This window comes from Hassallia byssoidea VB512170 (genome assembly GCF_000817785.2).
GTDB lineage: Bacteria > Cyanobacteriota > Cyanobacteriia > Cyanobacteriales > Nostocaceae > Hassallia > Hassallia carrinoi.
On record NZ_JTCM02000016.1, the window covers coordinates 1 to 57,671 of the forward strand.

The following is a 57,671-nucleotide window of genomic DNA, read 5'->3' on the forward strand; positions in this document are numbered from 1 at the left end:
TTCGGGGAGACGCGAAGCGCGAACATAAAAAATACTCGTGGGTGGTTGCGGATCTACCTAACTTGCCTGTCCACATTTGTCGTGGGTTATTGCAGGGGGAACAAAATAAAGTTGCACACTGGGTTAATTAGTTAAGACAAAGGACAAATAACCAAGGACAATTGAGGAGATATTGTGGCGTACTGGGTGAAAATCCTTTACGAGAGGAAAGAATATGTAATCAATATTGAGCGTGTTAATGCCTTTTGTTATGAACCAAATGGCAGGGTGACATTTTGGCTACCTGATAGTGCGTTGCCGATTGTGATTAACCCGCAAAGCAATATAGAAGACTATCAAAAGATTCTCAATTATATAGAAAGTGTTACAGCTTTGCAATTAGAGAACGCTTACTGGGTGAAAATTCTTTATGAAAAAAATGAATATGTAATTAATCTCACCTGCATCAATTCATTTTGTCATGAATCTAACGGGAGGATAACTTTTTGGTTGCCAGATGGGACGATTCCGATCATTATTAATCCGGTGAGTAATCCAGATTCGTATCAGAAGGTTATGGATTATGTTTATAAGGCAACGGGATATTCTTTATGAGTGAGGAGTTAGGAGTTAGGAGTTAGGAGTTGAAAAGTATTTTGCACTATTCTTAACTGTAACCCACATTCCCGCCCTGAACTAAAGTACCCTTCGGGAACGCTGCGCGAACGGGCTAATAGCTTAAGTCCACGCTTTGTGGACTAGTAAAGGATTTTAGTCCACAAAGCGTGGACTATTGCTATTAGCCAGGGAATTTATTCCTTGGCGGTTGTTGGCACTGATGCAAGATTTGCGTTTCAAGAAAGCCTGGATTATCCGATAAAGTTATAGCGTATGTAGAACAAAAAATTGCATAAGCCAAAAAGTGTTTGATATTTTGCACCCGACGATTAAAATCGCGGTTCATCTTGCACACAAACGCTCGTCTGCCTGCGCGGACTAATTAGCGTTCTTCTTTGCGCCTCTGCGTCTTTGCGTGAGATATAAAATTGCATAAGCCAAAAAGTGTGAGATATATGTTTTAGGTAGATAATCAGACTCACACTATCCCTAGAAATACTTATGCATCGACAAAGCCATCGCCTCACCTTCGTTGTGCTACTCACCGCTGTTTTGATGCCTTTTTCTGCCAAATTAACTGCACCATTCCAAGCGTCGCAGGTGTTGGCGCAAACAACCGATGCACGGAAAGCTGAAGCAGACAGACTCAAACAACAGGGTATTCAGCAGCTTGATATCAGTCAATTCGAGGCGGCATTAAAGTCTTTCCAACAAGCATTAATTATCTATCGAGAAATTAAAGACCGTCAAGGCGAGGGAAAGGCGCTGGGCAATCTGGGCATTGCTTACGCTAACTTGGGGGACTACACTAAAGCAATTGAATATGAACAGCAGTGGTTGGCGATCGCACGAGAAATTAAAGACCGTCAAAGCGAAGGAAAAGCGCTGGGTAATCTGGGTCTTGCTTACTATTACCTAGGGAACTACGCTAAAGCGATTGAATATCAACAGCAACATTTAGCGATCGCACGAGAAATTAAAGACCGTCAAAGCGAAGGGAAGGCGCTGGGTAATCTGGGTCTTGCTTACAATTTCCTAGGGAACTACGCTAAAGCAATTGAATATGAACAGCAGGATTTGGCGATCGCACGAGAAATTAAAGACCGTCAAGGCGAAGGTGCGGCGCTGAATAATCTGGGTGTTGCTTACAATTCCCTAGGGGACTACGCTAAAGCGATTGAATACGCACAGCAGGTTTTGCTGATTGTACGAGAAATTAAAGACCGTCAAAACGAAGTTGCGGCGCTGGGTAATCTGGGTGTTGCTTACATTGACCTAGGGAACTACGCTAAAGCGATTGAATACCAAAAGCAAAGTTTGGCGATCGCACGAGAAATTAAAGACCGTCAAAGCGAAGGAAACGCGCTGAACAATTTGGGTCTTGCTCTGTTTGAATCTGGCAAACTTAGTTTAGCAGAGAGTACTCTAATTGAGGGCATCAAGGTTTTAGAATCTCTGCGCGGTGGATTAGAGGATATCAACAAAGTGTTTATTTCTGACACGCAAAGAAATACCTACCGCACTTTACAACAAGTCCTGATTGCTGAGAATAAAACCGATGCAGCGCTCGAAATTGCTGAACGGGGACGTGCGAGGGCGTTTGTGGAGTTACTGAATAAGCGAGTATCGGCAAATAATTCTGTAGTAGATAAGCAACTTGATCCATCTATTGCCCAAATCAAACAAACGGCAAAAGCACAAAATGCAACTTTGGTTCAATATTCGATTATTTACGATGCATTCAAAGTTGAAGGTAAACAACAAACTCACGAATCAGAACTTTATATTTGGGTAGTCAAACCTACAGGTGAAGTGACTTTTCGCAAAGCTGACTTGAAACCCCTATGGCAAAAAGAGAATACAACTCTTGACAACTTTGTAACTATCAGTCGTAAATCTATCGGTGCAAGAGGTCGCGGCGATGGTGACGTGAGTTACAATCCGGCTGTGCAAGCACAAAACCGATTTCAACAGCTTCACAACTTGTTAATCAAACCGATCGCCGATTTATTACCCACCAATCCCAACCAGCGCGTTATTTTCATTCCCCAAGGTTCCCTATTCCTCGTTCCCTTCCCAGCTTTGCAAGATACCAACGGCAAGTATTTAATTGAAAAACATACCATCCTCACCGCCCCAGCAATTCAGGTATTAGATTTAACGCATCGGCGGAGACTGGGGAGTAGGGAGTGGGGAGTGGGGAGGGGGGGAATATTAATTGTGGGTAATCCTACCATGCCCAGTGTGCCATTTGCCCCAGGAGAAAAGCCGCAGCAATTAGACAGTTTACCTGGCGCCGAAACCGAGGCAAAAGCGATCGCTAGCCTTTTCAATACCAAAGCGATTATCGGTAATCAAGCGACGAAAACAGCGATCGTTCAAAAAATGACTAAAGCCAGAATTGTGCATTTAGCCACACACGGCTTATTGGATGATTATAAACAATTGGGCGTACCGGGTGCGATCGCTCTTGCCCCATCCGGAAATGACAATGGCTTACTTACAGCTTACGAAATCCTTGACCTAAAATTAAACGCGGAATTAGTCGTTTTGAGTGCTTGTGACACTGGTAGAGGTAGAATTACAGGTGATGGCGTAATCGGGCTATCTCGTTCTTTAATTACAGCAGGTGTCCCTAGTGTGATGGTGTCTTTGTGGAAAGTACCAGACGAACCCACAGCATCCCTAATGAGTGAATTTTATAAAAATCTTCAAAATAACCCTGACAAAGCCACAGCCTTACGTCAAGCCATGCTGACAACCATGAAACAGAATCCTCAACCTTTGGACTGGGCTGCTTTTACCCTAATTGGTGAGTCAGAATGATTGTACTGCTTTAGTACATAGACCCGTAGTAAGCGATTCATCGCTTATCTTGGGTACTAAAGTCCCCACTACGAGCAATAATTAATTCTCCAATGCGCTTCAATATACTCACTACCTGGTATAATTCTGAATCGCGTTCAATAGATAGCGCATAAGACCGTGCATACTTAGGTTGTTCTTGTTTAATTAACTTAACAAAAACAAACTCCCTACCGTTGACAAGTAAACCAAAAGTTGGTTGTGCAGAATTTGGGTTATCAAGCATATAAGCGAGTGCTTGGGGTAGGGCTACCATCACATCAAGTTTACTGCTTTTAGATTCGATAACAAGTACCCAAAAACGCTTTTGAATAACAAGGACATCAATATTTCCTTTAACAACAAAGCCCTCATCTTCAGCAGAAATCTCAATAGATGTCTCGGTTTCAATCTCAAAAGGAGGTTGATAAAATCCAGCTAAATCGAGTAGAGGAGACAATATTACCATCTTTACCGCCTCTTCTGACATCGGACGGCGCTTATTCAAGTTAAAATAATTGCTTTGCACTCGTGCGTAGACGCGTTCGCCCTTGGCGTTGCCGCAGGCTAGCGGCTTGTCTGTGACATCGCTTGTTTTTCACCATCAGTCAGAGTCGGTAAATTCTCTGCCCACTCTGAAAAAAAGTCGGTATCTTTGATAACTTGCAAACCAAATTTTTCTTCTAATTCGTAAAGACTGATATCTCTAGCTGGAATTGTTTTAACCATAAATCTAACATCCCAAATGGTGTTGCAATGCCAACTTTGCTGCACCCACCATTCCCGCAGAATTGCCCAACTCAGCTTGCAATATTTGTAACCCCACGCGAGAAGTAGCAAGCACTCGTCGCTCAATTTCTGCCTTAACAGTTGGTAAGAAAAACTCAAAACTAGCGCTGACACCACCACCAAGAACGATCGCCTGCGGTGTCAATACATAAACCAAACTACTCAAACCAGCGCCTAAATCCTTACCATAATTTTGCCAAAAAGTCAACGCCTCCGCATCTCCCGCTTGCGCCAAAGCGCCCAATTTCGCTGGTTCTTTCCCGGTGCGGCGACGAATTGCCACGACGGAAGTATACTGCTCCAAAGAACCTTGATTACCGCTATTACACATTGGACCTGAGGGATTTAAGGTAATCAAACCTAACTCTCCGGCGGCTCCTTGATGCCCAACAAACAATTTACCATCTAAAATAACCGCGCCACCAACCCCAGTTCCCAAAGTCAGTAAAATCAGGTTTTGAAAATGGCGACCGGCACCTAACCAAGCTTCTCCCAACCCCGCACAATTAGCATCATTAGCGAGAATCGTAGGTTTGCCAGTTTTCGCTTCTAACCAATCCGCCAAAGGGACATCATGCCATCCTGTCAGGTTGATGGCAACTTTGGCAATGCGTCCAGCAGCATCCGCAGGACCGGGAGTACCGACACCGATCGCCATGCTAAGATTATCTGGGTCAATTTGAGCGATCGCATCCACCATCGCCGCTACAACTGTCTCAGGTGTTGCTGGTTGGGGAGTCGCCACAGTCAAAGATTGCAAACAAGCACCATCCGCAGCAAATCGCCCTAACTTAATCGCCGTTCCCCCCAAGTCAATACCGATTACTTGAGAATTCACCACATTAAACCCAAAAGCGCAAATTTTCAGATTTCAAAAGCATCTTAGCGCCTTTAGGTCTTAGCGCGAAAATCTTCTAATTCCGTCTGCTGGGGTGCAACGCTGAATGCAGCCACACTCACGGGATGAAAACTAGATTTCGCCTGCAAAGATGTTACCGGCGCACCTCGTAAAATACCTGTCAGGGCGACAGAAAGCATAAATCCACCAGCAGCAGCCACGATTAAAGAAAGGTTATCTTTCACACAAATCTCTCAATTGGTTGTTAGTTGTTAGTTGTTAGTTGTTGGTTGTTGGTTGTTAGGTGTTGGTTGATAGTTGTTGGTTGATAGTTGTTGGTGGATAGTTGGAGCGTTGTTGGTTGGCGCTTAACAGTCAACAGTTATCCACTACCCACTATCCACTATCCACTACCCACTATCCACTATCCACCAACTACTAACCAATTCAAACTACTTCCGGATACTATTTTCTTTCCGCAAACGGGGATTGACAAATTCATTTAACCCCTCACCCAGCAGCGACAACCCAACCACCATTAAAGTCATCGCCAAACCAGGAAAAAGCGTAGTCCACCAAATACCTGTGGGTAGTGCTTCTAAAGCTTGTTTTAAATCGTGTCCCCATTCTGCCACTTCTTCGGGAAGTCCTAGCCCCAAAAAGCCCAAACCCCCCAACACCAAAATTGCATCGGCAGCGTTGAGGGTGAAAAGTACGGGTACACTTTGAATTACGTTGAAAAAGAGATATTTAGAAAGAACTTGCCAAGTGTTCGCACCCATTGCTTGTGCGGCTTCAATGAACACTTCAGTTTTAACGCTTACAGTGTGGTTGCGGACAACGCGGTAATATTGGGGAATGTAAGCAATACTAATTGCGATCGCTGCATTTAATATTCCCCTTCCCACCACAAACGCCAGCGTTACGGAAAGCAACAGCCCCGGTAAGGTATAAATGCTATCCATAAAAAACAGCAAAACCTTATCAACTCTACCGCCCAGATAGCCACTCAGCATCCCTAAAGGCACACCGATAAACATACTGAGTGAGGTAGCCAAGATAACCACTTGCAAAGCAGCTTGAGCGCCGAAAACAGTGCGCGAGAACACATCATAGCCCAAGCGACTAGTGCCAAACCAGTGTTTCCCGGAGGGTGCATCGTGAATCGGATTCGCGAGAAAATCTGTAGGATCTTGCAGCCATCCCCAAGCTTGAAAGACCGGAGCGAAAAAAGCCAGGAATACGAAAAACAAAGTAATAGCTATCCCAGTCAGCATTAATTGCCGAGATAAATTGGGATTGCTGGCAAAACTAAAAAATCTGGGTAGCGGTTTTTTGATAACGGTCATGAGCGATCGCAGGTCCGAAGAGCAAGATACGCTGACTATTTTACATATCAGATGAATTAAGGCAAGATGCAAACACAAAAATTAGGAATTGGGAATAGGTAATTGGTAATTGCCCATTGCCCATTCTCCATTCTCAATTCCCCATTACCCATTACCCATTACCCATTCCCCTACAGATTACTTTCAATCAACTTGCGGTACTCGGTTTTTTGCTTGACGCCTTTAACTTCGTTGATCAGTTCTTTATCTTTGAACAGTTGAATCGTCGGTGTTCCTGTGACGTTAGCATTTTGGGCAATATCGCGGTCTTTGTCGATGTCAATTTCTACAAAGTGGATTTTACCATCAAATTCATCCACCACTTTATTTAAGATTGGTTTGAGGGTATGGCAAGGACCGCAGCCAGGAGAAACATATTTGACAAGGATTAGGCGATCGCTTTCGTGGAACAACTTCCGTAAAGCATAACCCCCCGCATGGCGCGTTGCATTGATATCAAATTCTTCTGGGGTTTTCTTCTCAGCAGGCTGATGTTCTAATTCATTATCTGAAGTTTCCGGTTTTTGATGAAATTCTTCAATCAAACCAGTAGAAGACAACCAGCGTTCAGCCAGCATTGCCGCCATACAGCCAGTACCCGCAGCCGTAATTGCTTGACGAAACTCATGATCTTGCACGTCACCAGCCGCAAACACGCCTTCTACACTCGTTTCTACAGTACCGTGTTTGGTGACAACGTAACCCACCTCATCCAGTTCTATTTGTCCTTCAAACAACGACGTATTCGGCTTGTGACCAACAGCGTAGAATAAACCCTTAACATGCAGTTGACTTTCTTCACCGGTTTTGCTATTGCGGATTTTCACTCCTTCCATGTGACCGTTACCGAAAATATCCGCAGCTTCGGTGTTCCAATGTACCTGGATTTTCGGGTTACTCAAAACGCGGTCTTGCATCGCTTTCGAGGCACGCATTTTCTCAGAACGCACCAATAAATTCACCTTTGAACCGTATTTCGTCAGGTAAATCGCTTCTTCTGCTGCCGAGTCACCAGCACCAATTACAGCCAATTCTGCACCGTGGAAAATCGGTGTAGCACCATCACAGATAGCACAAGCCGAGATACCCCGACTCCAGAATTCATGTTCGCTGGGTAAACCCAAACGCTTTGCGGTCGCACCTGTGGCAATAATAATACTGTGGGTTTTAAATTCCCGTTCCTCAGAGCGGACAGTAAAAGGACGCTGAGTTAAATCAACTGATATCACATCTTCAGTATATAACTCCGCTCCCCAACGCTCCGCCTGAGCCTTCATTTGATCCATCAGTTCGGGTCCGGTAATTCCTCGCGGAAACCCCGGAAAGTTCTCAACTTCAGTCGTTGTCATTAACTGTCCCCCTGGTAAACCCCCAGCTTGGAAGCCTTCAAATACCACAGGTTTCAAGTTAGCCCGTCCCGCATAAATCGCCGCTGTGTATCCAGCAGGACCAGAACCGATAATTACTAAGTTTTCTACTGTAGGATTAGTCATAAACAAATAAGCGAACTCATAACGACTTCGGTTAGTATAGCATAATTAATTTGGATTTTGTAGTCGGCGCTTCAGCGCTGAAATCTGAGAAAACGAAACCCCAAAAAGAAAGATTTTTTTCCCAGGTGATATGAAAGCGATCAAAAGTGGGCAAGTTATATCTAGAAAGCAATCAAAATATTACATCGAAACTTTCCGGAGAAACTTATGCTTAAGCCAGAACTGCAAGCCAAATTCCTGCAACACATCAACCGCAAGAAAAAAGATGATGAAGGTTTTACTCTTATTGAATTGCTAGTGGTAGTAATTATTATCGGTATTCTGGCAGCTATTGCTTTACCATCGCTACTTGGTCAAGTCAACAAAGCCAAACAGTCTGAAGCTAAGAATAACATTGGTGCTGTGAACCGCGCTCAACAGGCATTTTTTTTAGAATACCAGGGTTTTGCTAGCAGTCTTTCATCTTTGCAAGCAGGTGTTAAAACTCAAACTGATAACTTCAGTTATGTTGTCGCTAGTGCAGCTGCTAGCGCTAGTTCTTTTGTACAAGTAGTTGCCGTAGCGCAGAAACCTGCTTTGAAATCCTATTATGGCGCAACTTATACAGCAGTTGGAGATGGTAATACTTCTGAAGCGCTAACATTAGCGGTTGCTTGTGAGTCAATTGTCCCAACTAGAACCGTTGCTAGTATATCTACTGCTGCTGCTGCTACTGGCTGTCAAACTGGTTTTACTTCATTAGCAAGGTAAGTCAAACCAGTCTGAAAAACTTTAATTTTTGTGGAAGTGGGTGGTGTATACACTACTCACTTTTAACTTTGTAATTTTCACTTTTAGTTGTGAACTATTTATATGAATACTCGATCTTTACTGAATATTAATCCAGCTGCATTGCAGCAAGCTTACGATTTTATCATTCAAGGTAATTATCTTCTAGCTGCAAATTTATATGAGCAAGCTATTGACACCGAACCTAATATTAAGTGTCATTATTGGTATTTAGGATTAACCTTGCTTTTACAGGGACAAGAAGTAGAAGCGCAAACGACTTGGTTTATGGTGATGATGGAAGGTGAACCGGAAGAAGTCGATAGCTGGAATCAAGAATTAGTAGAAATTCTGGAAACAGAAGCCAAACGCCGTGAAGCACTCGAAGAATATTCCGTTGCCTGGAAAATTAGGCATCAAATCAAAGAAATTTACCCCCAAGATATTCATAATCTCTTACATTTGGTGCAGCTATCCGTCAAGCTGGAGATTTACACAGGCGATGAACTAACCGAACTGGGTTTAATTGAAATACTTCAGTCCGAACCAGATTTAGTAGTAAACATACAGCATTTAATGCAAGTATTGAGGAGTATTTTAACAATTACTTTTTCACATCCTGCCTTATTAGATTTTGTTCAAGTTTCTTTAAAATATATCAAAAATAACTTAGAGGATTTTTATAATATTTTGTTACCAGCAGCGATGGAAATTGCTTATTCGCAAAAACAAAGCGCCATTGCCGCTAGGCTTGGAGAAATGTATTTGCAATTAGAGCCAGAAAATCCAGATTTTTTACTAAATTTATCAGGATTTTATCAAAACGCTGGTGAGTACGCTCAAGGTATAGAAACTGCAAAAAAATCATACTATTTATTAAAAGAGTTAGCAGATTTGATTTTTGCAAATCGTCAGATTATGCGTGGTTTAATGACTGCTGGCGGATATTGGCAAGAGGCTTATGAGACACATTATCATCAAGAATCACTACTAAAATCACTGATTGCAGAACAACCCACTTATATTAAAGATTTACAAGTATCAAGACTTTACAATGCAAACTATTTTGCACCTTATATAGAAGACAATCCCAGGAAAAATAGACAGTTTCAAAATCAATTAATGCAGTTGTGTCAAAAAAATACCGAAAATTTTGCTAAACAAAAAGTAGAGCGGTATCGTGACAGTCTGTTAAACCGCAAACAATCTAATAAGTCTTCAGATAGAAGATTAAAAATCGGATACGTATCTCATTGTCTCAAAACTCATTCAGTTGGTTGGCTAGCACGCTGGCTATTTGAACATCACGATAGTGAAAATTTTGAAATTAATGCTTATTGCTTATTTAATCAACCTATTTTTGATCCATTATATGAATGGTATTTAGAGAAAGTATCAAAAGCTTATAACTCTAACAATGTTTTTCAAATTGCCGAGCAAATTCATCAAGATGAAATCGATATTTTGATTGATCTAGATAGCATTACCCTAGACCTGACTTGTCATATCATGGCAATTAAGCCAGCACCAGTGCAAGCAACTTGGTTAGGTTTAGATGCTTCAGGTATCCCCACAATTGATTACTACATTGCCGATCCTTACGTTTTACCAGAAACCGCTCAAGAATACTACAGTGAAAAAATATGGCGTTTACCTCAAACTTATATAGCTGTAGATGGATTTGAGATAGGTGTACCAACATTACGTCGTGATGACTTAAATATCGAGAGTGATGCAGTCGTTTATATTTGCACCCAGCGAGGTTTCAAGCGACATCCAGATACAATGCGGTTGCAATTGCAAATTATTAAAGAAGTGCCAAATAGCTACTTCTTAATTAAAGGTATGGCTGACGAAAAATCTACTAAAAATTTCGTTTATCAGCTAGCTGAAGAAGAAGGTGTAGATTGCTCCAAACTGCGTTTCCTCCCAGAAGTTTTATCGGAAGCAACTCATCGTGCCAATTTAGGAATTGCTGATATTGTGTTAGATACTTATCCTTACAATGGTGCCACAACAACTTTAGAAACTTTGTGGATGTGCATTCCAATGGTGACAAGAGTAGGTGAGCAATTTGCTGCTCGCAACAGTTATACCATGATGATGAATGCAGGTATCACAGAAGGCATTGCCTGGACAAATAAAGAATATGTAGAATGGGGTGTGCGTTTGGGTAAAGATGAAGCTTTACGGCAGAAAATAGCCGTGAAACTCAAAGCATCGCGGAAAACTGCACCACTTTGGAATGCCAAGCAATTTACTCGTGAGATGGAGAAAGCTTACCAGCAAATGTGGCAACGGTATATTGAAGGCTGTTGATACTATAGCAATCATATTTGATTTGTGAAAATTGCAAACATCAGAAGCCCGGTTTATTGAATAAACCGGGCTTCTTGCCTCTCACGAAAGATTTAGGATTGCTATGTTTTTAGAGTATTGAAAATAAAGGCATCAAAAAGGAATGTCCTTATTTTATTAGTCTCTAAGTGCCTTATCTTTTACAATAGTGGGGTGTCATACCGATAAGGCTGTCTAAATCGTAGGATAGTAAATTTTCTGCTTTCACTTGTGCGATCGCCTGTTTATTTTCACGTTCCAAAACAATTCTCGCCTGAATGCGAGACAACATAGCTTCCCACTGAATATTCGCCAAATTACCAACTAGAGAAATTTCTAGTCCTTCTGTTATATCCAAATCTTCTTCCATCAGCATATTCATTGTCACACCAGATAACAAAAGTTCGGCATCCTCATGATAAATTTCACTAGTATCAATTAGTAAGGTTGTACGGTTACTATCGGGATGAGTTGCGATCGCGCCAATCACTTTTTGCAATTCTAAAGCGAGTAATTCTTCTGGCTGTGACCAATCTGGAAATATAATTAAATTAGTTTCTTTGAGATTTAATCGTTGAAGAGTAGTATCAATTAACACTGAGCTAACTTCTTGCGCCATTTTTGACCAGGAAAACTGCTTCGCTTGTTTTAATCCAGCAGCAATCAGAGAGTTGCGAACAGATGGCTTTTGTATCTCACACAGCGCATTTGCCATACCCTCAATATCATCATCTTGCACATATAATGCTGCTTTTCCTGCTACTTCTGGAAGTGAAGCGTTGGGACAAGTAATCACAGGACAACCACAAGCGATCGCTTCCAAAACTGGCAAACCAAAACCTTCATATTGGGAAGGATAAATCAGCGCTATTGCACCAGAGTAAGCTATTTTCAATTCTTCATCACTAAGTTGCAACATATGGACAGTACTACCCGATGTATATCCTCTTAATTGTTCATCGAGTAAGCCTCTAGTGCCTGTACAGACAATATCAAATGCTTGTTTGCTATGAAGTTGAGCAAAAGCCGCTAAAAATAGAATAGTATTTTTATAGCCGCCTATACTCACTATTATAAAATAGGGTTTAGAAATGCCGTACTTGGTTTGAAAGCGATTAATATCTTCCTGAGTCGCTGGCGAAAATATTTGATGATTAACGCCATTTTTGGCAATTTTTACCGATTCTAAGGATATTTGAGGAAAACACTTTGTCAAATCCCGTGCGGTATTTTCTGAAACTGCGATATAGGCTGCTGCATGTTGGATTCCATAGTGTTTTTCTCGCCACATGGGATTATTTAGATTCCATCCAAATACTTCGGGAATCATGTCATGTGCCAAAAATACAGAAGCTGTCGTAGTCGGTGTTGTGTAGTAAGTAGAGATAAATAAATCAGCACCTTCTTCATTGCATACTTCTTGTAGCATTTCCCGGTCAGCGTCCGTGTTATCGTAATTATAATGCGGTAAAGTACGATATCTAATACCAGAAACTTTCGGAGCGGTTCCAGCACGATCAATTACAAGAATATACTTCGCAAAACCGTTGTTTACCCATTCTTCTAATAAGGATTTCCAGACACGAGCAATACCAGTTTGGTAAAGCTGAAAGAAGACACCATCAACAATAATTATTGGCTTGGTTTTTTTTATTTTTGGAATTTGTGTTTGCACCTTATCTGGTGGTACAAATAACCAATTAGTGCTATTTGATGATTTTTTGGCAATTGGTACTAGACCATATGATTCACTAATATCAACCATTGTGTCGTCTTGTACCCATGAAAAATATTGCCGCAGCAACACAGGAAATTTAGTTTCTTCCTGCAAAGCTTTCCACTGTTCAACAGCATTTGTATAACCATAGTATTGTTCTTTAAATTGTAATTGTTCTGGTGTTACATATGCAAAATGTTGAAACACCAAACCATATTTTTCAGTTTCATCATGCAGAAAAGGATTTAAATTCGCAACATTTTGCCATTGACCATTTGGCAAAGGTTCTTCTAATCTTGGTGGTTCATGTGCTACCCATACGGCTCCAGGTTTATATCGCCACGTTCTTAACCACTCTTGTTGAGGATTTTGAGTATAACAATTGCGAGTGCTGATAATTAAATTTTCTCCGACAAAATACCAGCACCAATAAAAAGCAGCAGTTTTGTTAGGATTATCAATAAACATCTGTCGAGCAGTACTAAACTGCTCAACTGTCCATAATTCATCTACATCTAATTGCCAGAGTAAACATTCTTCATGGATGTTAAAGAGTGGCTCATTTACCATTTCCCGTTTTCCATTCCAAAAGATACCTTCTGGCTTGCGATAAACTGTAATTTGGTCGGGATATTGGCTTGCCAGTTCATCTAAATATTCTGTTGTCCCATCATTGCTCCAACCATTATGGTGGATTTTATCACTTATATGTCCGCCCTGTTGGATACTCCATCCAGTATCGTGCTTTAATTCTGCTACACCCTCAACAATGTGCCAATGCCATTTAAATGGTAGTTGTTTGAAAGCTTCAATGTGATAGCGGATAAACGGTTCACCGTTTAAAACAATAGTAAAAAAGTGAATTGGTAAATTTGAGTAGTTCTCTATTTTCGGGCTAACTTTTAATTGAGAATTGTTTGCTCTTTGAAAAACTGAATAACCATTACGAAGAGAAATATTTTGAGTAACTATTTGATAATTGGTATCTGCAAGTAGTCTTTGATGATTTTGATAGTTTTTGAAAGCGTTGATATCATCAAGTAAAATATACTTAGCACCATAAACTTCATCTAGCTCACTTAAACCAGTAAATTCTGAGCCATCAATTAATACTACATCAAAGTATTCAATATTATTTTGTTCCTTAATTTTTTTAATTCCATTTTGAGGTACACCTGACTTGTTTAAATATTCAATATCTTGATTAAGCCAGTCTAAGATTTGCCGAAGGGGATAATAGTTTAAATTTGTCCTGGTTGTATTGTAAAAATTAATTAATTCATTTGGAGTGGGAAAATTTTCAATCGCAACAGATGAAAGGTTATAGCATTTAACAAAAGAATCATTCGCATAATTTTTTTTGAGTTGACTAAATCTAGTTTGAGAAACCTCCATGCAGAAGAGTGTAGGCTTATTTGGGTTTTTTCTAATGCCTGTTACAAAGGCTTCTGTACTTCCTTCGCCTGAAGATGAACCAATTTCTAAAATTGTTTTAATGTCTTGTGTTCTAGCAATTATTTGAATTAAATTAGAAAATTCGTCGTTTTTAATTTCCGCTGATATCAAGTTATTTAGTTGAGAATTTAATACGGGCTCATTTAAGTTCTTCTCAATCAAAACTTGTACATCCAGAGAAATTTCATCATAGTTCCATTCTGATGTGTGAATTGTTTTTGGGTTTGCTAAGTAAAAATGACGTCCGCCATTTCGTGGATCTATCTGTGAATAGCGACGAACTTTAGCGCGTCGTTTTTCTTCGTTATTAATAAAAAAATCTAAATGATATATACTTAGTTCAGTTAAACATATTCCTTCATGATTTAAATTATGAAGGGTTTCGTGAATCAACCCAGTATAAAATAAGTTTTTGTTATATTTAAATAAACGACGCTGAAAATCAGGATAGTGTGGTTTAGTAGTAATATAGTGATGCTTGCTGAAAGTGCTAATCCACTTCCTAGGAATCCAAAAATTATCGGTATCTAACTCGCTGTTAGATTCTTTAATAAAACGTAAAAACTCTTTTGTACTTTGATTAATAAATTCGTCAGAGTCAAGAACAAAAACCCAATCTGTTTGAACTGAACTCAAATATACATTCCGCTGTTGTGCATGATTCCCAGACCATGCTGAATGGATGATGTTAGCTTTATAATTAGATGCAATTTCACAAGTTGAATCTGTACTACCACCATCGACGATGATTAGCTCGTCACAAATATTCTCTAAAGATTCTAGAGCAATGGCTAATGTTTTTTCGGCATTTTGCACCATCATGCACACAGAAAGACTAGGCATATAATATTCAAGCTCCTTTATTTGATAATTTGTGTAATAACAATGATGTACAAGTTATTAAAGTTTTGCCGAGCAACAAAAACAGTAGTTTGTTAGCGATCGCTCTTACTTCTTTCCTACTTGTTTCTTCATCTGCTCTAACAAAGCTTTATACTCTTTGCGTTCAGGTTGCAGTTTTACCAGTTTCTCTAACGGTTCAACAGCCCCTTTAACATCTTTTAGCTGTAGCCTCGCATTTACCAACCCCTCTAAAGCCACTCGGTTTTCTGGTTCGCGTTGCAAAACCAACTCAAAACCCCGCTGTTGTTGTTTTAATGAAGACTCAACAGACGCAGTTGCTGACTGGGGTTTCTGAGTAGCCTTTTCTATTGCAGGAATCACCGCAAACGCTGTAGAACCGGCGAAGGAGATTATAGACACAAATCCAGCAATCTTTTGCAGACGCTGCGATCGCTTCATCCGCGCCATCATGTATTCTTTTTCAGATATAGCCATCTTTGAACTGCTGTAGTAACTTGACTGAATTTGGCTGAAGGCAAAATACAACTATATACGGATTGACTAAATAATCAATTTATGCGTTGCAAGAACGAGATATTTTGCCGATCAGAGCAAAATCGCTCTGAATGAAATCGACCCGACTCTCATCGGTAATTGCCCATGCTCAGGATACCCATCGACAACTCAGGAACTAACATTTGTGCGAAAAATTTCGCAGCAATAATGCGCGATTTTCTTGGATTTGGCTGTCGCGCAACCTCAGAGTGCTTGCCCTGAAACAGCTTGGGCGTTTTTTTGCGCTTTGCTGTGGTGCGATCGCCTTTTACAAGTCTCAAATTATTACTTCTGCGTGCAATAAAAAAATACACCCATCGGCAGTTAGTGTAGAATTGTTTTTAGTATCATAGTTATAGAAGCGCAAAACCGCTGTTTGTAATTTGCCTTTGCGATTTGTGACAAGCAAAAATATTAAATTTAGATAAATATGTCCGGTTAGTTAGTCCAACCCTAAATATTTGCGGTATCGTGAATAACGTTTCGCTCAAAGAGACGGTGAATATTTCCAGGCAACTGCAAAGTTTACCCTTAGTCAAAAATTTCCACTGAACCCCTTGTGCTATAAGTTGCTTATCACTCATACGCCTGCTTTGTGTTACTAGAAAAAATAAAGTCTTACTAGCCGTCCTTACAATTGCTATATCTGCAAGTTCCAGGACGACTAATTTTTTTGCTCGGTGTCTACAACTGCTTGGTGGTATTTTAGTTTTGAGGTAGTGATTACCGTACAAAACCGAAATCATCACAACGCAACTAGAGTTAGTTATGGTACAGTTAAGAAGTTAAGACTGGCTTTGCCAAAGTACAACTCTACGCATCGGCAAAAATCCCCCAAGGGAAAGCAGTTTTGATTAAGAATTTACCATACAAAATCTGAATTCATTCGAGGCTATGACTCAGCAGCAAGTAATTCACCCTATGGTGAAATTGCAGCGTAACGTGCAATCACTCGTAGAATCTAAAATTATCAAGCCAACCGACAGCATTTGGAAAATCGCGTTGCTTTACGGCAACGAATGGCAGTACTGGAAACAGGAACTGCTAGATTTTGGCTTTACTATGCAAGACCCAATTGGCGACTTGTTAGCAGTAGAAGCTTGGGACGAAGAGTCAGACTGAGGACAAGGAGGACAAGGAGACAGGGAGACAAGGAGACAAGGAAGAATTTCTCCCTTGTCTCCCCCCTCTCCCTTGTCTTCCTCATCTTCCCCTACTCCTTGCTCCCCACTCCTCCTATTGGCAAGTAGCTAATGCGGCAGCGAGTTCTTTCGCTGTTTGGTAGCGATCGCGTGGCAGTGGTTCTGTAACGCGGTCAATAACCTCTTTTAATTTCGGAGTAAAAGTGGGAACGCTTGCCAAATCAAATCGGAAATTTCGACCCCGCTGGCGGTAAAACTTAAAAGGATTTTCGCCTGTTAGTAAAAAAATTAGTGTAGGTCCAATCGCGTACAAATCGGATTGTGTCAAAGGTTGTCCTCGCTCTTGTTCGGGGGCACAATAACCTTCTGCACCAATGCGAGTTCCCGGCGCGGTGCCAATTTCTTTCACAGCGCCAAAATCCAGCACCACTATCTGATTATTAGAACTTCGCACCATCAGGTTAGCGGGTTTAATATCGCGGTGAATTAGTGGTGGATCTTGCCTGTGGAGATAATCTAATATGTCACAGGTTTGGATCATCCAGGCGATCGCACGAGAAGGGGTGACAGGTCCTGTGGTATAAACTAATTTTTCTAAATCCTGACCGTGGACTAATTCCATTGCCAGGTATTTTTTGCCGCTATCCACAAAAAAGTCATAATACTTAGGAATTCCTGGATGACTCAGGGATTTAAGAGTATACGCCTCGCGTTCAAACAATTCTTGAGCCTTGGCAATTTTCGCCATATCAGCATTCATTTGCTTCAACACCAGCAATTGTGGATATCCAGCAATCCAACCTGCTGCATCCCAAGCTAGATAGGTAGTCCCCATACCTCCCTGTCCAAGCGTCCGCAACACCTGATAGTAGCGAATTACTTTTTGCACTGTCAGCGGTTGACCGCAGTGGATGCAAAATAGATTGTTAGGAGAATTACCTTCGTGGGTGCAAGTTGAGCGTGAAGTTGCAGGAGTTTTTGCTGAGACTATTTCTATAAAACTCTTTGCAGTTGCTTCGATTTCCCCGCCAACTTCTTTACCCGCCAATTTAGGAGCGGGTAATTTTATTGGCTGAATTTCAAATTTAAGTAGCGGTCCGCCCTGTGCCAATTGCAACAGGGAATTGTCTGGCAGCAAACTCTGTGTCACCAAGACACTATTGAGGAAAGTGCCATTTGTGCCTTGGCTAATTACCTGCCAAGAACCACCATTGTTGCCAGAATTAATTTGCTTAAGTTCTAGATGATACCGAGAAACTAAATTATCAGTTAAAACAACCTGATTATCTGCCGCTCGACCAATCCGAATTACGGAGCAGTCTTCAAAGCACCACTGCTTGAGCGGCGTTTTTTCTTGCGCGTCTAACAGGGTCAGAGTAACCACAATATAAGGTAATGTTAGTTGGTAGTTGTTAGTTGATAGTTGTTGGTGAACCACTGCGTTGGGGAGGCAGTGCGGTCTTCTCCCAAAGGGAGAGGCTAGCGCCAAGGGGAGCCAGTCGCTTGCGGGGGTTCCCCCCGTTGTGCGACCTGGCGTGTTTCCCCAAGTGGAGCATCTGCCGTCGGCTCTGCCGACAGTCACGCAAGTGGTGAACCCGAAGGGTTGTTAGTTGGTAGTTGGTAGTTGTTAGTTGATAGTTGTTGGTTCTTAGTTGTTGGTTGACGGTTAACAGTTATCAACTATCCACGCTCCCACTAACTATTTTTTTGACTTTCGACGTTGGGACGGACTTTTGCCCGGATGAGTACAGCAGTAATGTTGTCATGACCATTGTGTTGATTCGCTAAATCAATTAACTCTCGGACTCCGCGTTCTAAGTTAGCACCATAACTTAGCAGCGGTTCTAAGTGAGTAGAAAAATGAATTTCTAGTAAATCATTATCTGATAAACCGTCCGAAGCGAGGATGAAGAGTGTATCTTGATTAATCTCGAAAAATTGCACATCGGGATTAATCAAGTTTTCGTCTCGTGGACCCAGAGCTTGAGTAAGTTGATAAGCATCTGGGCGAGCGTAAGCTAAATTTGGTTCAACTCCACGAGCAATTTCCCGTTGACCGACTTCATGATCTACCGTTATTTGTTTAAGTTTGTCCTTGCGAGTCAGCTTATACAAGCGACTATCCCCCACATGAGCAACTGCTGCTTGAGTGTCTTGGATTAAAAGCATTACCAAGGTAGTGCCCATGCGACCGACGCCAGAACGGGCATCTTGTTGATTAACATCGTAAATTGCCTGATTTGCTAAAAGTACTGCCTCAGCGATGCTGTCTTCACTTGGGAGTTGGTTAGAAAGCCAATGTTTTTGGAAGTATTCTCGCAGGGTGGTAACTGCCAACTCACTGGCGACTTCACCACCAGCGTGTCCACCCATTCCATCGCAGAGAATATATAAACCACGGGCTTGCAAAGCTCGGTTTTTGGGCAATTCTAGTTTGTTAATTTTGGTTTCAACACCAAAAAAGTCTTCATTGTGTTGGCGTTGACGCCCAACATCCGTGCGTCCTGCATCTTCTAGGCTGATTAACTGCATCGGCAGCACCACTGTTGGCATATCATCGCCTCTAGGGGCGGTATCTTCTGTGTCGTCTAATTGCAGGATAGTCGGCGATGGAGTATGTTCTTTTACTGTTGGTTCGGTTGCGGTTGTGGCTGGTTGCAGTTCAGCGGCGATCGCCTCCAAACGCGATCGCAATTGAGCGATCGTTTCAATCTTACCTAACTCAATCTCGCCTAACAACTGTATCACAGAGCCAGATTGAGTGCGTTGCGACTGTCTAAATAACGCCTGCCAAACACGTCCCAAAGCTTCAATTGTTAAAGGTTGCGCTTCGGCATCTGACAATTCAGCAGAATTCTTTGTATGTCTTTCTACGTTTAATTTTTGTAGTGCCAGCGTCTGGTCTTCATCCAAGCGCAAATTCGATAACTCCAACAGACTTTGACGACAATTCAATGGTTCTAATAGCGCCCATAGTTGAGTCATCTGATAAAACCAATGTAATATTTGTAACGAAGTTATATTATCATCTTGCCATAATTCGGCTAAATACTGCCAATGCGATCGGTTCTCAATGAGTACCACCATTCTCTGGTTTTCCTGCCATGCATCGTGAATTGATGGTATTTCTGGGTGAGACCCTGCTTGCAAAGCAATATAAGGTTTAGCGAGGTTAGGAATTCTGGCTGCTTCGGTTGATGGCGCAATCAAATTGTTTTGCTGATTTCTTAGTATTGCCAGTAGCGGCGACACTTGATATGGTTGGCAGTCTAAAACTCTCACGCACAGCTCAGTATGAGCGGCAACTTCTGATAGTGCTGGTAGCGGATCTAACAGTTGATAGCGCTGTTGCGAGTCTAAATAAGAGCCAACCGGGAGTTCAGAAAAGGCGATTAAGCCAGAAGGAAAGCTCGCTTGGGCGAATTGGGGTGAAAGACAGACAAGGGGAGAATCATCTTCTAAGCTTTTTATCTTTTGATCTTCGGGTTCACTTTCCTTGACTTCCTCGACAAAAGTCTCTTCTTTGGCAATAATTGCCCACCAAATTGTGCCGCATTCCGCGCCGCAGTTGTGACATCGTTCTGTATTGACAGCCACAGCGCTACTGCATTTTGGACAAACCTTTTGCGTCAAGGACGTGCCACAGTTTTGACAGAACTTGTTGGTATTAGAGTTTTCAAATTTACACTGGGGGCAAATCAGCATTGTGGAAGTTCCTTAATTCCCGTTCCTGGCGTGCTTCTGACCACTACAATCGATGCATTGCCACAAATGTCGGCTGCTTATAGTAGACCGACAAAATATTGTGGTGTCAACAGTGAATTTTGGTGACAGTATTAATTCTTACGCATATTTTCAAAATATGTGAAATACAGGCAAGCCTATCCCTCAGAATAACCTGCCATTAAAAATTAGCAAGCCCATATTTAAACACATATCTTGATTGTTTGGGGGAGTGTCCGAGTGGGGGAGTGGAGACAGGGGGACAAGGGAGAATTTGTTTTTCTATCTTCCCCTGCTTCCCCTGCTTTCCCTGCTTTCCCTGCTTTCCCTGCTTTCCCTGCTCCCCCATCTCCCCCATCTCCCCATTCCCCCCAACCCCACTTCGTGGGGACCCCAAAGCCCCCCATTCCCCCTGCCCCCTGCCCTCATCCCTCACTGCTTACTGGTAGTAAAATCGTAAAACAGGTACAGTTTGATTGACTTTCAACCTCGATTGTGCCTCCAAGGGAAAGAGTGAGTTTTTGTACTAGTGCCAATCCTAATCCGGTTCCCCCTTGCTTCCAAGGATCGTTGCTGGGAATGCGATAAAATTTGTTAAAAATGAGCGGTATTTCTGTGGTGGGAATTTCCACACCAGTATTAATTACTTGGAATTGAATTTGTTTTGATTTTAATTGAGCGCTGAGGGTGATTTGTGCTTCTGGTGGGCTAAATTTACAAGCGTTGGTGAGCAGTTCGATTAAAATACGTTCGAGACTGAAGGGATCGCAAGTGAGTGGGGGAAGATTGGCAGCTATATTTATCTGCAACTCTTGCTGAGAAATGTTGCGATTGCGTGCTTGAAATACCTGCAACACCCGGCAAAGCCATTGCTGTAGTTGAATTGTTTCTAATACCAACGGTTTAGCGACATTATCGAGCTTTTGCAAATCCAGGAAATTATTAATTAGGTTAATTTCGCGATCGCACTCGTTGTCTAAAATTTGAAAGTAGCGAGCTGCTTTTGAGCGTTCTGTTTCTGGCTTGTCTATTTCCAACAAAAAGTTTTGCTCTTTTTTCAGTGAGATTCCCAGCATCTGAATCGCCATTTTCATATTAGTTAGTGGCGTGCGTAATTCATGGGAAACTGTACTGAGAAATTCATCTTTGAGACGATTGAGGCTTTCAATTTCATCAAATTGTGCTTGTGCTGCTTCTTGAGTTTCTTGAAGAGCAACTTCTGTTAATTTGCGCTCTGTGATGTCAATACAACTACCAATGTAACCAGCAAAGTTACCTGTGGATGTAGACCTGGGAACCCCAGAATCTAAAATCCAACGATAATTGCCGTCATGTCGCTTGAGCCGATATTCCATCTTGAATTTGGCTCGTGCATTAAAGGCAGATTCATAGGTTTTAAAGCAAAAATCTTGATCTTCAGGATGTACGTTTTCCAACCAGCCTAAACCTTGCTCTTGTTCTAAGCTGCGTCCGGTAAAATTTAACCATGATTGGTTGAAAAAATTACATAACGAGTCGCTTCCAGACATCCACAACATAACTGGTGCTGTGTCAGCCATAGTGTGAAAGCGTTGTTCGCTTTCTCGTAACAAGTCTTCTGTCTGTTTCTGAGCGGTAATATCCTCGCAAACCATCAAAATCAGCGGATTTGCCTCTTCAGTTGGTAATATCCGCGCTGCGATTTTTACCCAAACAATTTTTCTGGCATTTAAGCGAAACTCCCAATTAGTAATTTCGCTTTCGGGTGACACTGTTAATAATTCTTTGAATGCATTACTTAACCTTTGCTTGTCTGACTCCTCAAACAAGTTAAAAATTGAAGTTTGGATTAGTTGTTCCCGTCTATATCCCAGACTGTCTGCACCAAATTGGTTTACAGACAAAATTTTCCCTGTTGCATCCAAGGTGAAGTACACAGAAGGTGTATTTTCATACAAACTGCGATACCACTGGAGTTCTTCTTGGGTACGACGCAGGGTTTCTGGGGTGCAAAGTTCTAAATCGGTAGCTCGTTCAGACACAACTTCCAGATGTACAGGTGTTACAGACAAAATATCTTTTTGACGAGTGTAATGCCAGCTAGATTGCTGATTGCGGCTCATAGATTTAAACTTGCACCCAAGCGAGAAGTGTCAACTAGGCGGTAAGAAAAAAATATTATTATACAGGTTTTAAATTAATTTGTGTGAAAGGTGCAAATAAAAACTTATGTAAAGACTAAGCTTTATATTGTATGGTTCTTTAATTGATAGCTCAAAACTTGCGATTGGAAATATTGATTAATCTATCTTGAAAATAGAGAGGCTTAGGCAGTTGGGTTAGGAGCGCTTAGACAAAAGGTCAGAAAAAGAGATTTTTATCGATATTAGTATAAACAGTTCATGTTCTGGTTGAATATTAACCACAATTATTCAAATATAGGTAGGGAGCCTTCCCCCCTTAGAAGCAACGCTTAAGGCTTAAAAATAGATGCTTTTTTTTGTGGTTTCGTTAAATTATGCAACAATTTGACTTCTTCTGGCGTAAGTTCGCGCCACTCTCCTGGTTGTAGACGATCTAATTTTAAGTGGGCGATCGCTATCCTCACCAATCGCAAGGTAGGAAACCCCACAGCAGCAGTCATCCTTCTCACCTGCCGATTTTTCCCCTCTGTCAAAGTCATTTCTAGCCAAGCTGTGGGGACATTTTTTCTAAATCTGATCGGTGGATCGCGATCGCTTAACAACGGTTCTTCTGACAAAAGTCGTACTTTTGTCGGTCGAGTACGGTAATCTTGAATTTGCACACCTGTTTGCAATTTCTGCAAAGCCTCTGCATCCGGAATTCGCTCTACCTGTACTAAATAAGTCCTTTCATGTCCAAATTGAGGATGAGAAAGACGATGTTGCAATTGTCCGTTATTTGTCAATAATAATAATCCTTCACTGTCCCAGTCTAAACGCCCGACAGGGTACACATCAGCCACTTCGATGTAATCTTTTAGGGTACTGCGGTTAGGTCTATCTTTTGTAAATTGGCTGAGAACCCCGTAGGGTTTGTAAAAAATGATATAGCGATAGTCATTCATTGTTTAAAAATACCTTACAGGCTATAAGCCTGAAGCTATACAAACAAAGCCCGCCTACGCGGGCTATAATCCTGCTAGCTTGCGCTTTTAGATTTAGGTGACGAAGATTATTTAAACATAACTTTCCTTGGATGTTTGGACTTAGCCAAAGGTGATTTTGCCTGGTGGAGTAGATTGCGAGTAGAAGAGTGCGATCGCGCTTTTGGTCTTTTGGCTGAGGAGTGCGATCGCTTTATATCATCAGCAATGAGTTGGAAATGATAATGTAAATCTGACAAGTTATTGTGTTTTTAACAGCTTGTCGGCTACTACCTTTAGAATAATCACTGCAAGTCAGCAAAAGTTTCTGTTGCCATTCTTAGTCTTTCCTTTAGGTTATGTTCGTTAGTTAAATCGCGTATTTTTACAGATATAGCCAGAAAATTTTTATTACTAAGTATAGTATTATATTGTTTTTTAAATTCATCGAAATTTTCAATATTACCTGATTCTAGTCTTTTCGCTATACCAACCATGACTGCCTCGAAAAAAGTTGGAACAAATCCTTTCTCTCCTTTAAAAGCTTTGTTACCGATGCATTTGTTAATAATTTCAATTGTCGGTATAAATGCTTTTTCTATTTTCGCTTGAGAATAACAGTTAAGCTGTCTATTTTTGTTCATAAAATTATTAAGAAATTTTTTCAGCGACGGCTTGTAGTTGTTCCCCTCAAAGTAAAGTGCTATGAATCTTAGAATGAGTTCTTGGTCTTTCTTATTTTTCTCCTTATTGCCAAATATATTACGCCAAGCTTCATTATTATTCATTTCACCAATCAAATCGTTGAAATTTCCGTGGAAAATGCAAGCACGGATTTCTTGGGGTTTTAATAAAGTACCTCCTGTATTAAGTCTTTCAAAAATGTAGTAAATGCTCTCTTCGTTATTATCGCGTGGCTCAATCACGGTTGCCGATAAAACGGAGTTGTCTAATTGTCGTCTTTCTGCATCAAGGAGTGATTCATATTTTTTACCCTCAAACTCTCGATGAACACCTTTCAAAGAGAAAGATGTCCGACTATTGGGAAATTTCCCCTCGTAAAAAGATTTAACACTAATTAATCTTTGCTGACCATCAAGTACTAACAGCTTATTTGTTTGTGAATCTTTTGCAAGGAAAATACCAGGAACTGGTAGATTTAATAATAGAGATTCTACTAAACGCGAAGCTTGTTTAGGTTTCCATACATAAGCACGTTGAAAATCGGGAATATATATGTCATCGTTTCTTAAGCGCTTCACTATGCCTTCTACATCAAAATCGGTTCGAGAAACTGATATTGAAAACCTGGAAGGAAGGATATCATCATCTTCATCTTCCTGATTTTCCTCAATTTGTGTTTCCTGTTCTTCATCCGCTAGACCCTCTAAGGGGTATCCATCCCTGTTTTCTTGAAACGTACTCATACTGTGACACCCTTTCTCAAATGACTGAATTTTATAAATGTACACAGTTATAAATAATACCAAAATAATGGTTTATCTGCCTTGACGCACTCCACCACTTCTCAACCGAGTGCGAGACGCAAAGCTTTCGCCCCCATCAAAGTACCGTAAAATAATATCGAAATATAAGCTTTTTAAAGGAGCAGTTATTCTTCCCACAGCACAACAAGCTTTAAAGTGTGTTTACTTGTGTCAAGCATTGACAACTGTTTACAAACCAATTTATATGGTGCGTCTGGATAAACGCACAGGCAAACTGTTCATCCTCGCTGGAGATGATATACAAATTTTGATTAGTCGTGATGGAAACTGGGACTATTTATGAGCAAACCAAATTTTGATGCTATGAGTGAAGCTGAATTAAGAGCCTACGTCATTGCACACCAAGACGATCAAGAAGCTTTTTACGCATTTGTAGATCGTTTGAAGGCAAAACCTCCCTCTGCGGTTTATCCTGCATCGATGACACCAGAGCAAATCCATCAAGCAATATTAATGCATGTTCAGCAGAAACAGAAATTAAAAGACGCATAGAACACTGCAACCACGCATACCACCTTGCTTACCTCATAATTTGTTAACTTACTTGCGCCCACCCACAACGAAAGTGGTACAATCAACACTCATGCTAGGGGTGCCTGCACTTTTCAGGCTGAGAACACACCCTTAACACCTGAGTCTGGGTAATACCAGCGGAGGGAAGCTGTTTATCGAGGGAATTCAATATGCGGACTCAATGGGTTGCTAAACGCCAGGGACAAGATAATGTCACGCAAATCCACTACGCACGCCAGGGTGTTATTACTGAAGAAATGGATTATGTAGCACGACGGGAAAAGCTCCCCGTTGAGCTAATTAGAGACGAAGTAGCGCGGGGACGGATGATTATTCCCGCGAATATTAATCACACTAACTTAGAACCGATGGCGATCGGCATTGCCTCTAAATGCAAGGTAAATGCCAATATCGGTGCTTCTCCCAATTCTTCCAATCTTCAGGAAGAAGTAGATAAGCTAAACTTAGCGGTAAAATATGGCGCTGATACCGTGATGGACTTGTCCACTGGCGGTGGTAACTTAGATGAAATTCGCACCGCCATTATCAAAGCTTCACCAGTACCAATCGGGACAGTGCCAGTATACCAAGCTTTGGAAAGCGTCCACGGCACAATTGAGAAACTCACCGCCGATGACTTTCTTCATGTAATCGAGAAACACGCCCAGCAGGGGGTAGACTATCAAACTATCCACGCGGGAATTTTGATTGAGCATTTGCCTTTGGTGAGAAATCGCATTACAGGCATTGTCTCTCGTGGTGGCGGTATTTTGGCACGCTGGATGCTGCATCACCACAAACAAAACCCGCTTTATACCCACTACCGTGACATCATCGAGATTTTCAAAAGATACGATGTGTCCTTCAGTTTGGGTGATTCTTTGCGTCCTGGCTGTACCCATGATGCCTCAGATGAAGCACAATTAGCCGAATTGAAAACTTTGGGACAATTGACCCGCAAAGCGTGGGAAGATGATGTACAGGTGATGGTAGAAGGTCCCGGACATGTGCCGATGGATCAAATTGAGTTCAATGTTCGCAAGCAGATGGAAGAGTGTTCTGAAGCACCTTTCTACGTGCTGGGACCATTGGTAACGGATATTGCTCCGGGTTATGACCATATTACTTCAGCGATCGGTGCGGCGATGGCTGGTTGGTATGGTACGGCGATGCTTTGTTACGTAACTCCGAAGGAACATTTAGGACTGCCGGATGCCGAAGATGTACGTAACGGTTTGATTGCTTACAAGATTGCCGCTCACGCTGCGGATATTGCTAGACATAGACCAGGTGCGAGAGATAGAGACGATGAACTCTCCCACGCTCGTTATAACTTTGACTGGAACCGTCAGTTTGAATTATCACTCGACCCGGAAAGAGCGAAGGAATATCACGACGAAACTTTACCAGCAGATATTTACAAAACTGCTGAGTTTTGCTCGATGTGCGGTCCTAAATTCTGCCCAATGCAAACTAAAGTTGATGCTGATGCCTTGACAGAGTTGGAGAAGTTCTTGGCAAAAGAACCTGTAGCGCAAGGTTAATAAATAGCCTGCAATAAATAGCCCGCACCCTAGAAGGGTGGACGGCAGTCGCCTCAACGGGGGGGAACCCCCGCACAGCGCTGCCTCGGCTATACGAACAAGAGCTTACCTACGTGGGCTATTTATGTCGATATAATTTGATACTAAAACATTACTTTGGTTATTAAACAGAAACTTTTTTGCTAATATAATCGACAGCCTGTTGAACTGTTGTAATTTTTTCAGCAGCTTCATCAGGAATTTCAATATCAAATTCCTCTTCCAAAGCCATAACTAACTCTACCGCATCTAAAGAATCTGCTCCTAAATCTTGAATAAAGTTGCTGCTGAGGGTTATTGTGTCTGCTTCAACTGATAACTGTTCAGCAATAATATTTTTTATTTTTGTAAATATTTTTGCTTGGAAATTATAGTTTATTGAAGGCTCTATTGCTAAATTTTCGGTTTCTGTTTGGGTGATTTGAGAATTGTTAGCTAATTTTTCTTCTCCTTCATCTTCAGATTCGTCTCTAATTTGGAAATAGTAATATAGATTAGCAACAGCCAAATCTGATGCTTGTTGTAAATTCGATGGAACTAAAGTTTTGTAACCAGCGTTAGCAGCTTGTTGATTAATATAAAGTTCCGACTGTTGGCGTAGTTGAGAATCGAACAAGTATAATAGCTGGTCGCGTAGAGAGTAGAAATGAGATTTACCTGCTAAATCTTCGTATGTTAATTGTTCTGGTGGTGCTAAATTGGTATCTTGGCTAATTATCAAATCTGAGTTATTGAAATCAGCGCTGGTTAAAAGTTTTAATTCTGATGATGGAAGCGATACTCCTTGGGAGTCACTTCGCGATCGCATCCAATCAATATGATTTTGCCATGAGTTTAATACTTCTAAATCGTGATTGTAAATACGGGTAATTTCCGGAAAGAGAAAATCAAGCTCATCGTGGGATTCACAACTATTAATAATACCGACAGCATCTTGACAAACTTTATCCTGCAACTGAGATATTCGCTCACTTACCGCTGACATTTCATTTTGTACTTGATAAGTTGCAATAATTCCCTGTTCAATTATCCAAGCACATTCGAGTCTTCGTAGTTGTCCAGCAGCAGAGGTTTCTTCTAACAAATGGGGGTTTGTATAATCTGCCAAAGCTTCAAATAACATTCCCCTCGCACCGTCAATTTCAGCATTTCTGCGACTTGCATCTTGTAATTGCATCGCTGAACGAAAGCGATTTATTGCTTGGATAAACAACCCATACGCTCGTACTAAAACTATACGGTGTTGTTCAAATTTGATGTCTTGGGATATCTCCTCAATTATTTGCCTAATTTCTGCTCCTTGGTCTTTTAAGGCTTGCTTGAGGTCAATAAACCCATTTTTGACCTCTAACCGCATTTGCTCAACTTCTTTTCTAAGTTTTAGTGTTTGATGCAAGTTTATCGCTGTCAATGCAATACCCGCTACTGTTCCCACACCAATCAAAGCTGTAGTTCCTTGCAGCACTCCCAAACTAGTTTGTATGCTTTGCAAACCTTTCATAACATCTGCAAAGCCTCGCTGCGTTTGGTACATTTGCACCCCACTAGTAATAAATTGAGAAGCAGCTAGCAGCGGAGATAGAGGACTGTTGCCGACAGTAGCAGCGATCGCATGACCAACAAACTCTCCTGTAACAGCATCTCTAGCCATACTTATTGGTACACCGTTGCTAAAAACTGGAATATATTTGCCAGCTTGAATACCCGCTTCGATTAAAGGAGAAAATTGGAATTGCATAGCTGTGGATTGATAGAAGTTTTATTGCTTCGAGGCTAACTTGTTTAGAAAAGTGAAAATAACCGTATTTACTCGGTATATTGATAAATTTTGTCTAAACCTGGGAATAATAAATTTGAAAAGTCTACGCATCGCATAATTTATGGATACTTCCCTCGTTAATCCTCAGATTGTTGATTTGTTATCACGGATTAGTGGACAAAAACTGACTCAACGCGAATTTACCCCACCCGTAATATTTTTGGCAAATTTGGTAACTATACTACTCGGAGTCATATTTGTAGATGGCATAGTCGCAGAGTCAGAAAAGCAAAGACTACTAAAAGCTCTTTATCGATTTAGTACCCCGGAAAGTGGTGTGCGGCGATTAACACATTTAATGATTAAGGGAATCAAAGAAAACCAGCTTTATAAAAAAATTAATGATTTACTTACTGTCAGTATTCCCCTTTCTGATTCCGAAAAGTTATTATTGATTGCTTTTGGCTATCAAATGTCAGCCGCAGATGGCAAAATGAACTTTCGTGAGAAGCAATATTTGGAAATAGTAGCCAAAAAATTAGGTATTAATCAAAAACATTTGGCAGTTTTAGAAGCTGGATTTACTAATCAAAATATTGTCGATTCTATTGCTTTAGAAGAAGTACGATTTTTGTTAGATCCTTCTCAATTTCATAACTTAGATTTGATGTTTGTTAAAGCTGCAAGCGATATGCTAGCGACTTTACCTGCTAAACCCGAAAACAAAGTAATTAAACGGACAAAAAAATCTTACGACGAATTGAAACAATTCCAAAAGCATCAAAAAGAATTAGATTGCTTTTGTTTTCGTCTTTTCCAGATAGTAGAAGATTGTCAAGAGCGCGGTTTCTTAGCTTACACTTTGATTGATGAAGTCCGTAAGGTATCTAAACAATTACAATCGCCGAGTTTTCGTTTAGCAGTTGTAGGAGAATTTAGCCAAGGTAAATCAACATTACTAAATGCTTTACTAGGTGAAGAAATTCAACCAGCAAGAGAGATTCCTTGTAGTGGTGCAGTAACAGTATTGAAATATGGAACCCAAAAGCGGGTAATCTGTCGATATAAGGATGGAAGAGAAGAAGAAATTCCATTTAGTGAGTATCAACTAAAAGCAACAATTTCCGAAGATGCAGCACTCGGATGTCTTAGCGATGAACTAGCAAATAACGAAATTGAGGAAATAGTTTTTGAACATCCAGATTTAGAATTATGTAGCAGCGGAGTAGAAATTATAGATTCCCCAGGATTGAACGAACATGCGGAACGTACCGCAATTACTCAAAGAATACTCAAAGATACAGACGCAGTAATTTTTCTAACTAATGCTTCACGTTCGTTAACTCAAGGTGAACGTGACTTGCTGCGAGATTTGAAGATTCAACTTAATCACGGTAAAGAAAATCAACCAGCTAAGAACCTTTTTGTAGTCGGTAACTTTATGGATTTGGTGCGAACTGAAAAGGGACGCGAACAAGTCCAAGAAAGAATAAAAAGATTTGTACAAGGTGAGAATCCTCTCATTTCTGGTGAAAACCGCGTTCACTTTATTTCTGCTCAATCTGCTCTAAATGCTTTTTTGCAGGGTAATGAAGATGAGTATTCTAAAAGTTTTGATAATTTTACTCAGTCTCTTGAGAATTTTTTGATAAATGAGCGTGGAGTAATAAAAAATAATCGCTCTGTTGCCGATATTAATTATTTAGTTCAACAAAGTTTAAATGGATTGGAACAAGCTGAACAAATATTAGATGGTAAGGTAACTATTTCTGAAGTTGAAAAACAGAAAATATTTGAACAAATTGGTGAAGCAAGCGGTCGTGATGTCAGAATCCGTTTAGTAGCTTCTCAATTAATAGAGCAAGTGATTTCAGAAGCGGCTGAATCTTGGGATAAATGGTGCGAAGGATTAGGCGATCGCATGGCTGAAAAAAGCAAACACTGGTCTTCTGAACACAGTCCTGTCTGGAGTCAAGATAAACTAATCAAAGATTATACAAATCACTTTCTCAAAGATTTATCTAAAGAAATAGACAAATGGGGAAACCAACAACTTAAAGATGTCATATTGCAAAATAATCTCAAAGTTTTAGATGCAAATATTGAGTATGAGCTAGATGCAATTAAATCTAAATTTAAAAACATTGAACAGCAAGTAAAAGCCAATTTTAGCGAACAGCTTCAACTGTCCATAAATGGTATAAATGATGATTTTATGGGTTTAGGAGGATTTGGTGGCGGTTTAGGGATAGGTGGTGCTTTAGCTGTTGGATTACTGGCATTTACAGGAATTGGCTTCGTTGGAATAATTATTGCCAGTTTAGCAGCAACAATTGCTGGTTCGTTTGGTTTGGGAATGTTTGATGTTGATGGATTGCATCACCAGATTAAAATGAAAATTTTTGAAATAGGATTTCAAAAGTTTGATGAATCAATGGATAAAGTTTCTGAAAAGTTACACGAAATTACTACTTCAGTTTTTGATAGCAAGGTTGAATCTGCAAATCGAGTAATTGCTCAAGCGATCGCGCTTTACGAAAATCTCATAGAACAGCACGAACAAGCACACAAAGAAACTGTAGAAGAACAGCAAACGCAGAAGGCTTGGATATCTGAAAAACGTCAAGAAATTGAGAAAGTCAAAAATGATATCGAAGCAATTTTACAACAATGCGTTGTTTAGTAATTTCCTTGGTTGTCTTAACATCTTAATAAATTTTTTCAACGCAAAGGTACGCAAAGGAAAACGCAAAGTCTCGCGGAGAACCTCTGCGCTACTCTGCGCTTACCGAGAGCGTAACTTTGCGTTTTTATTATTGATTTAATAGTGCGATCGCCCTACAATCATTGTCAAGAGTACAATATCTCAGTATATTAAAGATAAAATTACTAAAAAAATATTAATAACAGCTAAAAAGAGAAAATTACAAGATAAAGATCCGATCGCGTCCTTGGATTTTCGCTTGATTTAGAGCTTTCTCTGCTTTGGTAATCAGCATATTTATAGATAATTGCTCAGAAGGAATAATACTCGCAACCCCGATGCTAAGGGTAAGGTGTTCGCTTACTTTTGAATCAGCATGAATTATACCGCTAGCTTTGACAGCAGCGCGAATTGCTTCTGCAACACCAAAAGCTGTTTCCGCAGAAGTATTTGGTAAAGCGATCGCAAATTCATCACCTTTGTAACGCGCTACCAAATCAGCCGATCGCCTTTTGCTGTTATTAATCGTGTAAGCAATTTGACATAAGCATTCATTCCCAGCTTCATATCCGTAAGTATCGTTATAAGCTTCAAAAAAATCAATATTACACAAAATTAAAGAAAGAGGTAACTGTACCCCTTGCAATCTCTTCCATTCGCGCTGTAAATACTCACTAAAATAACGATAGGTGGCAAGCTGAGTCAAACTATCAAACAAAGCATGACGTTGTAATTCTCGATTCGACGTTTCCATCTGTACTGTCAGCAGACACTCTTTTTGAATTTGTTGTTGAAGTCCGGCGATCGCTCCCCTTGATGCTAGCAAGCGACTAACTCGCAAACTCAATTTGACATAATCGATTGGTTTTGTGATATAATCTGTCGCCCCCACTTGAAAAGCTTTATTAACCGATTCTTTATCATCAAGAACAGTAATCATTAAAATTGGCGGACAATTTTCACCCAAAGCCTCTCGCATTTTGGCGCAGCAACTAAAACCATCCATCGCCGGCATCATCGCATCTAATAAAACCATATCTGGCAAATGCTGTTGACAAATATCCAAACAGTGCTGTCCACCACACGCTTCTTGGACTCGATATCCTTCTTTCTCCATAGCTCTTTTCAGCACTAGTCGCAAAGTTTTTTCATCATCGACAACAAGAATTAATGGTGGCTTGTTTTGGTCTGATTTAATCATTTTGCCTCCTGTGAAGATTCTAATTGCAAAGCAGCTTCTACCCGTTGATACTCTTTTTCAAGTTGTAAAACCAGAGTAGAAGCACTGATAGTTTCAGCGCGTCCCATCGCTTCTAATTGAGAGCATAATTGAGCTAGAGGCATTGCCCCGATGGTGACACTCAAAGACCTTAAAGAATGAGCCGTACTGCGTAAAAGTGCCGCATCTTTTTGCTCAACCGCAGAAGCGATCGCACTCAATCTTTGTGGTGCATCTTCTAAATAACTATCAATAATTTCTGCCATCATTTCTGCATTGTTGCCTGTCATTTGTTTTAAACCTTGAAACGTTTCCGCGTCGATCGCTGGTGTAACATCCTGAGAAACTATTTCTTGCCGAAGAGCTAATTTTTCTTGGTTGACATCAGATGTTTCAATAGCTGAAGTGAAATCAGATTGCCGCAAGCGTTTGTAATTTTCCAAAGATTGGATCAGAGCCTCAACGCGAATCGGTTTGCTGATATAATCATTCATGCCGGCGCTGAGGCACTGTTCCTTATCGCCCTGCATCGCATGAGCGGTTGTAGCAATAATCCAAGGGCGATCGCACTGCGACCATTCCTCACAAATATGCCGCGTCGCTTCCAGTCCGTCCATTTCCGGCATTTGCACATCCATGAAAACTAGATCGTAAGACTGACGACGCAAAGCTGTCAGTGCTTCAAGTCCATTATTCGCGACATCCGCACGGTAGCCCAACCGCTGTAACATTTGTAGCGCTACCTTCTGATTTAAAGCAATGTCCTCTACCAGCAGAATGCGTAACGGCAACTCTTGGCTGATACGCGAATTAAATATTGGGGCTGAGAACGGCAAAGGTAGGACACAAATTCGTTGCCTGCATAACAAACGAATTAATACATCATACAAATGCGATTGCCGAATAGGTTTACTTAGAACGGCTATAAATTCAGCTTTTGCGCCAAGTTCTTTCTGTGTTATTTTACCAACAGAACTCAGTATTACCAACGGCATTTCTTCACACCCTGGTAGAGAATGGATGCGTTCTGCCAAACTTAAACCATCCATCTCTGACATGTGCATATCCAAAACGGCAATATCAAATTGCTCTTGTGATGTAATAAATTCCAAAGCTTGCAAACCCGACTTAGCCGCTTGGACAATCATGCCCCAGTTATAAGCTTGTAAAGCAATAATTTGGCGATTAATGGCGCTGTCATCTACCACTAGCAGCCGTTTGCCAACTAAATTTGATTGAAGACCCTGAAGGTCAACCATTTCTGAGAAAGCCGACTCAGCTACGAGGGTGAAATAAAATGTAGATCCGATGTCAACGCAGCTTTCTACCCACATCCAACCGCCCATCATTTTGCTCAAGCGCTTGCTAATTGCTAAACCCAATCCAGTACCGCCATAGCGACGAGTCGTGGAAGCATCAACTTGACTAAAAGGCTTAAATAGTCGCTTTATCTGTTCTTTGGGAATGCCAATACCAGTATCCCTGACCGCAAATTGAATTTCATAATAGGTAGACTTATTGCACTCAGGTGAAAGGCTAAAAGGCAGCCAGTCGCTTGGGCAAGTCTCCGTATGAGTGGAAACTGCCGTTAAAGGGTAAAGGTTTTTCTTATTCCTTTCCCCCTCTTCAATTAGTTTTGCTGTCACAGAAACAACGACTTCGCCAACTTCTGTAAATTTAATTGCATTACTGAGTAAATTCACTAAAATTTGCCGCAATCGCGTATTATCTCCGACAATTGCTGTCGGAGTTTGCGGATCGATCAGGTACGCTAAATCTATGCTTTTCGCAGCTGCTTGAGGAGCTAATAAATCTAAAGCTTCTTCTATGCAATTCCGCAGGTTAAAAGGATGTTTCTCTAAGTTCAACTTGCCAGACTCAATCTTGGAAAAGTCTAAAATATCGTTAATCACGGCAAGCAAAACATCGCTGCTGCTGCGAATAGTTTCTACAAAGTCTTGTTGTTGTTCGGTAAGTTCCATATCCAGCAACAGCCCAGTCATCCCAATCACTGCATTCATTGGGGTACGAATTTCGTGACTCATCATCGCTAAGAATTCACTTTTGGCTCGGTTAGCAGCTTCAGCTTCTCGTGTTGCTTGTTCTAAGGCGAGATTTTTGACGGTGAGTTCTTGACGTTGTTTGGTTTCCTGTTCTAAGAGATTTGCTTGAGCAAGAGCAATTCCCACTTGGGCAGCGACAGATTCCAGTAGCTCAACTTCATCGCTTGTCCAAGAGCGAAAGTCGTCGCACTGATGCAATGCAATCAACCCATTTGGTTCCCCTTGGTAGGATGTCCGAATTGCTAACATCGATTTCAAGTTAATTTGGCGACAGATGGATTCTACAGGTTTTAACAGAGGTTCACTATAAACATCTGGGGAAACATGCGCCAAGTCTTGAGCTAACAACTTCTCTAGATAAGGATTATCGATAACAGGAATTTCCAAACCAAGCATTGATATATAGCCTGGTTCTAAATACTCAGCCATAACCTTAATTTGAGGAATCGGCGTAGAAATAGATTCATAAATAGCACAGCAATTAACACCAAACGTTTGACCAATTTGGATTGCAGTGGTCTGAAAAATTTCTTTGGCGCTTAGGCTTTGGCGAATTTCTTGGGTAATTTGTTTGAATAGTAAAGTACGTTGAAATTGTTGTTGGAGGGCTGTTTGTGTTTGATGGCGCTCAATTTCGCTGCCAAGCCATTGTGCCATCAACTTTAAAAGTTCCTTGTCTGACGATTTGAATGGTTTATATCGCCGGGAGCGTGACCAGAAGCAGAGGGTGCAATAAAGTTTACCTGCCACTAATACTCGTGTGCCGATGTAGGACTCTATTCTCAACTTCGAGTATGCTGGGTGGTTTTGCCAAGATGAAATATTGTGACGATCTACAGTTAAGGGTTCGTCAGTGTTTAAAATTTCCGAGCAAAAAGTTTGTTTGAGGTCAAAAGTATCTCCGGAAGCTAGAGAATTGTTGGGCGATCGCGCCATGATTATTTCATAGCTCGCGCTTTTAATTCGTGCCAAAATCCCAAAATCTAAATCAAATGTTCGACATCCCATTGCTAACAGTCTCTGGATGCGTTGCTCAAAATTTCGGCTGCGATCTGCTGCTACCTCATAAAGCGATCGTACCGATGCTTCATTTTCTCGCAGTTCGGCTTCGACTCGTTTCCGCTTTTGTTGAGCTTCTGCATCTTTAATGACAATTGTCAAGTAATTGGCAACTTCGGTGAGCGTAGCAATTTCATGTTCGCTCCACTGTCGGGGTTCTGGGGACTCAAAACAAAGTAAACCTGTAAGTCCGTCTGAATCTCGTAACGGTATATCCAAAACAGCTTGAGTGTTACCTGCCAACATCCCAGGCATTAACGATACCAAACGTTTATCTTGAGTCACGTCTTCAATTATCATCGTCTTACCGCTAATTAAAGCCTGGAAATAATCACCAGCAGTACTTAGGTCAACGACAAACCCTGTAATTCGGGGCATTCCTTCTGGTTCCACAGAATGAACCACCTTTAACATGCCTTGCTCATTAATAGTCGAGAAAGCCACACGTAAAGTTTGAAAATACTTGCTAATTTGTTCGACAGTATGCGAAATTACTTGTGTGACAGACATTCCGGAAGTGATGTTAGTTGCAATATTATTCAGCAGTCTCAAGCGAATCTGACTTAAAAGCAGTGCTGACTCTGCGTGCTGACGCTGGATAATAAATTCTTGTAATTGCTGCTCTCTTTCCCGTAAAGTTGACTCTGTGTGCTTATGCTGGGTAATTTCTCTCTCTAGTTGCAGCTTTGCTTTTTCTAATTGCTTTGTCCGCATTAAAGTTTTTTGGGCAAGGTAAACAGCTAATGCTAGCAGCCAACCACCGAGCAACCCTCCAATTAATACTACCGTTGGCAGATACGATTGAGCCTTATTTAGTAACTTTCGTGTTGGCTTTATCCGCACCTGCCATTTAGCATTATAAAAGTCAATTTCTGTTTGATAGCTCCATTTTTTATGATGTTGCTTATTCTCATAATTGTTATTGTAAATCTCTTGTTTTCCGTCGAAAATACTAATTGTATACTTACGTAATTCTTTCTCTTTAAAAATCGAGTCTATTAACGGTTTAACTTGAAAAATACCAATAATAAAGCCATCATTTTTTTGCTCAGTACGCAAAGGAAAGTAAATATAAAATCCCTTACCTCCTTGAACTAAATTTCTAGACTGAGTTACAATTATCTTTTGACTTGTAAGGGCAGATTCTAAAATAGCTTGTAGTTGCGAATCAACTTTCAAATTCAAATTTTTTTCGACTGACTTACCTGCTACAGGTACAACCCAGCGGATATGGTATGAAGAATCTACCCACTCTATCGCTTGGAGACCACTGTAATGTCTGATGAAATACTTTGCATCGGCTTCCCACTCCTGCCTAGTATTGCCAGTACGAATTGAAGAGCGATTTGCCATCCGCTCTAGTACTTGAACACGAGTTTTTAACTGTGCTGTAATTTCCGTTTTTACAGCAGATGATTGCTGTTCAATTAGTTGTTCAATTTGCTCTTTTTCTTTAGCAAGTAATCCCTGCCAAAGTAAAATAGTTATAAGTGAAGTACCAATTGCAATAAGAATTGGTAACTTTCCTGGCATCGGTTGTTTAATACAAAGTTTTAGCCAGGAATAATATCTATTTTGTTGAGTCACTTGTTCATCTTTATCTTTAGAAATAACTGGGCACGTTCAAACGTAATTATGTCCGCCACGAACATCCACGGCAGACGAATTATATTAACGCCTACTTATCTATATAAAGTCTCATATTATTCAACTAATTAGATATCGTATAATTGCGGAAAGTTCATAAATAATTAATAATAAATACTGATTTATCTTTACAAAAATTTAAATACTACCAATAGTATAGACTTTGCTTTTGATACATAATTTAAATTCGTAGCGATCGCTTTAGCGCTCAAAATGCCAATCTTCTCCTCGTTCCTTGCTAAAGAGCAAAAAACGAGGTGTGAACCTCTCTACACAGCGTAAGAGATGCACTTTAATCAGTAAGCTGCTGATACCTTTGCTGAATATCCTCAATCGTAAACACCGCTTCAAACTTCAACCCCACCGACTGATAAAACTCAGCACCACCCTGTAAGCGGTCTATCAGTGAAATTACTTTAGTAACGGTATAACCCGCATCTCTAAGTCGTTCCACCGCTTTCATCGCCGATCGCCCTGTAGTCACCACATCTTCCAACACCACCACTGTTGAATTCTCTGGCAAAGTGGGACCTTCAATATATGCTTTTGTGCCGTGTCCTTTAGCTTCTTTGCGAATAATTAAAGCGGGTATTGGTCGATTTTCATACGCAGAAACCACACTAACTGCTGTGACAATTGGATCTGCACCCAATGTCAAACCAGCTACAGCTTGCGTGTCTTCTGGTAGTCGGGATAGAAGAATGCGACCAATAGCCAAAGCACCTTGAGGATTAAGTGTTACCTGCTTCCCATTGATGTAATAAGAACTCGCTTGCCCAGAAGAAAGTATAAAATCACCTTCTTGATAGGCAAGTCGGCAAAATAAATTCAGCAACTGTTGGTGCAGAATATTAAAATCGGCAGTAGATGCCCACAATTCAGACTGGGTAAAGGTTTCAGCTTGATAATTCATCACAATACATTAAAAGTTGTGCTACACCAAAGGTTGAACTCATCAAAGTTCTGAAATTAAGCATAAGTTAAGATTCGCCCATCGTATTGAGGAGTAATAAATATGGGTATAAAATTTCAAGCTGTTGGCGGTTTATTAGTGCTGCTAGCTGCGAGTATTAGCATCCCAGCTTTTGCGGATGACAAGGGGACAACTAATTATGAAACAGCAAATGAAGTATTCGATCGAGCTTTCTTTAAAAACGATCGCAATTTCTACGGCAATAACACTTTTAAAAGGCAAATAGACTGGCTGGTAGGACCTGGTTCGTTGTTCCGCAATTCCTTCCCGGAAAGTGAAATAGCCCGTGATGCTGAGTTAGTTAACGTTGTTTATCGCGACGTTCTTAATCAGCAAGTTGGCAACGATCCATATATTCGCACGCCAGATTTACCCAATCCTTATAATACATCTTTAATGATGTCTCCTCGCTTAAACTCCAGCAAGCTCAAAACCGGCACTGAATTTAGGTTTGATACTGTACCACCTCGGTAAAATACCGCTACGCTAAATCAATAGTCATTCGTGATGAACTAATGACTATTGACCAAAGTCCAAAATTATTGGCGTTGTATATTTTCGGGATAATTTTGCGATCTGTGTCAAAAATTGAACGTATTGTAGAGACGTTCCACCGGAACGTCTCTACCACGGTTATGCAATGCCAAATTTATCATGATTCAATGCGCCCTACTGGAATCGAACCAGTCTGAAAGCGAATTATGAGCTCGCTGCCTCCCCAATCGGCCAAAGGCGCTTATTTAGGTTTGAGATTGCTATGAGTTCTTAGCCCTATTGCTAATTTTAGCGTTAGGTAGCAACCTCACGACTCGATTTTAGCATGAGTTCACTAACTGTAAACACTCTACAATAGTTTAGCAGATTTTATCCTACATCATTTGACACAGAAATAGGGCAGACTAATATTGATTAAGTCTTTTAAAGATTGAGGTACACAGCTTCAATCATTTCACATAAATAGACTATCATTCTTTGGCAATAGCTTCTTGGCAATGAAATTAAATTCCACTGTACTTCTGACGTTGATTTTATTAACCCTAATGTTGGGAGCGGGTTCTGTAAGCGCGTTTTGGGGCTTTACTTTGGGGAGTTCCGCACTTAAGGGTGTGACAACCCCAGATGGTCGTCCTACAACCAAATTCGCCAGCAGTAAGGCAAACAGCGCCCAACATCAAGCGGTAACGTTATTAAGAGAGGAAGAAATCCTCAAAATTGTTAAGTCCCGGATTGAGGGTAAGAGCAAGGCTGCTAAAGCTAAAAAGTCTGATGACGAGGACGAAGAAAATACCAGCAAGCCAAAACCTCAGGAAACACCGACTGAAGTCGAAGAAAAACCCCAAGCCGGATTTCCCATCGCTGCTGAAAGCGAGAAAGTAACAATTTCTGTACAATCTGCTCGCTACTCTGGCGGTGATTTGCTACTTCGCGTGAAAATGCAGAATAAAGGAGCCGATTCAGTGCGCTTTTTATACAGTTTTTTGGATGTCACTGATGACAAAGGACGAACTTTAAGCGCCAGTACCGAAGGCTTGCCAGCAGAATTGCCTGCAAATGGACCAACATTTTCTGGTACAGTGAGTATTCCTACGCCTTTGCTTGATGATGTGAAGCGTATCTCACTTGCCTTGACTGATTATCCCGATCAAAAATTGAAACTGGAAGTGCCAAATATTCCTGTGGAAAGGTAGGGATTGGGATTGGGGAGACAAGGAGACAAGGGAGACAACGAGGATATAGTGAATTCAAAGTTGTTTTTTTTGAATTGTTTTCTTCCTAGTCCCTAGTCTCTAATCCCTAGTTTCTAATGCCTAATCCCCAGTTTGGTCGTAAACAATCAACAACTAACCACTAACAATCGCTAATCTCAAGATTATCTTTCTTTCATAGGAGCGTCAGTTGTACACGGGCTTTGGCGGTGATTGGTTTTCCTAGTTTAAGTTTGACAGATGTGGGGCTGCGATTGTTGTCAGTGCTGCTGCTGATAGCCATCAATGCTTTTTTTGTAACAGCCGAGTTTTCGATAGTGACGGTGAGACGATCGCGCATTCAGCAGTTAGTCGAAGCTGGTGACATTCAGGCGATCGCGGTGGAAATGTTGCAACGTAGTATAGATAGATTGCTATCTACTACTCAGTTAGGCATTACTTTGTCTAGCTTGGCGTTGGGTTGGATTGGCGAAAGTACAATTGTCGGGTTGGTAGGTTCATGGCTGGAATCATTGCCTTTACCTATGGGGACGAGTATGTTTATCGCTCATTCTCTATCAATCCCGATCGCCTTTTTCTTGATAGCTTATCTACAAATTACTTTAGGGGAACTATGTCCCAAATCGATCGCCATGCTGTACTCAGAACAGCTAGCGCGGTTTTTGGGACCTTCAGTAAAAGCGATCGTTAGATTTTTCAGTCCCTTTATCTGGATTCTCAACCAATCAACTCGCGCCATCATGCGATTGTTTGGCATTCAGTATACAGGACAAAGCTGGCTACCACCTGTTACCTCAAAAGAACTGCAACTTATTATCTCTACAGAACAAGAATCTACTGGTTTGCAGCTTTCAGAGCGAGAATTGCTGAATAATGTGTTTGAATTTGGTGATGTAACAGCACAATTGGTGATGGTTCCCCGCACCAGCATTATAGCTTTGCCCAAAGATGCCACCTTCAACAGATTGCTGACTGAAATGGTAGCGACTGGTCACTCTCGCTATCCTGTCATCGGCGAATCTTTAGACGATATTCGCGGCATTATTTATTTTAAAGATTTGGCAGAACCTTTAGCTACTAACAAGCTGACATTACAGACACATATCCAGCCTTGGATGCGTCCTGCGCGGTTTGTCCCAGAACATATGCCTTTAAGTGAATTATTGCCTCGGATGCAGCAAGAGAAACCAGCAATGGCGATCGTTGTCAATGAATTTGGCGGTACTGTGGGACTAGTAACCATTCAAGATGTCATAGCCGAAATTATCGGCGACGCAGACGAAGCCGAAAGTAGCGACGACTTGTTAATCAAGATGTTAGATGAACAGACATATTTGGTGCAAGCGCAAATCAACTTAGAAGACTTTAACGAAGTCTTGCACTTCAATTTGCCTTTAACTAAAAAATATCAGACGTTAGGTGGCTTTTTGCTCTACCAATTCCAGAAAATTCCCTCTATGGGGGAAACCTTCAATTATAACAATCTAGAGTTTACCGTCATGTCCGTCACAGGACCTCGCCTGCACCAAATCCAAGTGCGACGCCTTGAAGAGGAGAGGGGGGGATGAGGAGAGGGGGAGATGGGGGGAGGGGGAGAGGGGGGGATGAGGGAGACAAGGGGGACAAGGAGGACAAGGAGGAATTTATCCCATTACCCATTACCTATTACCCATTACCCATTACCCATTACCCATTACCCATTACCCAATGCCCAATTCCCTACTTAACATACGCGACTGGATCGACGATTCCCAATTCGGCAAAAGCCGCGAGACGCAAGCGGCAAGAATCGCACACTCCGCAAGCTTTATCACCGCCGGCGTAGCAAGAGCAAGTTAATTCCCACGGTACGCCCAATTTATTGCCAAGTTGGATAATTTCGGTTTTTTTCAGGTTAATTAGGGGCGATTCAATCGTAATTGCTTGTCCAAGACGCCCTTGTTTTGTTCCTAAACGAAAGACTTGTTGCATCGCTTGGATGTAATCGGGGCGACAATCAGGATATCCAGAATAATCTAAAGCATTAATGCCAATGTAAACGCGATCGCCACCGATAGTTTCAGCGTAGGCGAGGGCAAAGCTTAAAAAGATTGTATTGCGAGCCGGAACATAAGTCACAGGAATATCTTCCGACATTTGAGCGAGCGATCGCTCTTGGGGTAAATCAATTGCGTCGTCTGTAAGTGCCGAACCGCCCCATTGCCGTAAGTCAAATTTTACCACTTGATGTTCTACCACTCCAGCTTGTTGAGCGACTAACAGCGCTGACTGTAACTCTCGTCGGTGTCGCTGCTGGTAATCAAAGGATATGGCGTGACACTCACAACCGTCAGCTTTAGCTTGGTAGAGAATTGTGGAAGAATCTAATCCTCCAGACAACAGAATTACAGCTTTCATCTGAGTTTTAGTTTTTGATTTGATTTGTCAACATGCCACAAACAGAGGTTGCAAAGTGTTTTTAGCGTGGTCTATACGAAACAAGAGAGTGGCAAGTCGCCTTAAATAAGGAAATTGCATCAATCGAAGCCAAAACGTGGCACGATGACTTAAACAAGCCGCTCTGGGTTTTTTGCGGATTTTGGAGATTATTCAATGAAAATAATTTAAGTGTATAAGCGATCGCAATTTCAAATGAAACTCTTCTTGTTGAAAATCCTCTAAGTAGTATATTTTTTAGGTTTTGTAATTTTACTGACAATAAAGTGAAGAATTTTAACTTGTCTTCAATCAATATTGATCCCGGTAAGTAATTGCCTAAATGCAGAGCGAGAAAGTAACCCTTATTTCTTACTTAATTTTTAAAGTTAATAAAAAGACATATTCGGTTTTGTGTAAAGCGCAAAAAAACTAATCGCTCAAAACTAAATATACAAAACAAACTTAGATTGCGGGAACTCACAACAAACTTTGAAATTCTTCATAAATAGAACCTCTATGTTACCATCTGGATGGTTTTAGACGGCTCATGACTAGCAATCAAGTATAAACGCCAACGCTCGAAGCGTCTTTAGATTTGGTGGTTGAGGAGAAAATAGTAGTGCAAAATAGCATGTCAGTGGCAGAATTGAATCCATATATACAACGAAACCAGCCACGACCGATCCGCATAGGCGTGATTGGGGTGGGTAATATGGGACAACATCACACGCGTGTACTCAGTTCAATGAAAGACGTTGAACTGGTCGGGGTGTCAGATATTAATGTTGAGCGAGGGTTAGAAACCGCAAGTAAATATAAGGTGCGTTTCTTTGAAGATTACTGTGACTTACTGCCTCATGTAGATGCAGTTTGTGTCGCGGTTCCCACCCGCTTGCATTATGCCGTCGGCATCAACTGTCTTTTGGCAGGAATTCATGTTTTGATGGAAAAGCCGATCGCCGCAAGCATTTCTGAGGCAGAATCCTTAGTAAATGCCGCTGCTGAATCTCAATGTATCCTGCAAGTAGGTCACATTGAGCGCTTTAGTCCAGCTTTCCAAGAATTGAGCAAAGTGCTGAAAACAGAGGAAGTGCTGGCTCTAGAAGCTCACCGCATGAATCCTTACTCAGACCGGGCAAACGATGTGTCAGTTGTGTTGGATCTGATGATCCACGACATTGACCTACTTTTAGAATTAGCCGCATCCCCAGTAGTGAAGTTGACGGCTAGTGGTAGTCGCGCCCAAGACTCTGGCTATTTAGATTATGTCACAGCTACCTTGGGGTTTGCTAATGGCATTGTCGCTACCCTCACAGCCAGCAAAATCACTCACCGTAAAATTCGCCGCATTTCTGCTCATTGCAAAAACTCCTTTACGGAAGCAGATTTTCTTAAAAATGAAATTTTGATTCATCGTCACAGTATTGCCAATTCAATGATGGATCATCGGCAAGTCTTTTACAAGCAGGATGGTTTAATAGAACAAGTCTACACCAGTAATATTGATAAGTTGGGTGCAGAATTAGAGCATTTTGTCAACTGCGTACATGGTGGCAATCAACCTTCAGTTGGTGGCGAACAAGCGCTAAAAGCTCTCAGATTAGCAAGTTTAATTGAACAAATGGCTTTGGAAGATAAAGTTTGGAACCCATTAGAGTGGCAATCTGAACATTTGGTCCAATCATTGTCTCCTACAGTTTAAAAGGTAAAAGGTAAAAGGTAAAAGGTAGAAATAACTTTTACCTTTTACTTTTTTTTGCTTTCGTGTTTTAAGGCGGAAAGTGCAAATTTTATTGCCGCATCAAAATATTTAAACTCTGACAAAAGTAAATTATTAATCATTAATAAATATTAAGTTTAATTTAGCAATTAAACAGCTGTAGTAATTTTAGGAGTTGACTTCATGGGAGATTGGATCAAAAATACGATTGAATCCCTAGGTTACTTGGGAATAGCGGCGCTGATGTTTGTGGAAAATCTTTTTCCGCCAATACCTTCAGAGCTAATCATGCCACTGGCGGGATATAGTGCGAATCTACCAGGAGCAAAACTCAACGTTATTGGCGTATTTTTTGCGGGGCTATGTGGTTCTGTATTGGGAGCATTAGTTTGGTACTACCCAGGCAAATTTTTGGGCGAAGAGCGTTTGAAAGCTTTGGCTGACAAGTACGGCAAGTGGATAACTGTATCTAGCAAAGATATCACTAAGGCAAAACGCTGGTTTGATAGGCAAGGTAGCAAAGCGGTGTTGATTGGTCGCCTTGTGCCGGGAGTCCGGACATTAATTTCTGTGCCCGCAGGAATTAGCAATATGCCGTTGTTGCCTTTCCTATTTTACACAACTTTGGGTAGCGCTGCTTGGGTAGGTTTGCTAACATACTCTGGATACGTGTTGGGTAGTCAGTACGAACTTGTGGACAAGTACCTTGCGCCTATATCTAAAATCGTGCTTGGGTGTCTTGCTCTGGCATTTATTTTTTGGGTAGTCAAGCGCAAGCGAAAAAACAGGAGAAAATGACAACAAGAGCGCTAATTGTGTAATAGCAAGCGTGAAGAGTGCCAAAAATTCGCCTACATTATCCTAAATAATGTTAACTTTTTTAACGCATTAAGTAATTCTTGGCGTATTTCTGGCAACACCAAACGCAAGCAAAAGTTTCTGCTTGACGCATTTTTGTAAGATGAGCATGATAACTTTTAAAGCTAAGTAAAGACTAGGAGCTTTCATGACAGACCAACCTTCCGCCGCTACTCCAATGAATGCCGCTGCTATCCCCATGAATAGAGTGTCGGCATCTACCCCGCTAAATGCTGCTAATAATGTTCCCAAGCCAGGTATAGGTATGGTTACAGGGAAAGCGATTCTTAGTGTTGATTTAGGTAGAACTTCCACCAAGACTTGTGTAAGTCGCGAACCGAACAATGTGATGTTCGTGCCCGCTAACGTCAAGCAAATGACTATGGAACAGGTGCGTGGAGGCGTTTTTGAGGCACGCGCTACTGACCCCTTAATGGATCTGTGGCTGGAATATCAAGGTAATGGCTATGCTGTTGGTCAACTAGCAGCAGATTTTGGAGCAAATCTCGGAGTCGGTCAATCTAAGGTTGAAGATGCACTGGTAAAAGTTTTGGCTTGTGCTGGCTACTTCAAGCTGAAAGATGAAATCTCAGTTATTCTCGGTCTGCCTTTTCTTTCTTTAGAGCAATTTGAAAGAGAAAAAGCACAACTGATTAGCCAAGTGACCGGTCCCCATGTGATGAACTTCCGAGGAGAATCTGTCAGCCTGAATATCAGCAAGGTTTGGGTAATGCCAGAAGGCTATGGCAGTCTTTTATGGTGTGAAGCTCAACCGAAAAAAGGACCGGGAGTTCCAGATTTTACGAAAGTTTCGGTGGCGATCGTCGATATCGGACATCAAACTATCGATTGTTTAATGGTGGATAACTTCCGTTTCGCTCGCGGTGCTTCTAAGAGCGAAGACTTTGCGATGAGCAAGTTTTATGAAATAGTCGCCAAAGAGATTGAAGGAGCGGATAGTCAGTCTCTAGCGTTAATTTCAGCTGTGAACAAGCCCAAAGGCGATCGCTTTTATCGTCCTAGAGGTTCTAGCAAGCCAACTAACCTAGATGATTTTCTCCCCAACCTGACAGAGCAGTTTTCTCGTCAGATATGCGATCGCGTGCTAGCATGGCTGCCAGAACGTGTTACTGATGTGATTCTCACAGGCGGTGGTGGTGAGTTTTTCTGGGAAGATATGCAACGACTGCTCAAAGAAGCGAAAATTAATGCCCACCTAGCTGCTCCCTCTCGCCAAGCTAACGCTTTGGGGCAGTATATTTATGGAGAAGCACAGATTTCTTCCAGTCGCTCCGCTAGGGCTTAAAACTGATGTTCCAATGGTCAAAAAAGGTAGTTAGATCGGTCACGTTCAATCCAGGGGTCGCTGACGAGAGCTTGTTGGCGCTTGTAGATAGCCATTTGGAAAAAGACCCAGAGAAGACTTTCAGCGACCTCTGTAAAGAAGCCTTATGGCAATCTTTATGTGTACCGGAATCTGTACGACCATCACCAACAACGCCAGAAAAACCGACAGCACCAGCATTTGAAGAACAACAAATCGCTGAACTGCAACGTCAAGTGGCAGTTCTTGAGGAACGTTTTTTTGCTAAGGAATCTAATCGTTTGGAGGTTATGGAACGCCAGCTTTTGCAACTTAGTCAACAAGTTGCACAGCTGGCAATCATGGTGAATGAACGACCAATCATTCAACTTCAAACCCAAGCAACATCAGCACCACAAGAGGTAGTAAATCATACTAATTATACTGTTGCTGCAACTCCTCCTCAAGATGTTGACCCTGTAATCAGCCGTCTGAGTCAGTATCTCGATGATTTTTAAAGAGTCATCAGGCTGTTGAGCAGAAAATGCTCTAAATAAACATCCTTAATAGTCATGGCTATTAAGGATTGTTAATTTTTTTAGATAAAAATTATAGTTTGGCGATCGCACTACATGTGCTGATACACAAAAGCGATGGCGCTGTTGCACTTTCGTTGCCTAAAATAGAATCCAAAGCATGGTTTATCCCTCAAGCGATCGGGGAATGTTACCTATGGTAAAATCCGAACCTTACCGCACTCTACCAACTAGCGCTGAATTGCCCTGTTCAGACGATACACCAGTGGATAATGAAGACCAAAATTTTATACCCAACCTGTTATTATTTATCCTGGAATCGATTTGGGCAACCCGGAATGACTGGTTTTTTGGCATTGATATGGGTGTTTACCACACGACTGGAATAAGTCATTTAGTACCAGTAATTCCCGATGGTTTTTTGAGCTTGGGTGTGGAACGACGCAAAGCAGGCAAATCACGCTTAAGTTATGCAGTATGGGAAGAACAAGAGATAGTACCAAAGTTCGCTTTAGAAGTTGTTTCCAAAACTCCAGGTGATGAATATGACACTAAGTTAAAGATATATGCAAACTTGGGAGTACTATACTATGTAATCTACAATCCACAGTATTGGCGACGCGATCAACACCAACCATTTGAAGTATATAAGTTAATTGATGGAGAATACCATCTGCAAATTGGCGAACCGTTTTGGATGCCAGAAATTAAATTAGGAATTGGGCGATCGCTTTACGTATCTGGTACAGTTGAACGCGAGGTATTGTATTGGTACAACGAAACTGGAACTCGCTATTTAACGGCACAGGAAGTTGCTCAAAACGAACGACAACAACGAGAAAAACTAGCAGCTAAGTTGAGAGAATTGGGAATCGATCCAGATAGTATTTAAGTTTGATTGCTGACTTAACTTCTAGGAACACATTCACTCACTTTTGTGTCCTAATTGACTAGGGTTAACAGTACTTTTTTGTATACTTAATTGTTTTTTTACATAAAAGCATGTATAAATGCTAGAATCCACAGTTGGAAAGTTAGGATACCTCAATGCCAGTTCTAGCTAGCGAAATCAAGTTTGGTACAGACGGCTGGCGGGGCGTGATTGGTGATGAATTCACCTTTGAACGCCTCGCCTTGGTCGCGCCAATTGCGGCGCAAGTATTATTTAACACATATAAATCTCCGGTGAATAGCCGGACAATTATTGTCGGTTACGATCGCCGATTTATGGCGGAAGATTTCGCCCGTGCTGTTGCTGATAGTGTCACGAAGATCGGATTTGATGTATTATTGAGCGAAACCTTTGCCCCAACTCCGGCTTTTAGCTGGGCAGCAAAACAACTCAATGCGTTGGGTGCGCTGGTAATTACAGCAAGTCATAATCCGGGAAAATATTTGGGATTAAAAGTCAAGGGGGCTTTTGGGGGATCGGTGCCGCCAGAAGTAACCCATGAGATAGAAGCGCTTTTGTCTGATAAAGTGCAAACTGCTGCAACTCCAGGCAAAATCGAAATGTTCAACCCTTGGGGCAGTTATTGTCAAGGGCTAGAAGGCAAAGTTGATATTGCCAAGATTCGAGAGGCGATAAATTCAGGTAAACTGACGGTATTCGCCGATGTGATGCATGGAGCGGCATCTGGTGGATTGGCGATGCTGCTAGGAAATCAAGTAAAAGAAATAAATAGCGATCGCGATCCGCTTTTTGGTGGTGGTGCCCCAGAACCGTTACCCAAATACATGAAGCGTCTATTTGAAGTGATGAAGACGCACCGCGAAAGCAATCAAGGTTTGACGGTAGGATTAGTATTTGATGGAGATTGCGATCGCATCGCCAGTGTAGATGGTGAAGGTAACTTCCTCAGTTCACAAGTATTAATCCCGATATTAATCGACCACCTAACCTTAAGGCGCGGTTTTAAAGGTGAAATAGTCAAAACTGTTAGTGGTTCTGACTTAATTCCCCGCGTTGCCGCACTGCACAAGTTATCAGTATTTGAAACAGCAGTTGGTTACAAATACATCGCCGATCGCATGTTAGTATCGCAAGTATTACTAGGCGGTGAAGAATCAGGCGGAATTGGCTATGGTAGCCATATTCCCGAACGCGATGCACTGCTATCAGCATTATACGTGCTAGAGGCAATTGTTGAATCAAAACTGGATTTAGGCGATTATTACCGTCATTTGCAAGAACAAGCTGGTTTTGATTCGGCATACGATCGCATTGATTTACCTCTAGCTAGTATGGATGTGCGATCGCGTCTTTTGCAACAACTGCAAAAAGAACCTTTAACAGAAATTGCCGGACTTGCAGTAACTGATTGTCAAACAATTGACGGCTACAAGTTCCGTTTAGCTGATAATAGTTGGTTGATGATTCGTTTTAGCGGAACTGAACCAGTTTTACGCTTATACTGCGAAGCGCCAACACTCGAACAAGTGCATCAAACTTTGGCTTGGGCGAAAGATTGGGCAAATTCTGTTTAACAAAGTGTAGTAGCATAGATAAATATGCCTATGCTACTACAATTGTTAGTTTAGTTTGCGAACAGGGAATCCTAAAGCAAACACCAGCTTAGGAGTGATTATTATGGAGTTAAACAACTTCAGCCTTAGTATTTCGCCAGGAACTGAATTATCTGGAGGTTATGTACAGCTAGAACATAACACCCAGTACAACGTAGTTTTGGCTAACAAGCGTGCTATGCGTTGTGATGCCAAGCTCGAAATTGATGGCAAGCATGTGGGAACGTGGCGACTTGAAGAGTATGATTCAATTGTGCTGGAACGTCCGGCTCATGATACCGGACGATTCACGTTTTATAAATTGGGAAGTGCTGAGGCATCCATTGCTGGTATTAGTAAAGAGGATGCAAATATCGGCTTAGTCAAAGTTACCTTTACTCCAGAACATCAAGTTCAAACACGGACACGAACCGGTTACAGTTCACCTCCTGTAACAAGGGGAACGATAGAAGAAGGCACAACACGTTCGTTTAGTGCTGGTGGTACAGGGTTATCTGGTGAGAGTAAGCAGCAATTTGGCAATGCGACTGCAATTGATTACGATTATTCACAAGCTACTGTAATTCACCTGCGGTTAGTAGCAAGAGCTGACGAACCGCGTCCGCTGACTCCGTTATCGAATCCAGTACCCCCACCGATTCACTTGTAGAAAAACGACAATGACAAGACTTGTGGTTGCAACCTCAAATCCAGGTAAGTTGCGGGAAATGCAAGCTTACCTGGCTGATTTAGGTTGGGAATTGACCCTAAAACCTGAAGAATTGGAAGTAGAGGAGACAGGGGACACCTTTGCAGCAAACGCTTGTTTAAAAGCCTCTCAGGTGGCTAAATCGACAGGAAATTGGGCGATCGCCGATGACTCTGGTTTGCAAATTGATGCCCTTGGTGGCGCACCAGGAGTGTATTCTGCACGTTATGGCAAAACTGACTCTGAACGCATTGCCAGGGTATTGAGAGAATTGAAGGACGAACCGAATCGGCAAGCGCAATTTGTGTGTGCAGTAGCGATCGCAAGTCCGGATGGAGCGGTGGCGCTACAATCTGAAGGTGTTTGTCGTGGCGAAATTCTCTCTTCTCCCCGTGGTAATGGTGGTTTCGGTTACGACCCAATTTTTTATGTTCCAGAAAAACAATTAACCTTTGCCGAGATGACACCAGACTTGAAACGGTCAATTAGTCATCGAGGTAAAGCAATTGAGGCTTTACTTCCCCAATTGGAGAAAGTTAGGAGTTAAAAGTTAGGAGTTATGAGTTATGAGTTATGAGTTGAAGAATATTCTTAATTCAAAACTCAAAGCCCAAAACTTTTTATTCCTAACTCCTAACTCCTACTCCTACTCCTAACTTTTTTAAACTGCTTCTGTGTTCTTTTCCCCAGTACGAATGCGTACAACTTGCTCAACAGGTGAGATAAAAATCTTACCATCACCGATTTCACCAGTGCGGGCAGCGGCGATAATTTTGTCTACCACCATATCAACTTGGTTGTCTTCTACGACAATTTCCACTTTGAGTTTTTGCAGAAACTCAACTGTGTACTCAGAACCGCGATAGCGTTCGGTTTGACCTTTTTGCCGTCCGAAACCCCGGACTTCCGAAACGGTCATACCGACGATACCAGCGTTGACCAAAGCAATTTTCACTTCATCGAGCTTAAAAGGGCGAATAATCGCTTCTACTTTTTTCATTATTTCCACTCCTTACTTCTAATAGCTTCGTTTATCTATCTAAGCAGATCATCTATCTGACGCTTAAAAAAGCAGCTCTGGCGATTTTATCCTCAAATTAGCATTTTTTCGGTATTTTTCGTCATAAAAAGGAAAATTGTCCATTTTTGAGCAGTTTTGCGGAGATATTCAAGAGAGTAGATTTAAGCTATTTTACCGAGTTTGATGCTCAAAAAACGGACGTACAATCACATACCCAACGCCAAAAGCTGTAAGTATGATTAATAAAATGGCAATGACTAACGACCAAACACTGACTTCTTTCGGCTTTGGTTCACTATCGGGATAATAGCGTACATCTTCCTCTTCTATGAAAACTGGTTCGGGTACGGGGGGAGAGAAGTCTGAACTGCCGAAACCGTCAGGCACATTTTCCAAAACTGCGGGTGAATAAAGACGAGAAACCCGCTGTTGTTGTCGTACTTGGTTTAGGGGATGTCTGGTTTGATTTTTCAAATCGCCATTCGCGTGAGGAATTTGGTTATGCTTAGTTGCAGGTGAGGTATCAACCAAATTTTGCAGGTGTGAAAAAGACTGAACAACTTTGGTAATTTCTTGTCGGAGTAGTTGATTTTCCTGCACTAATTGTTTATTTTGGGCGGTGAGTGCATCTAACATTGCCTCTGCTGCTTGCAATTCTCCTGCCAAATCCCGGTATATAGATAGTGGTACAGAGGGAGAATAGGCTTTAGGGTTTGCTGTAGATGTATCACTGGGAATAGAACCTGTGCTTGTTCGCATCGGTAGTTTAGTATCAAAAATGAATGTAATTAGATTATTCGGAACTGCTATTAGAAAGAGTCAGCCCGGAAACTATGCCCAAGAATAATAGAAAAATGCCCACAAGAGCAAAGAATTTTTCTTTACATTTTTTAATGAAGGACATACGCAAAGTGGGGAGGCTGGGGAAGATGAGGGAATTTGTTAATTTTTTAACAATGGGAAAAAATGTCTTACAGGACCTTGCCCTTTGCCTATATCTAAAGCGTGAGATAGTGCAGTAGTAAGGTAGTTTTTTGCTTGTTGCACTGCTGTGAACAAGTCTTTTCCCATTGCTAGATTAGCAGCGATCGCCGCCGATAAAGTACAACCAGTACCGTGGGTATTTTCTGTATCAACTTGCTTTGTTGATAAAGTTTCCAGATTTTGCCCATCAAAGTAGATATCAACACCTCGCAAACTCTCCTGCATTCCTCCACCCTTTACTAAAACAGCTTTCGCCCTCAATTCGCGATGAATCATTTGCGCTGCTGCTTTCATCTCATCCAAGGAATTAATCTCTAAGTTAGTTAAAATCTGTGCCTCATAGCGATTTGGCGTGACAATTATCGCTTTGGGGATGAGGAGATGGCTTATAGTCTGCACGGCATCATCAGAAATCAATTGCGCCCCGGTGCGTGATACCATTACAGGATCGACTACTAAGTTATCGATTTGTAAAGTTTCTACTTCTTGGGCAACAGCGGCAATGATTTCCTGGTTAAGTAACATTCCCGTTTTCGCTGCTTGCACGCCAATATCTTCAACTACGGCGTGAATTTGGGCGATAACAGCTTCTTTTGGCATTGCATCAACCCGTGCCACTCCTACAGTATTCTGTGCTGTAACGCAGGTAATAGCGCACGTACCGTGGACGCAGTGAAAAGCAAAGGTGCGTAAATCAGCTTGAATTCCTGCACCTCCACCGCTATCTGAACCAGCGATGGTTAATGCAACAGGTGTTTTGGATGTTGTTTGGGTGTTCATAATGCAGGAATTAAACTTGTAGTAAGCACTTTAGTGCTTATTTTAAGCACTGAAGTACTTACTACGAAAGAAGTTTATAGCTGATTTGGGCTGGCAAAATGTTAAGGAAAATTGTAACTTACTTGTGCTGTCCCAATTATCAGGAAATATTAGCTAATGCCTTACTTGACATCAGTCGGCGAAATTCGTTCTCTTGTTGCCGAATATACCAATGCTCAAACTTTATGGATAGATACAGAAGTAGCTGATTATAAAAGTAAAAAACCGAGATTATCGCTGATTCAGGTATTAGATGATGCCAAAGATATGAGTGGCGATCGCGTTTACCTTTTGGATGTATTAAATCAACCCGATATCGTCGCTGACTTTATTAGCCAAATTATGCTAAATCCTTCTATTGAAAAAGTCTTTCACAATGCTAGCTATGATTTAAAACTTCTGGGTAATAAAAAAGCTAAAAATATTACTTGTACTTTAGAAATGGCAAAGAAAATTCCCTACTATATATTGCCATTATCCAACTATCAACTCAAAACTTTAGCTGTGGAACTTTGTAACTTTAACAATATTGACAAACAAGAACAAAGTAGCAATTGGGGCAAACGACCCCTAAGCGAAGAACAAATAGAATATGCTTATTTGGACTGCATTTATCTTGCTCAAGTTCACAAACGTTTGATAGAATTAAGTCAAGAAATTAGCCCTGACCCAGCAAAAGAAGATTTAATATCACTCGCAGCTAGATATCAGCAGGTTCAGCAAGAATCTAAACTGGTAAATTCCGAGTTTGAACATCTGCAAGAACGTGTTAAACAAGCGATGCAAGCTCAGAAGTTATCGGAAACCTCAGATTTGAAACTTACAAGCTACGAACGGGAAACTGTGAAAGTGCCGTTTACAGAACTGGTAAAGCTAGTACAAACTGAAGGTATTAATTTAGATTTTCCCATTACACTGACGAAGAAACTAAAGACAGATTTAGGAGAAAATATCGAACAATTATCTGTAGATGCAGAAAAAACAACTTCATGGCGACTGACTCCTAAAAGCCAGATGGATGATATTGAGGAGGAATTTTAATTTAGATTCCCGACTTCACATATAGTTGTCGGGAATCTGGTTTTTCAATATAAGCAACATGAAACACTGATACTTGCTACATAAGATACCATTTTTCGGAAAATAATCGTAGAGACGTTCGGTGCGGAACGTCTCTACAAAACGTTTAATTTTTGACGTGTATCAGAAAATTATCCCGGAAATATGCAACGTCTAATCCTTAATTAAAGCTATTAAATATGAGGAAAGCCTGTCAATTGACTTTGCACCTCATGGAAAAATTAGTATTATTTTTTAGTTGAAGTAATTAGATTTTGGTACTAATTTCATCCGGGCGTAATAGCGGTTTATAGTAAATTATGATGGGGTTATTTGAGCAAAAGTGGACAGGGATTGGAAAAGCATTTGCCATCGCTATGCTTAGTGCATTTATCGCAACTGCAATTATTTCCTGTGGTAACAACAAAAGTGTATTGGTAACAGAAATAAAAGTGAGTCCTCCAAACCGTCGAATTGGTACAGCATCGAAAGCTGGGGACTTTTATATTCAAGGGCAAAGTCAGCATGTAAAAGGAGACTCGCAAGCAGCGATCGCATCTTTTACGCAAGCGATTAACCTTAATCCTAACTATGCCGAAGCTTACAATAGCCGAGGACTTGCTTACTTTGATTTGGGCAACAAACAGGGAGCGATCGCCGATTATAACGAAGCGATTCGTATCAATCCCAACTTTGCCGAACCGTATAATAACCGAGGAAATGCGCGTGCTTCTTTAGGAGACAGCAACAACGCGATCGCCGATTACACCGAAGCGATTCGGATTAATTCTAACTATGCTGAAGCTTACAATAACCGGGGAAATGCTCGTTCAGCCATGAAAGACATAAATGGGGCAATTGATGATTTCGATCAAGCGATTCTCCTTGATTCTAGATATGCCATAGCCTATAATAACCGGGGTAACGCCCGCCAAGCCAACGGAGATCCTCAAGCAGCGATCGCCGATTACAACGAAGCGATTCGCCTCAATCCCAACTTTGCCCCAGCTTACAACAACCGAGGCAACGCCCGCGCCGCAAATAACGACAAACAAGGAGCAAAAGCCGACTTGCAACGCGCTGCAACTATTTTTGAGCGAGAAAATAATCGAGAATTATACCAACAAGTGATGAACAATCTCAAAGAATTGGGGCAGTAGAAAAAAGAATCATTTATTCTTCAACAACAGGAGTGCGGAGGTTTTCTATTAAAAGTTGAATTTCTGCTGGAGGAGGAGGAGTCAAGCGAGAAACTACCAAAGTCACAGCTAGGTTGATTAACATACCCAAGGTGCCAATTCCTTCTGGAGAAACTCCAAAAAACCAAGGTTCCACACCCGCAAACTTGACGCTGACGATGTAAATTATTGTGAAAATTAAACCGCTCAACATACCAGCGATCGCCCCATAAGAATTGGTGCGCTTGTCGAAAATTCCCAAGACAATCACTGGAAAGAAGCTAGCAGCCGCCAAACCGAAAGCAAAAGCCACCACCTCACTGACAAATCCTGGCGGATTTACCCCAAAGTAGCCGGCAAGAATAAGGGAAAAACCTACCATGACGCGCCCAACAAACACCCGTTTTTTTTCGGAAGCTGTTGAATCTATCATACGGTAGTAGACATCATGGGCGATAGAACTAGAAATTACTAGTAACAGACCTGATGCCGTAGACAAAGCAGCCGCCAACCCACCAGCTGCTACCAACGCAATCACCCAAGGAGCGAGTTTCGCCACTTCTGGGGTAGAAAGCACAATAATATCTCGGTCAATTTTAATCTCGTTGGTGTCTTTATTTGGAGTTAACTGAAGACGCCCATCCTTATTTTTGTCATCAAAGGCTAGCAGTCCTGTTTTTTCCCATTTTCTCGCCCAGTCTAGCTGCTGCACTTCGGCAAGCGTATGATTGTGCAGAGAATCGATTAAGTTGTAGCGGGCAAACATCGAGAGTGCAGGAGCCGTAGTATAAAGAATAGCAATGAACAACAGCGCCCAACCCGCAGAGTAGCGTGCCGCACGTACACTCGGTACGGTGTAAAATCGGACGATGATATGGGGCAAGCCAGCAGTACCTACCATCAACGCAATCGTGGTGAACAGCACATCGAGCATCGACTTGTTGACAAATGGCTGAGTATACTCAGAAAACCCCAAGTCAACCTGGATTTTATTCAGCTTGTCGGCAACATCACTAAAGGTAAATGCCAGTTGGGGAACAAAATTACCTGTAAGTAACCAGGCGATCGCTATAGCCGGAATCAAGTAAGCAAAAATCAAAACACAGTACTGTGCCACTTGCGTCCAGGTGATGCCTTTCATACCTCCCAGCACCGAAAAAAACCCGACAATCACCATGCCGATAATCACACCTGTATTAATATCTACTTGCAAGAAGCGACTGAAAACAATTCCTACGCCTCGCATTTGTCCAGCAACGTAGGTAAGAGAAACGAAAATTGCTGCAATTACTGCTACCAAACGAGCGACATTCGAGTAATAGCGATCGCCGACGAAATCCGGCACCGTATACTTGCCAAATTTCCGCAAATATGGAGCCAAAAGCAATGCTAACAGCACATATCCACCAGTCCAGCCCATCAGATAAATAGAACCGTCGTAGCCCAAAAAAGAAATCAGTCCTGCCATTGAAATAAACGAGGCTGCGGACATCCAATCAGCAGCAGTGGCTGCACCATTAGCGATTGAAGGTATACCTTGACCGGCAACAAAAAAATCTTTAGTATCTTTGACTCGTGATTGCCAACCTATGTAAATATAGATGATAAAGGAGAGTCCAACTAACAAAATCGTCCAAATTTCAACTGACACAGATTTTCCTCACTTCTTGATATTATACTTGCGGTCTAGCTTATCCATTTGAAAGGCGTAAATGAAAATTAATGCCACAAATATCAAAATTGATCCTTGCTGTGCCATCCAAAAACCAAAAGGTACACCAAAAAAGCGGATTGCATTTAATGGTTGAACCAACAAAATACTAAAAACTAAGGAAACCAATGCCCAGACAATTAAAAGATTACGGATTAGAGCAGTATTAGCACGCCAATAAGACCGACGCTGATGTTCATCCATTGTTTTTTATCGTAACTGCATCATAAACGAAAATGACATAAATCATCACGCAACAATCATGTCTTCCGTTGCGTAAGAAGATTAGGTCAGATTTTCTCATTGAATAGCAATAATTTCAAATTTTCTTCAGAATTCTTAGTTAATTTGCTGATTGTCTGGCGTTGCTGCTTGAAATGATAGGCGATAAAGCCCAACCTCACATAGAATTGGCATCAAATTCACTACAAAAATTGAAAGTATGTTTTACACATACATCAATATTTTCATATTTTTACTACTTTAATAAATCATAATACTCGTATTAATACTTATAAGCAAGCAAATTTTTAATTAGAAAA

The 57,671-nt window shown here is 41.3% G+C and carries 48 protein-coding genes, 1 tRNA gene, 1 pseudogene and 1 riboswitch; of the genes and pseudogenes, 25 read left to right on the forward strand and 25 right to left on the reverse strand.

Annotated features, from left to right (window positions below; translation table 11 throughout):
- The first annotated feature begins 174 nt into the window (after window positions 1-174).
- Window positions 175-594: a hypothetical protein gene (locus PI95_RS10205; protein ID WP_039739103.1), complete on the forward strand. Its 420-nt coding sequence runs from the start codon at window positions 175-177 to the stop codon at window positions 592-594.
- A 504-nt stretch (window positions 595-1,098) separates the two neighbouring features.
- A complete protein-coding gene (locus tag PI95_RS10210) occupies window positions 1,099-3,423 on the forward strand; it encodes a CHAT domain-containing protein (protein WP_052324771.1) in 2,325 nt (774 codons plus the stop codon).
- A 37-nt stretch (window positions 3,424-3,460) separates the two neighbouring features.
- Here PI95_RS10210 and PI95_RS10215 read toward each other — a convergent pair.
- The 5 genes and pseudogenes from PI95_RS10215 to trxB form a co-directional block, all read right to left on the reverse strand.
- A pseudogene (locus PI95_RS10215) lies at window positions 3,461-4,170 on the reverse strand (type I restriction endonuclease subunit R).
- A gap of 4 nt (window positions 4,171-4,174) precedes the next feature.
- Window positions 4,175-5,071: an ROK family protein gene (locus tag PI95_RS10220; RefSeq protein ID WP_039739107.1), complete on the reverse strand. Its 897-nt coding sequence runs from the start codon at window positions 5,069-5,071 to the stop codon at window positions 4,175-4,177.
- Between the two features lie 50 nt (window positions 5,072-5,121).
- Window positions 5,122-5,313, reverse strand: a complete 192-nt coding sequence (locus PI95_RS10225) for a hypothetical protein (protein ID WP_039739108.1) — start codon at window positions 5,311-5,313, stop codon at window positions 5,122-5,124.
- Between the two features lie 207 nt (window positions 5,314-5,520).
- Window positions 5,521-6,417, reverse strand: a complete 897-nt coding sequence (locus PI95_RS10230; protein WP_039739109.1) for an ABC transporter permease — start codon at window positions 6,415-6,417, stop codon at window positions 5,521-5,523.
- Window positions 6,418-6,587: 170 nt separating this feature from the next.
- On the reverse strand, window positions 6,588-7,949 hold the full coding sequence (trxB, locus tag PI95_RS10235) for a thioredoxin-disulfide reductase (protein WP_039739114.1): 1,362 nt from the start codon (window positions 7,947-7,949) through the stop codon (window positions 6,588-6,590).
- A 207-nt stretch (window positions 7,950-8,156) separates the two neighbouring features.
- Between trxB and PI95_RS10240 the strand changes: the two genes are divergently transcribed.
- Together PI95_RS10240 and PI95_RS10245 are read left to right on the forward strand one after the other, a co-directional pair.
- Window positions 8,157-8,699, forward strand: coding sequence for a type IV pilin-like G/H family protein (locus tag PI95_RS10240; protein WP_039739115.1), 543 nt, complete (start codon window positions 8,157-8,159; stop codon window positions 8,697-8,699).
- A 102-nt stretch (window positions 8,700-8,801) separates the two neighbouring features.
- A complete protein-coding gene (locus tag PI95_RS10245) occupies window positions 8,802-11,036 on the forward strand; it encodes an O-linked N-acetylglucosamine transferase, SPINDLY family protein (RefSeq protein WP_039739116.1) in 2,235 nt (744 codons plus the stop codon).
- 172 nt (window positions 11,037-11,208) lie between these two features.
- On the opposite strand, the gene PI95_RS10250 is transcribed toward PI95_RS10245, so the two are convergent.
- The 3 genes from PI95_RS10250 to PI95_RS10260 all read right to left on the reverse strand — a co-directional run bounded on the left by PI95_RS10250 (window position 11,209) and on the right by PI95_RS10260 (window position 15,905).
- Window positions 11,209-15,069, reverse strand: coding sequence for a glycosyltransferase (locus tag PI95_RS10250; RefSeq protein ID WP_236117020.1), 3,861 nt, complete (start codon window positions 15,067-15,069; stop codon window positions 11,209-11,211).
- Window positions 15,070-15,174: 105 nt separating this feature from the next.
- Window positions 15,175-15,564, reverse strand: coding sequence for a tetratricopeptide repeat protein (locus PI95_RS10255; RefSeq protein WP_039739117.1), 390 nt, complete (start codon window positions 15,562-15,564; stop codon window positions 15,175-15,177).
- A gap of 149 nt (window positions 15,565-15,713) precedes the next feature.
- Complete coding sequence (locus PI95_RS10260) at window positions 15,714-15,905, reverse strand: hypothetical protein (RefSeq protein ID WP_163518770.1); 192 nt, start codon at window positions 15,903-15,905, stop codon at window positions 15,714-15,716.
- Between the two features lie 613 nt (window positions 15,906-16,518).
- Between PI95_RS10260 and PI95_RS10265 the strand changes: the two genes are divergently transcribed.
- Window positions 16,519-16,746, forward strand: a complete 228-nt coding sequence (locus PI95_RS10265) for a DUF4327 family protein (protein WP_029633725.1) — start codon at window positions 16,519-16,521, stop codon at window positions 16,744-16,746.
- 114 nt (window positions 16,747-16,860) lie between these two features.
- Here PI95_RS10265 and PI95_RS10270 read toward each other — a convergent pair whose 3' ends face one another.
- From PI95_RS10270 to PI95_RS10290, 5 genes are all read right to left on the reverse strand, one after another.
- Entirely contained in the window at window positions 16,861-18,150 is a 1,290-nt protein-coding gene (locus PI95_RS10270) for a protein kinase domain-containing protein (RefSeq protein WP_039739123.1), read from the reverse strand.
- Between the two features lie 311 nt (window positions 18,151-18,461).
- Window positions 18,462-20,471: a serine/threonine phosphatase gene (locus tag PI95_RS10275; RefSeq protein WP_039739125.1), complete on the reverse strand. Its 2,010-nt coding sequence runs from the start codon at window positions 20,469-20,471 to the stop codon at window positions 18,462-18,464.
- Between the two features lie 221 nt (window positions 20,472-20,692).
- Complete coding sequence (locus PI95_RS10280) at window positions 20,693-20,896, reverse strand: hypothetical protein (protein ID WP_163518768.1); 204 nt, start codon at window positions 20,894-20,896, stop codon at window positions 20,693-20,695.
- An 18-nt stretch (window positions 20,897-20,914) separates the two neighbouring features.
- On the reverse strand, window positions 20,915-22,591 hold the full coding sequence (locus PI95_RS10285; protein WP_039739128.1) for a sensor histidine kinase: 1,677 nt from the start codon (window positions 22,589-22,591) through the stop codon (window positions 20,915-20,917).
- A 350-nt stretch (window positions 22,592-22,941) separates the two neighbouring features.
- On the reverse strand, window positions 22,942-23,556 hold the full coding sequence (locus tag PI95_RS10290; RefSeq protein WP_039739130.1) for a pseudouridine synthase: 615 nt from the start codon (window positions 23,554-23,556) through the stop codon (window positions 22,942-22,944).
- Between the two features lie 135 nt (window positions 23,557-23,691).
- On the opposite strand from PI95_RS10290, the gene PI95_RS36750 reads away from it, so the two are divergent.
- A complete protein-coding gene (locus tag PI95_RS36750; RefSeq protein ID WP_268896728.1) occupies window positions 23,692-23,817 on the forward strand; it encodes a hypothetical protein in 126 nt (41 codons plus the stop codon).
- Between the two features lie 62 nt (window positions 23,818-23,879).
- Here PI95_RS36750 and PI95_RS10295 read toward each other — a convergent pair whose 3' ends face one another.
- A complete protein-coding gene (locus PI95_RS10295) occupies window positions 23,880-25,001 on the reverse strand; it encodes a DUF262 domain-containing protein (protein ID WP_052324772.1) in 1,122 nt (373 codons plus the stop codon).
- Window positions 25,002-25,110: 109 nt separating this feature from the next.
- Between PI95_RS10295 and PI95_RS37465 the strand changes: the two genes are divergently transcribed.
- The 3 genes from PI95_RS37465 to thiC all read left to right on the forward strand — a co-directional run bounded on the left by PI95_RS37465 (window position 25,111) and on the right by thiC (window position 27,139).
- Entirely contained in the window at window positions 25,111-25,365 is a 255-nt protein-coding gene (locus PI95_RS37465) for a DUF6888 family protein (RefSeq protein ID WP_039739132.1), read from the forward strand.
- On the forward strand, window positions 25,362-25,574 hold the full coding sequence (locus PI95_RS10300; RefSeq protein WP_039739134.1) for a DUF6887 family protein: 213 nt from the start codon (window positions 25,362-25,364) through the stop codon (window positions 25,572-25,574). Before PI95_RS37465 ends, PI95_RS10300 begins: the two co-directional genes overlap by 4 nt.
- Before the next feature lie 86 nt (window positions 25,575-25,660).
- A riboswitch (TPP riboswitch) is annotated at window positions 25,661-25,758 on the forward strand.
- A 7-nt stretch (window positions 25,759-25,765) separates the two neighbouring features.
- Complete coding sequence (gene thiC, locus PI95_RS10305; protein WP_039739135.1) at window positions 25,766-27,139, forward strand: phosphomethylpyrimidine synthase; 1,374 nt, start codon at window positions 25,766-25,768, stop codon at window positions 27,137-27,139.
- Window positions 27,140-27,302: 163 nt separating this feature from the next.
- On the opposite strand, the gene acpP is transcribed toward thiC, so the two are convergent.
- On the reverse strand, window positions 27,303-27,557 hold the full coding sequence (gene acpP / locus PI95_RS35835; protein WP_039740486.1) for an acyl carrier protein: 255 nt from the start codon (window positions 27,555-27,557) through the stop codon (window positions 27,303-27,305).
- Window positions 27,558-29,058: 1,501 nt separating this feature from the next.
- Here acpP and PI95_RS10320 point away from each other — a divergent pair.
- The gene (locus PI95_RS10320) at window positions 29,059-31,620 is read left to right on the forward strand and encodes a dynamin family protein (RefSeq protein ID WP_039739137.1); all 2,562 of its coding nucleotides are present in this window, start codon (window positions 29,059-29,061) and stop codon (window positions 31,618-31,620) included.
- Window positions 31,621-31,861: 241 nt separating this feature from the next.
- Here PI95_RS10320 and PI95_RS10325 read toward each other — a convergent pair whose 3' ends face one another.
- The 3 genes from PI95_RS10325 to pyrE form a co-directional block, all read right to left on the reverse strand.
- Window positions 31,862-32,842, reverse strand: coding sequence for a GGDEF domain-containing response regulator (locus PI95_RS10325; protein ID WP_039739139.1), 981 nt, complete (start codon window positions 32,840-32,842; stop codon window positions 31,862-31,864).
- Entirely contained in the window at window positions 32,839-37,569 is a 4,731-nt protein-coding gene (locus tag PI95_RS10330) for a response regulator (protein WP_163518771.1), read from the reverse strand. The genes PI95_RS10325 and PI95_RS10330 overlap by 4 nt, the downstream gene beginning before the upstream one ends.
- 352 nt (window positions 37,570-37,921) lie before the next feature.
- Window positions 37,922-38,542, reverse strand: coding sequence for an orotate phosphoribosyltransferase (pyrE, locus tag PI95_RS10335; RefSeq protein WP_039739141.1), 621 nt, complete (start codon window positions 38,540-38,542; stop codon window positions 37,922-37,924).
- A gap of 102 nt (window positions 38,543-38,644) precedes the next feature.
- Here pyrE and PI95_RS10340 point away from each other — a divergent pair, with 102 nt between their 5' ends.
- The gene (locus PI95_RS10340) at window positions 38,645-39,076 is read left to right on the forward strand and encodes a hypothetical protein (RefSeq protein ID WP_039739142.1); all 432 of its coding nucleotides are present in this window, start codon (window positions 38,645-38,647) and stop codon (window positions 39,074-39,076) included.
- A gap of 189 nt (window positions 39,077-39,265) precedes the next feature.
- Here the strand turns inward: PI95_RS10340 and PI95_RS10345 are convergent.
- A tRNA-Ile gene (locus PI95_RS10345) sits at window positions 39,266-39,338 on the reverse strand.
- Between the two features lie 256 nt (window positions 39,339-39,594).
- Between PI95_RS10345 and PI95_RS10350 the strand changes: the two genes are divergently transcribed.
- The 3 genes from PI95_RS10350 to PI95_RS10360 all read left to right on the forward strand — a co-directional run bounded on the left by PI95_RS10350 (window position 39,595) and on the right by PI95_RS10360 (window position 42,035).
- Complete coding sequence (locus tag PI95_RS10350) at window positions 39,595-40,290, forward strand: hypothetical protein (RefSeq protein ID WP_039739144.1); 696 nt, start codon at window positions 39,595-39,597, stop codon at window positions 40,288-40,290.
- Between the two features lie 227 nt (window positions 40,291-40,517).
- The gene (locus PI95_RS10355) at window positions 40,518-41,876 is read left to right on the forward strand and encodes a CNNM domain-containing protein (RefSeq protein ID WP_039740490.1); all 1,359 of its coding nucleotides are present in this window, start codon (window positions 40,518-40,520) and stop codon (window positions 41,874-41,876) included.
- A gap of 12 nt (window positions 41,877-41,888) precedes the next feature.
- Window positions 41,889-42,035: a hypothetical protein gene (locus tag PI95_RS10360; protein WP_163518772.1), complete on the forward strand. Its 147-nt coding sequence runs from the start codon at window positions 41,889-41,891 to the stop codon at window positions 42,033-42,035.
- Here the strand turns inward: PI95_RS10360 and queC are convergent.
- The gene (gene queC, locus PI95_RS10365) at window positions 42,028-42,729 is read right to left on the reverse strand and encodes a 7-cyano-7-deazaguanine synthase QueC (RefSeq protein ID WP_336507198.1); all 702 of its coding nucleotides are present in this window, start codon (window positions 42,727-42,729) and stop codon (window positions 42,028-42,030) included. The genes PI95_RS10360 and queC overlap by 8 nt on opposite strands.
- Window positions 42,730-43,357: 628 nt before the next feature.
- Between queC and PI95_RS10370 the strand changes: the two genes are divergently transcribed.
- The 9 genes from PI95_RS10370 (at window position 43,358) to rdgB (ending at window position 50,904) form a co-directional block, all read left to right on the forward strand.
- The gene (locus PI95_RS10370; protein ID WP_201280392.1) at window positions 43,358-44,428 is read left to right on the forward strand and encodes a Gfo/Idh/MocA family protein; all 1,071 of its coding nucleotides are present in this window, start codon (window positions 43,358-43,360) and stop codon (window positions 44,426-44,428) included.
- Between the two features lie 201 nt (window positions 44,429-44,629).
- Window positions 44,630-45,244 carry a DedA family protein gene (locus PI95_RS10375; RefSeq protein ID WP_039739147.1) on the forward strand — a complete coding sequence of 205 codons (615 nt, stop codon included), beginning with the start codon at window positions 44,630-44,632 and terminating at the stop codon, window positions 45,242-45,244.
- Between the two features lie 208 nt (window positions 45,245-45,452).
- Window positions 45,453-46,610: a filament morphology actin-like protein FcmB gene (fcmB, locus tag PI95_RS10380; RefSeq protein WP_039739149.1), complete on the forward strand. Its 1,158-nt coding sequence runs from the start codon at window positions 45,453-45,455 to the stop codon at window positions 46,608-46,610.
- 5 nt (window positions 46,611-46,615) lie between these two features.
- Window positions 46,616-47,125: a filament morphology membrane protein FcmC gene (gene fcmC, locus PI95_RS10385; protein WP_039739151.1), complete on the forward strand. Its 510-nt coding sequence runs from the start codon at window positions 46,616-46,618 to the stop codon at window positions 47,123-47,125.
- Window positions 47,126-47,193: 68 nt separating this feature from the next.
- Complete coding sequence (locus PI95_RS10390) at window positions 47,194-47,346, forward strand: hypothetical protein (protein WP_163518773.1); 153 nt, start codon at window positions 47,194-47,196, stop codon at window positions 47,344-47,346.
- Entirely contained in the window at window positions 47,340-48,035 is a 696-nt protein-coding gene (locus PI95_RS10395; RefSeq protein WP_039740494.1) for a Uma2 family endonuclease, read from the forward strand. The genes PI95_RS10390 and PI95_RS10395 overlap by 7 nt, the downstream gene beginning before the upstream one ends.
- A gap of 155 nt (window positions 48,036-48,190) precedes the next feature.
- Window positions 48,191-49,630 (forward strand): phosphoglucomutase/phosphomannomutase family protein, encoded by a 1,440-nt coding sequence (locus PI95_RS10400; protein WP_039739154.1) that lies wholly within the window; start codon window positions 48,191-48,193, stop codon window positions 49,628-49,630.
- A gap of 103 nt (window positions 49,631-49,733) precedes the next feature.
- On the forward strand, window positions 49,734-50,318 hold the full coding sequence (locus PI95_RS10405; RefSeq protein WP_063842307.1) for a hypothetical protein: 585 nt from the start codon (window positions 49,734-49,736) through the stop codon (window positions 50,316-50,318).
- 10 nt (window positions 50,319-50,328) lie between these two features.
- Complete coding sequence (rdgB, locus tag PI95_RS10410; RefSeq protein WP_039739156.1) at window positions 50,329-50,904, forward strand: RdgB/HAM1 family non-canonical purine NTP pyrophosphatase; 576 nt, start codon at window positions 50,329-50,331, stop codon at window positions 50,902-50,904.
- A 114-nt stretch (window positions 50,905-51,018) separates the two neighbouring features.
- Here rdgB and PI95_RS10415 read toward each other — a convergent pair whose 3' ends face one another.
- The 3 genes from PI95_RS10415 to thiD all read right to left on the reverse strand — a co-directional run bounded on the left by PI95_RS10415 (window position 51,019) and on the right by thiD (window position 53,142).
- Window positions 51,019-51,357 carry a P-II family nitrogen regulator gene (locus PI95_RS10415; protein ID WP_017749852.1) on the reverse strand — a complete coding sequence of 113 codons (339 nt, stop codon included), beginning with the start codon at window positions 51,355-51,357 and terminating at the stop codon, window positions 51,019-51,021.
- 192 nt (window positions 51,358-51,549) lie between these two features.
- The gene (locus PI95_RS10420) at window positions 51,550-52,137 is read right to left on the reverse strand and encodes a hypothetical protein (RefSeq protein WP_039739161.1); all 588 of its coding nucleotides are present in this window, start codon (window positions 52,135-52,137) and stop codon (window positions 51,550-51,552) included.
- Between the two features lie 183 nt (window positions 52,138-52,320).
- Window positions 52,321-53,142: a bifunctional hydroxymethylpyrimidine kinase/phosphomethylpyrimidine kinase gene (gene thiD, locus PI95_RS10425; protein WP_039739163.1), complete on the reverse strand. Its 822-nt coding sequence runs from the start codon at window positions 53,140-53,142 to the stop codon at window positions 52,321-52,323.
- A 156-nt stretch (window positions 53,143-53,298) separates the two neighbouring features.
- Between thiD and PI95_RS10430 the strand changes: the two genes are divergently transcribed.
- Window positions 53,299-54,222 (forward strand): ribonuclease D, encoded by a 924-nt coding sequence (locus tag PI95_RS10430; protein WP_039739164.1) that lies wholly within the window; start codon window positions 53,299-53,301, stop codon window positions 54,220-54,222.
- Window positions 54,223-54,557: 335 nt separating this feature from the next.
- Window positions 54,558-55,400 (forward strand): tetratricopeptide repeat protein, encoded by an 843-nt coding sequence (locus PI95_RS10435; RefSeq protein ID WP_373695697.1) that lies wholly within the window; start codon window positions 54,558-54,560, stop codon window positions 55,398-55,400.
- A gap of 13 nt (window positions 55,401-55,413) precedes the next feature.
- Here the strand turns inward: PI95_RS10435 and PI95_RS10440 are convergent, their stop codons facing one another.
- Complete coding sequence (locus PI95_RS10440; RefSeq protein WP_039739167.1) at window positions 55,414-57,069, reverse strand: VC_2705 family sodium/solute symporter; 1,656 nt, start codon at window positions 57,067-57,069, stop codon at window positions 55,414-55,416.
- A gap of 9 nt (window positions 57,070-57,078) precedes the next feature.
- Window positions 57,079-57,333, reverse strand: a complete 255-nt coding sequence (locus PI95_RS10445; protein WP_039739169.1) for a DUF4212 domain-containing protein — start codon at window positions 57,331-57,333, stop codon at window positions 57,079-57,081.
- Window positions 57,334-57,671 lie beyond the last annotated feature (338 nt).

Bases quoted from the DNA above. Each gene is read 5' to 3' on its own strand.
- PI95_RS10210 (WP_052324771.1), top strand. From the start codon at position 1,099: ATGCATCGACAAAGCCATCGCCTCACCTTCGTTGTGCTACTCACCGCT.
- PI95_RS10230 (WP_039739109.1), bottom strand. From the start codon at position 6,417: ATGACCGTTATCAAAAAACCGCTACCCAGATTTTTTAGTTTTGCCAGC.
- trxB (WP_039739114.1), bottom strand. From the start codon at position 7,949: ATGACTAATCCTACAGTAGAAAACTTAGTAATTATCGGTTCTGGTCCT.
- PI95_RS10240 (WP_039739115.1), top strand. From the start codon at position 8,157: ATGCTTAAGCCAGAACTGCAAGCCAAATTCCTGCAACACATCAACCGC.
- PI95_RS10245 (WP_039739116.1), top strand. From the start codon at position 8,802: ATGAATACTCGATCTTTACTGAATATTAATCCAGCTGCATTGCAGCAA.
- PI95_RS10250 (WP_236117020.1), bottom strand. From the start codon at position 15,069: ATGCCTAGTCTTTCTGTGTGCATGATGGTGCAAAATGCCGAAAAAACA.
- PI95_RS10255 (WP_039739117.1), bottom strand. From the start codon at position 15,564: ATGGCTATATCTGAAAAAGAATACATGATGGCGCGGATGAAGCGATCG.
- PI95_RS10265 (WP_029633725.1), top strand. From the start codon at position 16,519: ATGACTCAGCAGCAAGTAATTCACCCTATGGTGAAATTGCAGCGTAAC.
- PI95_RS10275 (WP_039739125.1), bottom strand. From the start codon at position 20,471: ATGCTGATTTGCCCCCAGTGTAAATTTGAAAACTCTAATACCAACAAG.
- PI95_RS10280 (WP_163518768.1), bottom strand. From the start codon at position 20,896: ATGGGGGGCTTTGGGGTCCCCACGAAGTGGGGTTGGGGGGAATGGGGA.
- PI95_RS10285 (WP_039739128.1), bottom strand. From the start codon at position 22,591: ATGAGCCGCAATCAGCAATCTAGCTGGCATTACACTCGTCAAAAAGAT.
- PI95_RS10290 (WP_039739130.1), bottom strand. From the start codon at position 23,556: ATGAATGACTATCGCTATATCATTTTTTACAAACCCTACGGGGTTCTC.
- PI95_RS10295 (WP_052324772.1), bottom strand. From the start codon at position 25,001: ATGAGTACGTTTCAAGAAAACAGGGATGGATACCCCTTAGAGGGTCTA.
- PI95_RS10300 (WP_039739134.1), top strand. From the start codon at position 25,362: ATGAGCAAACCAAATTTTGATGCTATGAGTGAAGCTGAATTAAGAGCC.
- thiC (WP_039739135.1), top strand. From the start codon at position 25,766: ATGCGGACTCAATGGGTTGCTAAACGCCAGGGACAAGATAATGTCACG.
- PI95_RS10320 (WP_039739137.1), top strand. From the start codon at position 29,059: ATGGATACTTCCCTCGTTAATCCTCAGATTGTTGATTTGTTATCACGG.
- PI95_RS10325 (WP_039739139.1), bottom strand. From the start codon at position 32,842: ATGATTAAATCAGACCAAAACAAGCCACCATTAATTCTTGTTGTCGAT.
- pyrE (WP_039739141.1), bottom strand. From the start codon at position 38,542: ATGAATTATCAAGCTGAAACCTTTACCCAGTCTGAATTGTGGGCATCT.
- PI95_RS10340 (WP_039739142.1), top strand. From the start codon at position 38,645: ATGGGTATAAAATTTCAAGCTGTTGGCGGTTTATTAGTGCTGCTAGCT.
- PI95_RS10350 (WP_039739144.1), top strand. From the start codon at position 39,595: ATGAAATTAAATTCCACTGTACTTCTGACGTTGATTTTATTAACCCTA.
- PI95_RS10360 (WP_163518772.1), top strand. From the start codon at position 41,889: ATGGGGGGAGGGGGAGAGGGGGGGATGAGGGAGACAAGGGGGACAAGG.
- PI95_RS10370 (WP_201280392.1), top strand. From the start codon at position 43,358: ATGTCAGTGGCAGAATTGAATCCATATATACAACGAAACCAGCCACGA.
- PI95_RS10375 (WP_039739147.1), top strand. From the start codon at position 44,630: ATGGGAGATTGGATCAAAAATACGATTGAATCCCTAGGTTACTTGGGA.
- fcmB (WP_039739149.1), top strand. From the start codon at position 45,453: ATGACAGACCAACCTTCCGCCGCTACTCCAATGAATGCCGCTGCTATC.
- fcmC (WP_039739151.1), top strand. From the start codon at position 46,616: ATGTTCCAATGGTCAAAAAAGGTAGTTAGATCGGTCACGTTCAATCCA.
- PI95_RS10395 (WP_039740494.1), top strand. From the start codon at position 47,340: ATGGTAAAATCCGAACCTTACCGCACTCTACCAACTAGCGCTGAATTG.
- PI95_RS10400 (WP_039739154.1), top strand. From the start codon at position 48,191: ATGCCAGTTCTAGCTAGCGAAATCAAGTTTGGTACAGACGGCTGGCGG.
- PI95_RS10405 (WP_063842307.1), top strand. From the start codon at position 49,734: ATGGAGTTAAACAACTTCAGCCTTAGTATTTCGCCAGGAACTGAATTA.
- rdgB (WP_039739156.1), top strand. From the start codon at position 50,329: ATGACAAGACTTGTGGTTGCAACCTCAAATCCAGGTAAGTTGCGGGAA.
- PI95_RS10415 (WP_017749852.1), bottom strand. From the start codon at position 51,357: ATGAAAAAAGTAGAAGCGATTATTCGCCCTTTTAAGCTCGATGAAGTG.
- PI95_RS10420 (WP_039739161.1), bottom strand. From the start codon at position 52,137: ATGCGAACAAGCACAGGTTCTATTCCCAGTGATACATCTACAGCAAAC.
- thiD (WP_039739163.1), bottom strand. From the start codon at position 53,142: ATGAACACCCAAACAACATCCAAAACACCTGTTGCATTAACCATCGCT.
- PI95_RS10430 (WP_039739164.1), top strand. From the start codon at position 53,299: ATGCCTTACTTGACATCAGTCGGCGAAATTCGTTCTCTTGTTGCCGAA.
- PI95_RS10445 (WP_039739169.1), bottom strand. From the start codon at position 57,333: ATGGATGAACATCAGCGTCGGTCTTATTGGCGTGCTAATACTGCTCTA.